General features: G+C 38.2%; 50 protein-coding genes (1 of these 50 running past the window's edge). 35 read left to right on the top strand and 15 right to left on the bottom strand.

Translation table 11 applies throughout. The features are described from left to right. From T498_RS16170 to dhaK, 5 genes are all read left to right on the top strand, one after another. On the top strand, positions 1–1,213 hold the 3' portion of the coding sequence (locus tag T498_RS16170) for a fructose-specific PTS transporter subunit EIIC (protein WP_051524631.1). It extends 1,007 nt beyond the left edge of the window; 1,213 of the gene's 2,220 nt are visible here — the last part of the coding sequence; the start codon falls outside the window, past its left edge; the stop codon is at positions 1,211–1,213. Continuing rightward, entirely contained in the window at positions 1,203–2,180 is a 978-nt protein-coding gene (locus tag T498_RS0105970; RefSeq protein ID WP_036977951.1) for a substrate-binding domain-containing protein, read from the top strand. Before T498_RS16170 ends, T498_RS0105970 begins: the two co-directional genes overlap by 11 nt. 88 nt (positions 2,181–2,268) lie before the next feature. After that, positions 2,269–2,883: a dihydroxyacetone kinase subunit DhaL gene (gene dhaL / locus T498_RS0105965; RefSeq protein WP_028235122.1), complete on the top strand. Its 615-nt coding sequence runs from the start codon at positions 2,269–2,271 to the stop codon at positions 2,881–2,883. A 30-nt stretch (positions 2,884–2,913) separates the two neighbouring features. Next, complete coding sequence (gene dhaM, locus T498_RS0105960) at positions 2,914–3,306, top strand: dihydroxyacetone kinase phosphoryl donor subunit DhaM (RefSeq protein WP_028235121.1); 393 nt, start codon at positions 2,914–2,916, stop codon at positions 3,304–3,306. A gap of 13 nt (positions 3,307–3,319) precedes the next feature. Further along, positions 3,320–4,315, top strand: coding sequence for a dihydroxyacetone kinase subunit DhaK (gene dhaK / locus T498_RS0105955; RefSeq protein WP_028235120.1), 996 nt, complete (start codon positions 3,320–3,322; stop codon positions 4,313–4,315). 10 nt (positions 4,316–4,325) lie between these two features. Here the strand turns inward: dhaK and T498_RS0105950 are convergent, their stop codons facing one another. Then, on the bottom strand, positions 4,326–5,564 hold the full coding sequence (locus T498_RS0105950; RefSeq protein WP_028235119.1) for a transglutaminase domain-containing protein: 1,239 nt from the start codon (positions 5,562–5,564) through the stop codon (positions 4,326–4,328). Between the two features lie 196 nt (positions 5,565–5,760). Here T498_RS0105950 and T498_RS0105945 point away from each other — a divergent pair, with 196 nt between their 5' ends. After that, complete coding sequence (locus T498_RS0105945; protein WP_028235118.1) at positions 5,761–6,069, top strand: hypothetical protein; 309 nt, start codon at positions 5,761–5,763, stop codon at positions 6,067–6,069. A gap of 111 nt (positions 6,070–6,180) precedes the next feature. Next, the gene (locus tag T498_RS0105940; RefSeq protein ID WP_028235117.1) at positions 6,181–6,804 is read left to right on the top strand and encodes a hypothetical protein; all 624 of its coding nucleotides are present in this window, start codon (positions 6,181–6,183) and stop codon (positions 6,802–6,804) included. Between the two features lie 331 nt (positions 6,805–7,135). Here the strand turns inward: T498_RS0105940 and T498_RS0105935 are convergent, their stop codons facing one another. Both T498_RS0105935 and T498_RS15075 read right to left on the bottom strand, forming a co-directional pair. Further along, on the bottom strand, positions 7,136–8,041 hold the full coding sequence (locus T498_RS0105935; protein ID WP_028235116.1) for a glycoside hydrolase family 43 protein: 906 nt from the start codon (positions 8,039–8,041) through the stop codon (positions 7,136–7,138). A gap of 19 nt (positions 8,042–8,060) precedes the next feature. Continuing rightward, a complete protein-coding gene (locus tag T498_RS15075; protein WP_051524630.1) occupies positions 8,061–9,080 on the bottom strand; it encodes an AraC family transcriptional regulator in 1,020 nt (339 codons plus the stop codon). Between the two features lie 179 nt (positions 9,081–9,259). Between T498_RS15075 and T498_RS15070 the strand changes: the two genes are divergently transcribed. Continuing rightward, positions 9,260–11,464 carry a family 78 glycoside hydrolase catalytic domain gene (locus T498_RS15070; RefSeq protein ID WP_051524629.1) on the top strand — a complete coding sequence of 735 codons (2,205 nt, stop codon included), beginning with the start codon at positions 9,260–9,262 and terminating at the stop codon, positions 11,462–11,464. A gap of 3 nt (positions 11,465–11,467) precedes the next feature. Here the strand turns inward: T498_RS15070 and T498_RS0105920 are convergent, their stop codons facing one another. Beyond that, complete coding sequence (locus T498_RS0105920; protein ID WP_028235115.1) at positions 11,468–12,424, bottom strand: AraC family transcriptional regulator; 957 nt, start codon at positions 12,422–12,424, stop codon at positions 11,468–11,470. A 110-nt stretch (positions 12,425–12,534) separates the two neighbouring features. Between T498_RS0105920 and T498_RS0105915 the strand changes: the two genes are divergently transcribed. The 3 genes from T498_RS0105915 to rhaB are packed head-to-tail and all read left to right on the top strand — an operon-like array spanning position 12,535 to position 16,193. Next, positions 12,535–13,956, top strand: a complete 1,422-nt coding sequence (locus T498_RS0105915) for an arabinose isomerase (protein WP_028235114.1) — start codon at positions 12,535–12,537, stop codon at positions 13,954–13,956. Between the two features lie 18 nt (positions 13,957–13,974). Further along, a complete protein-coding gene (gene rhaD / locus T498_RS0105910; protein WP_028235113.1) occupies positions 13,975–14,820 on the top strand; it encodes a rhamnulose-1-phosphate aldolase in 846 nt (281 codons plus the stop codon). Between the two features lie 2 nt (positions 14,821–14,822). Beyond that, positions 14,823–16,193, top strand: a complete 1,371-nt coding sequence (gene rhaB / locus T498_RS15065; protein WP_036977949.1) for a rhamnulokinase — start codon at positions 14,823–14,825, stop codon at positions 16,191–16,193. A 21-nt stretch (positions 16,194–16,214) separates the two neighbouring features. On the opposite strand, the gene T498_RS0105900 is transcribed toward rhaB, so the two are convergent. Continuing rightward, a complete protein-coding gene (locus T498_RS0105900) occupies positions 16,215–17,048 on the bottom strand; it encodes a Cof-type HAD-IIB family hydrolase (RefSeq protein WP_028235112.1) in 834 nt (277 codons plus the stop codon). 301 nt (positions 17,049–17,349) lie between these two features. Between T498_RS0105900 and T498_RS0105895 the strand changes: the two genes are divergently transcribed. From T498_RS0105895 to T498_RS0105885, 3 genes are all read left to right on the top strand, one after another. Continuing rightward, positions 17,350–19,773 carry a glycoside hydrolase family 2 TIM barrel-domain containing protein gene (locus T498_RS0105895; RefSeq protein WP_028235111.1) on the top strand — a complete coding sequence of 808 codons (2,424 nt, stop codon included), beginning with the start codon at positions 17,350–17,352 and terminating at the stop codon, positions 19,771–19,773. A gap of 102 nt (positions 19,774–19,875) precedes the next feature. Then, positions 19,876–21,345 carry an MFS transporter gene (locus T498_RS15060; RefSeq protein WP_081779695.1) on the top strand — a complete coding sequence of 490 codons (1,470 nt, stop codon included), beginning with the start codon at positions 19,876–19,878 and terminating at the stop codon, positions 21,343–21,345. Beyond that, the gene (locus T498_RS0105885; protein ID WP_028235110.1) at positions 21,346–23,064 is read left to right on the top strand and encodes a glycoside hydrolase family 3 protein; all 1,719 of its coding nucleotides are present in this window, start codon (positions 21,346–21,348) and stop codon (positions 23,062–23,064) included. Between the two features lie 20 nt (positions 23,065–23,084). Here T498_RS0105885 and T498_RS0105880 read toward each other — a convergent pair whose 3' ends face one another. Together T498_RS0105880 and T498_RS15055 are read right to left on the bottom strand one after the other, a co-directional pair. Beyond that, entirely contained in the window at positions 23,085–24,206 is a 1,122-nt protein-coding gene (locus T498_RS0105880) for an AraC family transcriptional regulator (protein ID WP_028235109.1), read from the bottom strand. A gap of 18 nt (positions 24,207–24,224) precedes the next feature. Beyond that, positions 24,225–25,085: an AraC family transcriptional regulator gene (locus tag T498_RS15055; RefSeq protein WP_036977969.1), complete on the bottom strand. Its 861-nt coding sequence runs from the start codon at positions 25,083–25,085 to the stop codon at positions 24,225–24,227. Positions 25,086–25,307: 222 nt separating this feature from the next. Between T498_RS15055 and T498_RS0105870 the strand changes: the two genes are divergently transcribed. From T498_RS0105870 to T498_RS0105855, 4 genes are all read left to right on the top strand, one after another. Beyond that, positions 25,308–27,503 (top strand): alpha-galactosidase, encoded by a 2,196-nt coding sequence (locus tag T498_RS0105870; protein ID WP_028235108.1) that lies wholly within the window; start codon positions 25,308–25,310, stop codon positions 27,501–27,503. A gap of 116 nt (positions 27,504–27,619) precedes the next feature. After that, positions 27,620–28,549 carry an alpha/beta hydrolase gene (locus T498_RS0105865; protein WP_028235107.1) on the top strand — a complete coding sequence of 310 codons (930 nt, stop codon included), beginning with the start codon at positions 27,620–27,622 and terminating at the stop codon, positions 28,547–28,549. Between the two features lie 145 nt (positions 28,550–28,694). Continuing rightward, positions 28,695–29,327, top strand: a complete 633-nt coding sequence (gene pgmB / locus T498_RS0105860; RefSeq protein ID WP_028235106.1) for a beta-phosphoglucomutase — start codon at positions 28,695–28,697, stop codon at positions 29,325–29,327. An 11-nt stretch (positions 29,328–29,338) separates the two neighbouring features. Further along, positions 29,339–32,140, top strand: a complete 2,802-nt coding sequence (locus tag T498_RS0105855; protein ID WP_028235105.1) for an alpha-L-rhamnosidase — start codon at positions 29,339–29,341, stop codon at positions 32,138–32,140. 31 nt (positions 32,141–32,171) lie between these two features. Here the strand turns inward: T498_RS0105855 and T498_RS0105850 are convergent, their stop codons facing one another. After that, the gene (locus T498_RS0105850; RefSeq protein ID WP_028235104.1) at positions 32,172–32,879 is read right to left on the bottom strand and encodes a helix-turn-helix domain-containing protein; all 708 of its coding nucleotides are present in this window, start codon (positions 32,877–32,879) and stop codon (positions 32,172–32,174) included. 267 nt (positions 32,880–33,146) lie between these two features. On the opposite strand from T498_RS0105850, the gene T498_RS0105845 reads away from it, so the two are divergent. Continuing rightward, the gene (locus tag T498_RS0105845) at positions 33,147–34,412 is read left to right on the top strand and encodes an L-cysteine desulfidase family protein (RefSeq protein ID WP_028235103.1); all 1,266 of its coding nucleotides are present in this window, start codon (positions 33,147–33,149) and stop codon (positions 34,410–34,412) included. A gap of 17 nt (positions 34,413–34,429) precedes the next feature. Further along, complete coding sequence (locus tag T498_RS0105840; protein WP_028235102.1) at positions 34,430–35,065, top strand: trimeric intracellular cation channel family protein; 636 nt, start codon at positions 34,430–34,432, stop codon at positions 35,063–35,065. 13 nt (positions 35,066–35,078) lie between these two features. On the opposite strand, the gene T498_RS0105835 is transcribed toward T498_RS0105840, so the two are convergent. Then, positions 35,079–36,101 (bottom strand): threonine aldolase family protein, encoded by a 1,023-nt coding sequence (locus tag T498_RS0105835; protein WP_028235101.1) that lies wholly within the window; start codon positions 36,099–36,101, stop codon positions 35,079–35,081. Between the two features lie 88 nt (positions 36,102–36,189). On the opposite strand from T498_RS0105835, the gene T498_RS0105830 reads away from it, so the two are divergent. Then, entirely contained in the window at positions 36,190–36,933 is a 744-nt protein-coding gene (locus T498_RS0105830) for a metallophosphoesterase (RefSeq protein ID WP_028235100.1), read from the top strand. Between the two features lie 51 nt (positions 36,934–36,984). Here T498_RS0105830 and T498_RS0105825 read toward each other — a convergent pair whose 3' ends face one another. Then, positions 36,985–37,662 (bottom strand): DUF975 family protein, encoded by a 678-nt coding sequence (locus tag T498_RS0105825; RefSeq protein WP_028235099.1) that lies wholly within the window; start codon positions 37,660–37,662, stop codon positions 36,985–36,987. A gap of 219 nt (positions 37,663–37,881) precedes the next feature. On the opposite strand from T498_RS0105825, the gene T498_RS0105820 reads away from it, so the two are divergent. Further along, positions 37,882–38,292, top strand: a complete 411-nt coding sequence (locus T498_RS0105820; RefSeq protein WP_028235098.1) for a peptide deformylase — start codon at positions 37,882–37,884, stop codon at positions 38,290–38,292. Positions 38,293–38,392: 100 nt separating this feature from the next. On the opposite strand, the gene T498_RS0105815 is transcribed toward T498_RS0105820, so the two are convergent. Next, a complete protein-coding gene (locus T498_RS0105815) occupies positions 38,393–39,439 on the bottom strand; it encodes a hypothetical protein (RefSeq protein ID WP_155951026.1) in 1,047 nt (348 codons plus the stop codon). 214 nt (positions 39,440–39,653) lie between these two features. Between T498_RS0105815 and gloA2 the strand changes: the two genes are divergently transcribed. The 6 genes from gloA2 to T498_RS0105780 all read left to right on the top strand — a co-directional run bounded on the left by gloA2 (position 39,654) and on the right by T498_RS0105780 (position 46,433). Then, positions 39,654–40,037, top strand: coding sequence for an SMU1112c/YaeR family gloxylase I-like metalloprotein (gene gloA2 / locus T498_RS0105810; RefSeq protein ID WP_028235096.1), 384 nt, complete (start codon positions 39,654–39,656; stop codon positions 40,035–40,037). Between the two features lie 68 nt (positions 40,038–40,105). Beyond that, positions 40,106–40,552, top strand: a complete 447-nt coding sequence (locus tag T498_RS0105805) for a hypothetical protein (protein WP_028235095.1) — start codon at positions 40,106–40,108, stop codon at positions 40,550–40,552. A gap of 591 nt (positions 40,553–41,143) precedes the next feature. Beyond that, complete coding sequence (locus T498_RS0105800) at positions 41,144–42,073, top strand: M14 family zinc carboxypeptidase (RefSeq protein WP_197019928.1); 930 nt, start codon at positions 41,144–41,146, stop codon at positions 42,071–42,073. Between the two features lie 228 nt (positions 42,074–42,301). Continuing rightward, positions 42,302–42,889, top strand: coding sequence for an HD domain-containing protein (locus T498_RS0105795; protein WP_028235093.1), 588 nt, complete (start codon positions 42,302–42,304; stop codon positions 42,887–42,889). Between the two features lie 245 nt (positions 42,890–43,134). Next, positions 43,135–45,084, top strand: coding sequence for a beta-galactosidase (locus T498_RS15050; protein ID WP_051524628.1), 1,950 nt, complete (start codon positions 43,135–43,137; stop codon positions 45,082–45,084). A 20-nt stretch (positions 45,085–45,104) separates the two neighbouring features. Beyond that, a complete protein-coding gene (locus T498_RS0105780; RefSeq protein ID WP_028235092.1) occupies positions 45,105–46,433 on the top strand; it encodes an MATE family efflux transporter in 1,329 nt (442 codons plus the stop codon). A 3-nt stretch (positions 46,434–46,436) separates the two neighbouring features. Here T498_RS0105780 and T498_RS0105775 read toward each other — a convergent pair whose 3' ends face one another. Both T498_RS0105775 and T498_RS0105770 read right to left on the bottom strand, forming a co-directional pair. Further along, positions 46,437–47,789, bottom strand: coding sequence for a sensor histidine kinase (locus tag T498_RS0105775; protein WP_028235091.1), 1,353 nt, complete (start codon positions 47,787–47,789; stop codon positions 46,437–46,439). Further along, positions 47,786–48,496 carry a response regulator transcription factor gene (locus T498_RS0105770; RefSeq protein ID WP_028235090.1) on the bottom strand — a complete coding sequence of 237 codons (711 nt, stop codon included), beginning with the start codon at positions 48,494–48,496 and terminating at the stop codon, positions 47,786–47,788. The genes T498_RS0105775 and T498_RS0105770 overlap by 4 nt, the downstream gene beginning before the upstream one ends. 172 nt (positions 48,497–48,668) lie before the next feature. Between T498_RS0105770 and T498_RS0105765 the strand changes: the two genes are divergently transcribed. The 6 genes from T498_RS0105765 to T498_RS0105740 all read left to right on the top strand — a co-directional run bounded on the left by T498_RS0105765 (position 48,669) and on the right by T498_RS0105740 (position 55,063). Further along, entirely contained in the window at positions 48,669–50,513 is a 1,845-nt protein-coding gene (locus T498_RS0105765) for an efflux RND transporter periplasmic adaptor subunit (RefSeq protein ID WP_028235089.1), read from the top strand. After that, positions 50,506–51,219, top strand: a complete 714-nt coding sequence (locus T498_RS0105760) for an ABC transporter ATP-binding protein (RefSeq protein WP_028235088.1) — start codon at positions 50,506–50,508, stop codon at positions 51,217–51,219. Before T498_RS0105765 ends, T498_RS0105760 begins: the two co-directional genes overlap by 8 nt. Continuing rightward, complete coding sequence (locus T498_RS0105755) at positions 51,219–52,472, top strand: ABC transporter permease (RefSeq protein ID WP_051524627.1); 1,254 nt, start codon at positions 51,219–51,221, stop codon at positions 52,470–52,472. Before T498_RS0105760 ends, T498_RS0105755 begins: the two co-directional genes overlap by 1 nt. Positions 52,473–52,576: 104 nt before the next feature. Continuing rightward, positions 52,577–53,131 (top strand): TetR/AcrR family transcriptional regulator, encoded by a 555-nt coding sequence (locus tag T498_RS0105750; RefSeq protein ID WP_028235086.1) that lies wholly within the window; start codon positions 52,577–52,579, stop codon positions 53,129–53,131. A gap of 157 nt (positions 53,132–53,288) precedes the next feature. After that, positions 53,289–54,437, top strand: coding sequence for a lactaldehyde reductase (gene fucO, locus T498_RS0105745; RefSeq protein WP_028235085.1), 1,149 nt, complete (start codon positions 53,289–53,291; stop codon positions 54,435–54,437). Positions 54,438–54,535: 98 nt separating this feature from the next. Beyond that, on the top strand, positions 54,536–55,063 hold the full coding sequence (locus T498_RS0105740) for a phosphatase PAP2 family protein (protein ID WP_036977944.1): 528 nt from the start codon (positions 54,536–54,538) through the stop codon (positions 55,061–55,063). Positions 55,064–55,123: 60 nt separating this feature from the next. On the opposite strand, the gene T498_RS0105735 is transcribed toward T498_RS0105740, so the two are convergent. Beyond that, a complete protein-coding gene (locus tag T498_RS0105735; RefSeq protein WP_028235083.1) occupies positions 55,124–55,315 on the bottom strand; it encodes a helix-turn-helix transcriptional regulator in 192 nt (63 codons plus the stop codon). A 3-nt stretch (positions 55,316–55,318) separates the two neighbouring features. Next, on the bottom strand, positions 55,319–55,846 hold the full coding sequence (locus T498_RS0105730; protein ID WP_028235082.1) for a hypothetical protein: 528 nt from the start codon (positions 55,844–55,846) through the stop codon (positions 55,319–55,321). A 244-nt stretch (positions 55,847–56,090) separates the two neighbouring features. Here T498_RS0105730 and T498_RS0105725 point away from each other — a divergent pair, with 244 nt between their 5' ends. Further along, positions 56,091–57,386, top strand: a complete 1,296-nt coding sequence (locus T498_RS0105725; protein WP_028235081.1) for an IS30 family transposase — start codon at positions 56,091–56,093, stop codon at positions 57,384–57,386. Positions 57,387–57,671 lie beyond the last annotated feature (285 nt).

Here is a 57,671-nt window from a genome sequence, read left to right as displayed (position 1 = left end):
TTGTGAGAATGAGAGAAAGGATTCTAACGAAGGCGATTTTAGGCAGTTAGAAAAAGAAGATAAGACTATAAATATAGATGAATCAGACCTGCTTAAATACAAGTCGCATTCTAGAAAGACCAACAATAATGATAAGGTCTACACCACTAAGGGACAAGAAATATTAGATGCACTTGTGTTTGGAGTTAATCACATGCTGCCTTTTGCGATAGGTGGCGGAATACTTATTGCCGTTTCATTTTTGGTTGACGGAGCATCGGTTGATATTAACACACTTGATGTCAAGGAAATCTCTAGTTTTGGATCAATTACAGCTTTAGCTGAATCTTTCAAAAATATAGGTGATGCAACATTTGCCCTTTTATTGCCTATTTTCGCAGCTTTTATAGCATTTTATTTAGGTGGCTACGAAGCCTTTATGGCAGGATTTATGGGTGGATATGTTTCAGCTAATTCAACTGCTGGATTTTTAGGCGCATTCTTGGCAGGGCTTATTGCTGGATATGGAGTAAAAATGATGAAAAACCTGGTGAAGGAGATTTCGCCAGCTGTTAGAGCATATGCAACAATAATAGTATACCCTGTAGTTAGCTTAATACTTATGAATATTCTTATGTCTTACATTATTGAACCTGCATCAAGTCAGATTAATCATGCATTTTTTGCCCTGCTTGAAGAGGTAGAGACTAGAGGTCATACTCAGCTTGGAGCAGTAATTGGAGCTATGATGGGTGTTGATATGGGTGGACCGTTTAATAAAGCGGCTTATAATTTTGCAATCAATTCTCTTGAGAATCAAAGCTATGATATTATGGCAGCTACTATGGTTGGTGGAATGGTCCCACCATGTGGAGTGGCATTGGCAACATTTCTTTTTAAAAGCAAATTTGATAGGACTGAAAGACGCCGCGGCGGAGTCACATTATTGATGGGACTATCTTTTATAACAGAGGCTGTTTTGCCGTATTTAATTTCAGATTTTCTAAAAGTAGTTCCAGCTTGCGCATTAGGAGCTGCTTTTGCTGGATTTTTGTCAGAGTTGTTCGGTTGCAAATTAATGGCAACCCACGGAGGCATATTTGTATTCTTTATAGTTGAAAAAGCTCCTCTTTACTTTGTTTCTCTTTTGGCAGGAAGTTTACTCACAGCTTTAATTTTAGGAATATTAAAACCAGCTAAGAATGAGCAGGAGGTAGATGAAGATGAGGAATAGACCAGCGAAAACAATAATGGTTATGCTGCTCATATTTGTCTGTTTGATTGGGGGATGTGGGGTTAAATCTAACAAAAAGCTATACAAGAGTGGTACACAGGAAGAATCGTCCAGCAAAGTTTTTGCTATTACATGTATGGACGAATCTAATCCTTATTTTGAAGCCATCATCAATGAGATGAAGTCAAGGATTGAAGAAAATGGAGATGAGCTTATTGTTTATGAAACTGGAAATGACATTTCTAAACAAGCAAGTGTCATTAAACAAATGATAGATGATGATGTAGACGGTATCTTTTTGAATCCTGTGGACTCTAATAAAATTGTTGATTCACTTGGAGAGGTTAGTGAAGAGGGAATCCCGATTGTTGGATTTGATGCAGAAATCGAGGACATGTCCTACTTGAACGCATATGTTGGATCTGATAATTACAATGCTGGCTTTGTGGTTGGAAAAGACTTATTGGAAAAATGTCGTGAAGGTGGGGATATTGTTATCTTAGATTCTATTAATGCACTATCTTCAACTGATAGAGTGAATGGATTTCTGGCTGCTATACAACCTGGGAAATTTAAGATATATGCTCAACATGATTGCGATGGAGAAAAAGAGAAAGCTAAAGAGCAAATGGAAATCATTTTATCACAGAATAGTGATATTGTTGCGGTCTTTGGAGAAAATGATCCTACAGCATTGGGCGCCTTGGCTGCGGTGGAGGAAGCAGGATTAACTGACATTATGGTGTATGGCGTTGATGGCTCGTTGGATATGAGAGAGAAGATTGCAGATAAATCATCTTTAGTTGAGGGTACAGGAGCCCAGTCACCAAAACGTATTGCTCAAAAAAGTGTAGAGGTCATGTATAAAATCCTAGATGGAGAAGAAGTTGAAGAATATAACAGCATAGAAACCTTTTTGATTTCAAAAGATAACATTGATTACTATGGAGTGACTGATTGGCTGTAGATATTAGACAATACTTCACATTTATTGTTAATAGGATAGGCGAGTGCTATAATTATTGGTATCAAAATATAATAGGAGGGGGATAATTATGTCTACAAGAATCTACGATTGCTTGAAGGCTATTGGGGAGAAAATCATTGAAAATAAGGATTTTCTCACTGATTTGGATCGAGAGATTGGTGATGCTGACCACGGCGTCAACATGGCTAGAGGCTTTCAGGCAGTCATCGAAAAGGTGGATCAGGATAATCCTGACATCGGAGCAGCCCTTAAGAAAACAGGCATGACACTGCTTTCGACAGTAGGTGGAGCATCAGGCCCACTTTACGGCACAGCATACATGGAGGCAGCAAAGGTGTTCGCTGGCAAAACTGAAGTCAATGGGGAAGACTTTGGTGCAGCTTTAGATGCTGCAATTGCTGGAATCCAAAAGCGTGGTAAGGCAGAAAAGGGCGAAAAAACAATGCTGGATTCGCTTATTCCTGCAAAGGATGCTTTTTCTGAGAAGCTTGCTGGGGGAGCAAGTCTAAAAGAAGCACTTGATGCAGCCTGCGTAGCCGCTAACGAGGGTATTGAATTTACCAAAACTATCGCTGCTACTAAGGGCCGTGCAAGCTATTTGGGAGATAGAAGCATCGGCCATCAGGATCCAGGGGCAACATCGCTTACCATGACACTGGAAACAATCAGAGATTTTCTGTAATAACTTCTGTCAAAACGAGGGGGAATAACTATGGTAGGGTTAGTATTGGTTTCCCATAGTGTGAAAATCACTGAGGGATTAAAGGATTTGACAGCGGAAATTGCACCTACACACAAGGGGATAATAAGTGCAGGTGGAATGGAAGATGGTGCTATCGGTACAGATGCAATTCGTATATCCGAAGCGATTCGTCAGGCAAATGATGGGGACGGCGTAGTAGTTTTAGCAGATATAGGAAGCGGAGTTATGAGTGCTGAAACAGCTATCGAGTTGCTAGAGGAAGAGGATATAAATGTAAAATTTGCAGATGCACCACTTGTAGAAGGTACTATCGCAGCGGCAGTCAGCGCAATGGTTGGCAGTGATATTGAAGCTGTCATTAAAGCAGCTGAGGATTGTCGAGGCGCCAAGAAAATACTTTAGGAGGAGGATTTTTATGAAAAAACTAATTAACGGAGTGGACAACATTGTCGACGAGATGCTGGACGGAATGGTAGCGGCATACCCACAGTATGTTAAGAGACTGGATGGTTTTGACGTATTAGTTAGAGCCGACGGTTCTGAAGGAAAGGTTGCTTTGGTATCTGGTGGTGGAAGCGGCCACGAGCCTGCACATGGGGGATATGTAGGCAAAGGTATGCTTGATGGAGCAATCGCTGGTGCAGTGTTCACATCACCAACTCCAGACCAGGTTTATGAAGCAATCAAGGCTGCTGATGGCGGCAAAGGCGTTCTTCTTGTAATCAAGAATTACACTGGAGATGTTATGAACTTTGAGATGGCTGCAGATATGGCCAGGGACGAGGGAATCGAAGTAGAGCAGGTTATTACTGCTGATGATGTTGCTGTAGAAAACAGTACTTGGACAACAGGCCGTAGAGGAATCGCAGGAACAATTTTTGTTCATAAGATTGCCGGAGCATGTGCAGAGGCAGGTGGCTCACTTGCAGATGTAAAACGTGTGGCAGAAAAGGTAATAGAAAACGTTCGCTCAATGGGTATGGCAATTGATGCATGTACCGTTCCAGCAGCAGGCAAGCCTAGCTTTGATTTAGCTGAGGATGAGATTGAAATCGGTATCGGTATCCATGGTGAGCCAGGCGTTAATCGTGAGAAGATTAGCTCAGTTAATGATATCGCTGATAAGCTTTTGGATAAGATTTTTGCTGAGGGCATCTACGGCTCAGGGGATGAAGTTGCTGTAATGGTTAATGGCATGGGTGGCACACCTCTCATGGAGCTATTTGTAGCTAATAAACATATTAAGGAAGTGCTTGATGGCAAGGGAATCAAGGTTGCAAAGACACTTGTAGGCAACTATATGACATCCCTTGATATGGAAGGATTTTCTATCACGCTTCTCAAAGTTGATGATGAGCTAAAGAAACTTCTTGCAGCACCTGCTGATACACCTGCATTTGTACAGGTTTAATATTAAAAACTTAAGGCATCTGCGGTGGAAATCCACCATCAGGTTGGACTTGTATTGGAGCCTCTGGTTGCAGAGGCTCCTTATTTTGCCAATGAGTGACAGGTTCTTTAGGTTCTTCTATTCTGAAATTACCATCTGTAATTTGTCCACCATTATTTTCAATATCATCTTTTTCGATTGTCGAGCCATATACGTTTTCATAGCTCATGGTTGTGGCTGTACAGCTTGGGAGCTGTGAGGCTAACTCAGATCTAGTATGGTCATCTGACATATCAGCATCAGTCAAATTAAAATACGTATATACGGATGAGCCGTAGCTTTCTGAAATGGAATCATCCCAGGTTAAATCTACGTTGTAAAAATCACCATCGATAGAAACTATATTCCAGGCATGATCGCCACCAGAAGCTGTACCAGTGAGATAGTAGCAAGTTAAGCCGGACTGTTGGCAAATTAGCTGAAAAGCTCTGGCATAGCCCGCACAAACAGTAGACCCGCTAACGAGAGCAGAGTAAGCGCTCTGATTTAACGAGGCATTAGAATCGTAGGTAGTTAGTTCACAAATGGCATCATGTATATACAATTCTTTTTCAATATCCGAAGAATAGCTGCTAGCTGCGGCTGCGATAGTATCAACCACATTATTAAAATTGGATTTTGCCTCCTCAAGCTGACTCTGTGAAACACCAAAGCTTAGTTGCACTTGAACTACTTTGTTAGATTTATCATAACCATATTTGTAAGATGTATTTAACCAGAATAGTTCTGGATGGTCGTTGAAAACTGAGTTCATAGTGTCACTTAGCTCAGACTCAGTGAGGCTATTAACTATGGTGAAAGTTTCGGTGTTGTATTCAAGTGCATTTGCGTATATTTGATTGTATACCGCCTGTTGGTCGCTTGATAAAAGAGCACGATATGGGTATATTTCGGTGTCGAAGGTATAGTCTTCACCTGTGTTTACAGGTGAGGATAAGCTGCTAGATTCCTGTGGTGCGCCGGTACCTTCCATAGGTCCACCGGTAAGCTTGTGCCTGTCGCTGGTTTGGGTTTTATCGATTTCAGTTTTTGGATTTGCGATTAGCCCTTTTGCGGCACTGATTGATTCATTGACGTATGAAATAGTGTCATTTACATCAATGCCAATAGCAGGCAGTGCAAATAGAATTATTCCCTCAACTGCCATCACTATCGCAAATGAAATTATGATTCCCTTTAAGAATGCTTGAAGCCTATGCTTTCTTTTCATATACACCTCACACTGATTACATTTGATAAGGTCATTATATGGTGCCCTTTAACTGATTTCATCAGTTTGGAGTTAGGATTCAGACAACCTTCACTAAAGATTCAGATTTGGGATGGAATAAATTAGTTTTATATAATATAATAGTTGTGTACAATTATATAAGATGCAATTACTATAGAAAGAGAGGTAAAGTTTGATGATAAAAATATATGGAATGCATACATGTCCTTATTGTGATTTTTTACAACCACAGATAGCTGGCAAGAATGAATATAAATATATAGATATTGGAGAACATGTTCAGAATATGCATGAATTCATGGATTTAAGAGATAACCGCTCAGAGTTTGATCATTCAAAAGAGATAGGAGATATCGGCATCCCTTGTTTTGTATTTGAAGATGGAAGAATTAGCCTAGACCCTGCAGACGCAGGCTTAGTAGAATATGATGGCAGTGCATCTTGTTCTATTGAAGATCATAAAAATGGTAAAGTGGGTTGTTAATGTTGCCGTAATAAAGCCGATATATTTTATGTAGGTTAAAAGGATTTTAAAGGTATCAATGGATTGAGTTTCCATTGATACCTTTTTGCGTTGAAGGGATGTGTTATATTAGTGGATAAAATTCTTGTGAACTCGGGGATTAAGCTTGAGTCTATACAGTTTGGTGTTACAAATGATAAGGGTAAAGATTTGTCACGTGTGGGAGCTGATATTGCAGAAACTATCAGGCTGAAGACTCAGGAATCTGAGAAAGACAAAGGCGAAAATGACGAAAAGATGATGACAAAGATTATGGCCAAAATTAAAAGAGGAAAGAAGCTGTCATCAAAGGAGACTACCTATTTAAAGGAGCACAATCCAGAGCTATATTTACAGTATCTAAGAATTAGAAGAATGGCTGATGCATTGGAAAGTCAATTGAAGTCCGCATCGTCAAAAGAAGAAGTAAATGATATTATCATGTTTTCCATGGGAAGCATTTCCGACAAGGATCCATACAAAGAGTTTATTATTGCCGCATTAAATGAAGTAGTTAAAGAATTCAAAAACTCTGATGCATACAGCATGCTTCCTTCAGAATCTGAGGAAGCATGTGATGAGAAAAAGGCATCCAAGGATAATAAGCAGGAAGGCGATTCGGTGGAAGCTGGTGAAGAAGACGATTTTGATCCTATGAGCTGGTCACCACTGCAGGAGATAGTGGATTCTATGCCCACATTTGATTCGCCTGCATAGTGTAAATTGATTAAAATATGTTTGCTTATTATATATACTGAATGGAATTGTACCTTTTGTTTATCAGATATTAATAATACTAATCGCAGATGGTCAATTGGGTATTAGTCCTACATTTTTGGTATCAATTACGAAAGAGTGGTAAAAACCAGCTAGAATTACCACTGCAAAAAGCGCTAGTAATAAAAGAGTGGTAAAACCCAGCTAGAATTACCACTGCAAAATGCGATATCAACAAAAGAGTGGTAAAGTCCGGCTAGAATTACCACTGTAAAAGGTGATAGCAATAAATACAGTGGTAAAGCCTAGTGTAAAATGAATTGCATAAAAGTTAAATTATTTCATCACCTAGAGCAAGGCGTTTGTCTTGCTCTTTTATATGCCAAAAGTGAGGTCGCTCTGCGTATTTATCGTTAGGGAAATGCAGAGTAAAGAGAAGATTGCCTTGCGCATCTCTAAAGAACATGCCGTGGCCGCCATTTTCTGGGAAAAGTGGCTTGTCTAATAAGTTCCATGGGCCGCATACTTTGCCGGATTCAGAGATAGCCAAGCCGACTGCGTAGCCAAAATTACTCCAGCTGGAGATGATCATGTAAAGTGTTCCATCGCATCCTAAGATAAGGCTTGGACCATCGCTGAAATAGCAATCACCATCAATTCCAAACTCTTCCTTTGCAAAAGGGACGGGCTTTGCCCAGGCTGCATCCTTTGGAGAAAAGAGTATTTTAGGAGCAGAAATGGCTTTTTTTAAATCAGTAGATAATTCCTGAATACAAAAATCGCCATCTCCGTTTCCTGTTCCATCAATTGCATCCTCAAAGGAGTGAGAGAAGATGAGATATATTTTATTGTTATCGAAATAGAGTGTGCCATCTATGCATGTCCAGTTTTTAGGGCTTAGTCTTTCAGAATAGAGGAAGAAAGGTCCAGTAGGACTTGTAGATTTTAGTACATAAATGCCTTTTTTGAAATTATCTCCACCTAAAGTTGTAACTAAATAGTATTCGCCATTTACTTTATAACATTCTGGTGCCCAGTAATTTTGAGTTGCAAAGAAATCATTAGGTCTACTAAAGATTTCAATTGGTCCGTCAAATTCTTTTAAATCATCTGAAACATAGCAGTCGAAGCCGTAAGCTTCGCCCCAGCAGGTGTCACTTCTGGTTCCATAAAGATAGTATTTACCGTTATCGGTAAGTACATAAGGGTCTCTAATATTAATATCTTCTCGTTTCATTAATAAACCTCGCATTCGTTTAATTTACATGCTTGCTCCTAAAATTGGCAGGAGAATCATTATAGTAGTTGTGAAAAGCTTTGTAGAAAGTGCTTGTATCTGTATATCCAACTATTTCCATAACAGAAGAAATAGTGTTGCTGGGATTTGTTAGCAGCCTTGCAGCATTCTTCATCCGCAAATCTTTTATAATATCTGCATAGCTTTTTCCAGTGTTTTCCTTTAACAATCTTGATATATGCCTTGTGCTGTATCCAAAGAATCTTGCAAGCTCGGTTAATGAAAGAGTAGCGTAATTGCTTTGGATGTATTGAAGCATCAGTATTAGATTGTCGTCATTTTTGCCAGTAGATTCAGGGGATAGCACAATATCCTTTTCGTGTTCTCTAAGGAGATGAATCAAAAATGCAGTTAGAAGTGAATCTAACATTTTTCCCCTGTATCTGTAGTTATGTTTGACTTCATTAAACATAGCTTCAGAAATGTTATATAGTATCTTGTCGTCGCCGGTTCTAAAGGTGAGGCAGGAACTACCTGACATGTTGTGAAGCCCATGCATAAAAAAGTCTGAAAGAATATCTCTATCCTTTAAAATATCAAAGAAGGCACTTTCAAAGGTGCTAGTCCTCATTTGTATATTGATTACATTAACATCATCTGATAATGCGTAAAGAGCGTGGGAGTGGTTTGGAGCAATAATACATATGTCACCTTTTGCTAAGCTGTATTCCCTATTATTTAGAAAATTAATGCAGCTACCTTCTCTAACATAAACCATTTCAAAAAATGCATGCTTGTGAATTAATGGTGGAAGATATCTAGCGTGGGTGAGTAATGATACATTTTCCCCATATTCAAAGAAATCATCTTCGGATAAATCATTATCAAATGGCAACTTTAATAATGCCTTTAAATCAAGGCCTATATCCTTTGATACACGGTTAAATTCATCTTCATTTATATGATGCAAATGATAGATTTCGGGATGAGCTTCACAAATATTTTTTAAAGTTTGCTCTATTGGATTTAAAGGAATCATGATTCTATCTCCTAAAATTTATGACAAGTGTAATATTATATTTCAAATAATTATATATCAATAACTTGTAAAATATATGTCCGATTTTGCCAATAATTATGTCTCATATCATAAAAGAATAAAAAGAAATAAGCTGATATTCTTAGGCTAGAAAAATATGAAAGCGATAGAGGAATAATATGAAATTAGGAAAATGGATTACAAATAATTCAAATAGCCCCTTTGTGGCAAGAAAGACAATAAATCCTAGTGGGAAGGTTAAAGCTGCGATGGCTTCGGTTACTGGCCTGGGGCAATTTAATTTCTATATTGATGGCAAGAGGATTTCCGATTCTGTACTAGCACCTGGCTGGACTGATTATCGAAAGACAGTGCAGTTTGAAGAATATGATGTGACCTCTCAGCTACAAGAAGGAAAGCATGAGCTCAGTATTGAGGTTGGAAATGGATGGTACATTTGGGATATGGACTACGGTTATAGCTTTCATTTTCCAGAGTTTATGCCACCAAATCCTAATCCCTATAAGCCGTTTGGAAAATGTCTGCTTTGTACAATGAAGCTTGAAGTGGAGTATGAAGATGGCAGTGTAGAATGCATTATTACAGATGATAGTTGGCAGATAAAACCTCACAGAATAAAGCATTCTAATGTGTATGGTTCGGAGTATATAGGGGATGATGATGGCGTATGGGAGCAGGCGAAACTGGTATCAGATGAGGATATTCCAAAAGGTCGCCTTACACCTATAGAGCAACCGCCAATAAAGGTAATAAAGACATATGATGTGTCGCTGAGTTATGAAAAAGACGGGATACGTGTATACGATATTGGTCAGAATATTTCTGGCATGTTACGTGCAAAAGTAAAGGGAAAAGCTGGCAAAGAGATAATTTTTAAGTCGGCAGAAAAGCTTGATGAAAATGGCATCCCTGATCAAATGGCTAAAAACTGGATGATGATTGATAATGTCATTGCCTATAAGCTTCAGAAAGATAATGAGATAGAGGATGTTAGACAAGCATTTACTTATTTTGCAGGAAGATATTTTGCAGTAGAAGGAGATGCTGAGGTACTGGAATTTAAAGCAGATGCTATATCAAGCGCTTGGCAGCAGGCTGGATATTTTGAATGTGATGATGAAAGATATAATCGTATATACGATATGATTGAAAAAACTGTTGAAGCAAATGTGCTAAGTGTGCATACCGATTGCCCAACTATAGAGCGATTCGCGTGGCAGGAGCCTAATCATCTGATGGGGGCTGCTATCATGTATATGAAAGATGGCAGCAGACTTTGGCGAAAATTTTTGCATGACATGAGGGATTGTCAGCATCAAGCAACTGATGTCTTCAAGGATTTTGATGGCAATGATATATATCCAGGTGATGGTCTTGTGCCTTCTCAGGCTCCTTGCTACATCCCAAATGTGCTTCCAGTGCCAGGTATGGGCAGCTTTTATGACATAATCGCCTGGGGCTCATCCATAATATTGGGAGCAAGATGGCATTATCTTTTTTATGGCGATGAGAACATTATTAAAGAGAATTATGATGCTGGGATGAGATATCTAAAACATCTCAAGACTAAGGTTAATGATGAGGGCTTTATTAATCATGGCCTTGGGGATTGGGGAAATCCTAAAGGTGATTTCGCAAGAGAAAATATTGAGACAGCCTTTTTATATGCCGATACTATTACGCTGGCATGGTTTGCAGAAGAATTAGGATACCAGGATGACAAAGCGAATCTTATAAAATATGCTGAAACTATAAAAGAAAACTATAACAGCAAGCTTTTGATCAAGGATGAAAATGGAAGATTCTGTTATCGTAATTACGAAAAGAGAAAAGAAGGCATAGTAACAACACAGGCTACCCAGGCATTACCACTATACTGGAATATGGTGCCGGAATATGCTGTGGAGGATGTAGCAACCTGCTTGCGAAAGAACATAGAAGAAAGTGGCGCTCTTATTGCAGGTGAGGTGGGCCTTCCTTATGTTATCCAAGCGGCAGCAAAGCACGGAATGAATCAATTACTTGCTGATTGCATCACGAAAGAAGAACATCCAAGCTACTATGCATTTATTCTGGATGGGGAGACAACACTTGGTGAATATTGGGAGACAAATCCTAGAAGCCATTGCCACGATATGATGGGGCACATTGCAGAGTGGTTCTATAATGGCATTGGTGGAATAGAGATAAAAGAACCTGGTTTTAAGAAAATATCACTACACCCTTTTATGCCGGAAGGGATGAATGAATTGCAAGTCTCATACAGGACTCCTTTTGGGGAGATAAAAGTGCAGGGCACTAGAATTAATGGCAAGCCACAGTATACCTACACTATTCCAAAGGAAATAACTGTCCAGCCCTAAGGATTAGCCGTTGCGATAATCCTTAGGCGAACAACCATATTTGGCTTCGAAGATTCTGTAGAAATAAGCAGAGTTTTCGTAGCCAATTTTTTTTATGATTTTTTCAGTAGTAAGAGTAGTGTTTTCTAGAAGATAGGCTGCTTCCTGAAGACGTCGCTGTTGCAAAAGCTGCTTGAAATTAAGGCCTGTGTTTTGCTTTAACAGGCGGCTTAGGTAGGCAGTAGAGTAGCCCGTGATTGATGCCAGTTCCTCTAAAGTGCCTCTATCAAAGTGGGTATCAATGTATTCCAAAGCCTGTATGGTGATTGTGTTGCTGCCACGACTCATATCTGTCAAAGTATCTGAGGATAGTGTACACAGATTCATAAGGAGCAAGTCCATTGTGGACATAGCAATGGTATTCATATCGTTTTTGTGATATGTGAGAGTCCATATTAGATTTTCGATAAGATTTTCAACTGTAAGCAAGCCTTGGGCGTGATACAGAAGATAATCATTATGATTCTTTCTATCGGAAAGAGAGGAAACAATAAAATCTCTTAATATATCATTTCTATCGTAAAAGATTTGTGTACGGGAGAAAAACTCAGGCAAGATAATAAAGTTGATTGCTAAATCATTCTCACTACAAGGCTCAATGTCATGTCTGGCATGACGGTTTAAAAGAAGAACATCTCCTGCAGTAAGCCTTACAGTTTCTCCTTCAACAAAGTGTGTGGTGAGCTCGCCCTTTAGCATGCAAACCATTTCAATGTAGTTGTGTCTGTGAGTAGGGAAGTATGCAAATCTGGTGTGAGGCCTGATATCGATAAGCTTGCCTTGAGCAAGGAGCTTGCCTGAATCCACAACAAATTCATCTTCAGAGGTGTATAGTTCCTTTTGGATGCTAGCATCACCTTTTAATATCGATTTCTCTTCTTCAGTTATTCCATTTAATAGGTCAAAAATATCTTTTCTCATAATGTCAAATAAGGTTCCAATTTATAAAATATACTGTTCTAGTTAATGCCTAAAAACCATTATATTATAAGATTATCAAAAGAACAAATTAAGTTCTAGGAGGTCAAATAATGTTAGTAAATACAAAAGCAAGAGTGGGTGTTTTTTCTATTGCCTTAGGCGCATACCTACCACAGTTTCCATCTCTGGTTCCAGAGTTTGAATCACAATATAAGAATTTTAAAAATTCCATTCCTGATACAGTGGAAATCATTGATGGAGGTGTTGTCACAACAAAGGAGCAGTCACAGGCTGCGGGAGATAAATTCAGAGCAGCTGATGTAGATCTTGTATTCATGCAGCTTCTCACATACGCAACAAGCTACAACATGCTTCCAGCTGTAAAGGATTTGGATGTGCCTGTTGTGCTTGTGAATGTGCAAAAGCTAAAGGCACTTGATTATGACACAGCAGGAACTGCCCAGTGGCTTGGTGAAGCTTATGCCTGTGGTGCAGTTGGCGAAATGGTTGCAGATCTTAATCGCTATGGAAAGAGAAGTGCTGTTATCACAGGTGTAGTGGAAGGCGGCGATGAAAATGTTGCTCGTGAGATTGAAGAGTGGTGCAAAGCAGCAAACTGTCGTAGACGTTTCAGAGATACAAATATTGCGCAGATTGGCAGACCATATCCTGGCATGATGGATTTATATATTGACGAGTCAAATCTATATAGACGCATGGGCCTTTACACAAAGCAGTTCGACTGGGAAAAGATTTGGGCTATCGCAGATGACATTACTGATGAGGCAGTAATTAAGGCGAAGGCAGAAGATATCCTTGATACATTCGATATCGTTGGCGGTGGGAATGTAGAAAAAGTTTGGGAGATGGCAAAGTACGTAGTAGCCTTCGAACAGTGGGTTAAAGACGAGCAGCTTGGGCTTGTGGCATCTCACTATGATGGATTTGCAAAAGGCATAGCTGGTAAGGTAGACAGCCTTCTTATCCCAGCGTTTTCAATGCTTATAAAGCAAGGTACAGCCTGTGCGGTTGAGGGTGATATGAAGGTTGCTATGGCAATGAGTATCTTAAAGACAATTTCTGGTACGGGCCAGCTTGCAGAGATGTACACAATTGATTTTAACGATGATGTTACCCTCATCGGACACTCTGGTTCTGGAGATGCAGCAATCTCTCAGACTAAAAAGCCTACTATGAAGATGATGGATGTGTTCCACGGCAAGACAGGTGGTGGATATCTTACACAGTTTTATCCACCTACAGGTCCTATTACATATCTTGGTATTACCCAAGATGGAGAAGGACATTTCAAGTTTGTAGTGGCAGAAGGCGTGAATGAGGATGGAAAGATTCTTCAGAATGGAGACACTATGATGCGTACAAGATTCAGTTGCAGCGCAGCAGAGTTTGTTACAAGATGGAGCGAGACTGGCCCTACACATCATTTTGGGGCAGCAGTGGGACATCACATCGAGACAATCAAAAAAGTTGCAAAGATTTTCAACGTACCAGTTGAAGTAGTTGTTCAGTAATAAAAAGGAGTAAAGAAAATGAAGGTTTTAGAAGCAAAGTTTGTAGAAGGATTTATGAGAATGGCAGATGATGGCTGGCAGCAGGGCTGGCATGAGCGCAATGGTGGAAATCTTTCTTATAGAATTAAGGCTGAGGAAGTAGAGAGTGTAAAAGAAGAATTCAATCTAGGTGAGTGGAAGGAAATCGGTACAACTGTTAAGGATTTGGCCGGTGAGTATTTTCTTGTTACAGGCTCAGGAAAGTATTTTAGAAATGTAATCATAGATCCAACTGATTCAATTGGAATCATTGAGGTTGATGAAACAGGAAGCAAGTACAGAATAGTATGGGGATTTGTGAATGGGGGCCGCCCAACATCAGAGCTTCCATCACATCTTATGAATCTTGAGGTTTGCAAAAAGAGAGATGAGAACATTCGCGTAGTATATCACTGCCATCCAACAAATGTTATCGCCCTTACATATGTGCTCCCTCTTGAAGATGAGGTTTTCACAAGAGAAATCTGGGAGATGGCAACAGAGTGCCCAATCGTATTCTCTCAAGGTATTGGTGTAGTTCCTTGGATGGTTCCTGGTGGAAGAGACATTGCAGTAGCAACATCAGAGATTATGGCTACTAAGGATGTAGCTGTTTGGGCTCATCATGGAATGTTTGTATGCGGAACTGATTTTGATATTGCATTCGGTCTTATGCACACAGTTGAAAAGGCAGCAGAGGTGCTGGTAAAGGTGCTTTCAATGACAAATAAAAAGCGTCAGACAATCCAGCCTGATGAGTTTAGAGCATTAAATGCACCATTTGGCGTGCAGATTAATGAAGCTTGCTTATACGAGAAAAAGAGTGATGTAATTGGAGAAAGATAGTTATGAATTATTATTTGGCGGTTGATATTGGGGCATCTTCGGGCAGGCATATGCTTGCCCATCTTGAAGATGGTGAAATGATATTAGAAGAAATCCACAGATTTTCAAATGGAATGATAGAAGTGGATGGTCATAAAAGATGGGATACAGAAGAGCTGTTTAGGCAGATTATTATAGGCTTGAAAAAGTGTAAGGAGCTTGGGAAGATTCCTGTATCTATGGGTATTGATACCTGGGCTGTTGACTATGTACTTCTTGATGAAAATGATAATGTGCTCCGCCCTTGCTTTGGCTATCGAGATGACAGAACTAAAGGAATGGATGAAGAAGTCTATAAAATAATTCCGGAAGAAAAGTTATATGAGCGAACAGGAATCCAAAAGGCAATCTTCAATACAATTTATCAGCTGATGGCTGATAAAAGAGATGGATATTTTAAGAATGCCAAGTCATTTCTTATGGTGCCTGACTACCTTCATTATCTCCTTACAGGAGTGAAATCAAACGAATATACCAATTGCAGTACAACACAGCTTTTAAACCCAGAGTCAATGGAATGGGATTATGATTTGATAGAAATGCTAGGCTTTCCTAAATCCATATTCAAACAAATCCATAAGCCTGGCACTTTTATAGGCAGCTTTACTGATGCTGTAAAAACAGAAGTGGGCTTTGATTGTAAAGTGGTATTGCCACCTACCCACGACACAGCATCAGCAGTGCTTGCTGTTCCAAATACATCTGATGAAGTGCTTTATATTTCATCTGGAACATGGTCACTTCTTGGCAGTGAAAACAAGCAGGCCATCTGCACAAAAGAAGCAATGAAGGCTAATTTCACTAACGAAGGCGGCTATGAAGGCAGATTTCGTTTCCTTAAAAACATTATGGGACTTTGGATGATTCAATCGGTAAGAAATGAGCTGATTGCAGCAGGACAGGAGTATTCATTTGCCCAGCTTTGTAACTTGGCAGAGCAGGCAGATATTGACTCAGTAGTTGATGCAAATGATGAATGTTTTCTTGCACCAGCATCTATGATAGAGGCAGTAAAGAGTTACTGCAAAGCTAGCGGACAGCAAGTGCCCCAAACTCCAGGTGAGCTTGCAAAAGTAATCTATGTCTCACTTGCTATTTGTTATAGAAAAGCTTGTGAAGAGGTGGAGGCAATTACAGGTAAAAGCTTCCCTACAATCAACATCGTAGGCGGTGGGGCAAAAGCTGGTTATCTCAACAAATTGACAGCTGAAACCACAGGAAAAAAGGTTATCGCCGGGCCAGCAGAAGCAACAGCTTTAGGCAATATTGGTGCACAGGTGATAGCGGCTTCAGAGGTGGCGGACTTAAAAACATATAGACAGATAATTAAATAGGAATCGTAAATCCTATGTTTATTAACCTATAAGGCCGAGATTTTTCATACCGTTGTAGATTCCATCATCGGTAATCTTTGAGGTAATCATATTTGCTTTTTCTTTCAATGCAGGTGATGCGTTTCCCATAGCGACGCCTATGTTGGCGAACTCAATCATTTCGAAATCGTTAGGACCATCACCAAATGCAATGGTATCCTCAACAGATGAATCTAAATAATCGATTATCTTTTTCATACCATAGGCTTTTGTGATATCTTTCATGCAAATCTCTCCAGATGAATCATTAGAATCTTTAAAGCTCATAGCGGTAACATCAAAATCATCGTTAAGAGAGTGTTCCACCTCATCCAAAGAAAGTGGCGATAAATAATAACAAGCTTTTTCAGCATTGGTATATGTATCAAAATGAGATGACAAATCATCATCTTCATGTTGCTTTGCAAATATTTTATCAATGCTCTTTGGCTTGTTTTTTAATTTCTCCTTAAAAATTTCTTTCATGGCTGTAAGAGATTTTGTTGTGGCAACAACCTTATCTGAACACTGAAGCATATATACAATATTATTCTTATCAAAGAAAGTTAGAAGCTTTTTTAATCTTTCAGGCTCCATATACTCAGCATTAACTACTTTTCCATGATATTCTGTATAAGCTCCTGAAGCTGCAACAATACCATCAAAACCAATATCTAATAGTCTATCTTCAATCTGGCATTTGCTTCGACCAGTACAAATAAAAATCTTATGACCTCTAGCTTGAGCGTTTTTTAAAGCTCTAATAGTAGATTGTGGTAACTCACCATCAAAGCTTATCAATGTCCCATCAATATCGAAAAATATAAGTTTGCTCATTAAACTGATCTCCTTTACACCTGTAAACCTGACATAATTCGTAAGTATAGCCTCAAATTTTTTGTTTTTCAATATACAAAATTCCAAAGATAGAAATATTTTTAGTTTGAATTGCGATATTTACTTTTGGTTTACCAAAATTTTTAATGCCACCTTTCTATATCGTTATGGATAAGGGATTCAAATTGAAAAAAGGAAGGAAATAGAATAAAAAATGACGGCTTATTTTGTTGAATAGGCCGTCATTTTTTTGTGATAATTAGGGCACGTTATATGTAAATGGTATATACAGGAGGAAGTTATGCTTAAAGAATTATGGAATAAAGATTGGTTATTTTGGAACAGTAAGGATGCATTTGCACTGGTTTGGGATATTCCAGAAAATGCAAGAAAGATAGATTTACCTCATGATGCAATGCTTGAAACAGAAGCTCATCCAGATTCGCCAAATGGCACTAACACAGGATTTTATGATGGAGGAAGCTATACCTATGTAAAGCTTTATGAATCAAAGCCTGGGGATAGAAAAAAGAATATTGTGCTTCGATTTGACGGAGTATATATGAATACGTTTGTGTACGTAAATGGTCAGCTTGCTGCAAATCGCCCATACGGGTATTCACAGTTTTACGCTCCAATTTCTCATCTTCTTAAAGAGGAGGGCACTAATGAGATTCGAGTGCAGGTTAGAAATGGTGCTATGACAAATAGTCGCTGGTATTCAGGAAGTGGTATCTATCGCGACGTATATATGCTTACATCTGGTACTACTTATATTAAAGAGAATGGACCAAAGGCTCTGACATTAGAATGCAACGAAAATGAAGCTACACTAAAGCTTTCGGCAACTATCGTAAATGCGGAATTTGAGGCAAAAGAACTAGAACTTTTATATGAAGTGATAGATGAAAATAACAAAGTGGTGGCAAAAGAAACTAGCGCCATATTTGTAAAGGGCAACGAGGAATATGAAAGCGCAGTAAGGCTTCATATTGATAGCCCTAAGTTATGGTCTGATGAAGCACCAAATCTATATCAGGTCAAGGTGACATTACTTGAAAATGACGAAAAGCTTGATGAGGATCAAAGCTGCTTTGGTATCAGAAAGCTTACACTTGATGCAGCTCACGGCCTTAGAGTAAATGGAAGAGAAGTGAAGCTTAGAGGCGCTTGTATCCACCATGATAACGGGTTGCTTGGAGCAAAGACATACTATGATTCTGAATATAGAAGAGTAAAGATTCTAAAGGATGCAGGCTTTAATGCTCTTAGAATTTCACATCAGCCTGCAGCACCAGTGTTACTTCAGGCTTGCGATGAGCTTGGAATGTACGTAATGGATGAGACCTTTGATATGTGGACTCGTACTAAATCTGATTATGACTACAATCTGTTCTTTACTGATTGGTGGAAGCGTGATGTGGAGGCCATGATAGAGAAAGATTACAATCACCCATCTGTAATCCTTTATTCCATTGGAAACGAGATTCCTGAAATTGGAACAAATGAAGGAAGTCATTTGGCAGCAGAGATTAGTGGACTATGTCATAGCCTTGATGATAGCAGATTCACACTTGCATCTATTAATGGCGTGTTTGCAGCAGGAGATGCTGTTCCTCAGATTACTGCAGATGTAGCAGGGGAAGTTAAGGATACCGATGATTCTGTTAATGTAAATGATTTCATGACAATCATGGATAAGTATATGGATAAAATTGTGGTTCATCCAGAAATAACAAAGCGTCTAAAGAAGGCTTGCGCATCAACTGATATTGCGGGTTACAACTATATGACAGCTCGTTATGCCCTGGATGCAAAAGAGGAGCCTAACAGAATTATGGTTGGTTCTGAGACATATCCTCCAGAGATTGCTGTTAACTGGAGAGAGGTTGAAAAGTATCCTCAGGTTATCGGTGATTTCACATGGACAGGATGGGATTATTTAGGAGAGGCTGGCGTTGGAATTCCAGCATACAATTGGGGCGAAGGTGGCTTTGGAGCACACTTTCCTGCAAAGCTTGCTTACACTGGTGACATTGATCTTACAGGTGCAAGACGACCACTTTCATACTATCGTGAAATCGTATTCGGCCTTAGAAAGGCACCTTATATTGCCGTCCAAAATCCAGCTCACTATGGAGAAAATCTCATTAAGACTCCATGGGTAATGAGTGATGCAATTTCTAGCTGGACATTCGATGGCTTTGAAAATAAGCCTGTGATTGTAGAAGTTTATGCAAAATGCGATGAGGTGGAGCTATTCTTAAATGACAAGTCTGTGGGAAAGAAAGAAATGTCGGATAATGCCAACTGCCGTGTTACATTTGACACTAATTATGTGCCAGGATGTCTTAAGGCAGTAGCTTATGAAAATGGTAAGGTTATAGGTGAATATGAGCTAAAAACAGCCAAAGAAAACGATATTCAATTATCATTAGATGATAATACACCTAATGATTCTACACTTAAGTACGTAAATATTTCACTAGGAGATGAGTGTGGCACAAATACTGATAAAGACTGCAAAATCACTTTAACAGTGACCGGAGACGCAAAGCTTTTGGCCCTTGGAACAGGTGATCCAAAGAGCCAGATTTCTTATTTAGGAAATGTGACAAAGACATTTTTAGGAATGGCTACAGCAATCGTTTTAAAAGGAAATGGACAGGCTTCTATTACTGTTGAAACAGAAGATGGAAATAAGAAGGAACTGACTGTTGGATAATAAAAAATGTCGGATTTCCTAAAATATATTACATGGAGAGACTAGTCAGTCTTTTGTAAGATGGTTACATCAAGAAAACCATTTATGCAAAGGAGAAGAAAAATGGAGAATAATTCAGTAGCTAGAAAGGCAGGGGTTGGAGAAGCATTTAAAAGCTTTCAATCAGCCTCAGCAAATGATGGGGAACGAGTTAATACTACGAAGAAATCTAATTCAGAAGTTAGCACAGCCTTTAAATGGTTTCATGCAACTTCAGTGAATGGTGGAGCAATGATGATTGCTGCTGTTCTTGCTAGTTATTTGTCTGTATATATGACTGATACACTTAGAATTCCAGCTGCGACAGCATCACTAATTATGTTTATTTCAACTCTTTGGGATGCTATTAATGATCCGATGATGGGAATCATTGCAGATAATACAAATACAAAATGGGGACGCTATCGACCATATTTTGTTATAGCGCCAATTGCCCTTACATTCTTCGGTACCATGGTATGGATTGACTGGGGATTTGCTAGTACAGCAATGAAGGCTATTTACATTTTGATTATGTATATTGGATACGGCATGACAGTTACAATGTTTACTATGCCTCAGATGGCAATTTTACCAGCAGCGGTAAAGAAAGATCAGGAAAGAAACAAGATTATTACAATGGGTGCTGGTAGTTGTGCGGTTGCTTTTACAATTGGTAACACATTTACACCTAACATCACAGCATTCTTTGAAAGTCATGGCTTCTCAAATGGATATGTACCTTACATGTTAATCTGCGGTGTGCTTGCGTTTATCTCTTTCTGGGGACTTTTCAAAGCATCTGAAGGACATGAAAGATATCTTACAGAGCCAGAAAAAAATCCACTTAAGGGACTTGGAATGGTGCTTCGTCACAAGGAAGTATATCCAAACATCATTGCATGGATTTGTGCTTCAATGGGTTATGGCTTGATGTTTGCCTCATCTGTTTATTACATGATGTATTACTATGAGAGACCAGATTTAATTCCAGTTTATATGGGAGTTATTTCAATCGGTGCACTTGTTTCAATGGTTGTTGCAATGCCTATCGTACTTAAGGTATTTAAGACAGGACAAAGAGCACTTTGCTTCTCACAGATTTCATCAATCGTTTTATATGTAATATTATTCTTCTTTGGTAAGTCTAGCTTCTTACTTTTATGTGTACTTACATTTGTATCATCAGTAACAAGCGCAATGCAGAATGCTCTTGTAAATATACTTGTAAATGACACAATCGATTTTGTTATGTACAAAGAAGGAAAGACAGCAAACGGTCTTGTATCAGCTATCAAGGGATTTGCTCAGAAGTGTGGTAACACAGTAACAACATCTGGTATTCTTGCTATCCTTGCACTTTCAGGATATGTTGCAGGTGCAATTGGACAGCAGCCAGATTCAGCAATGTTTGCTCTTAACTTTATTAAGTTTGGTGCACCATCTGTTACAGGTTTGATTGTAATCCTTTGCGTTGTATTTGGACCAATCAAGCACTACAAGACAGAAATTGAAGAAATGAAAGCTAAAATGCATGCTGAAGAGGAAGCTTAAATGTTAGATTTAGATATACTAAAAGAAACACCTTTTTGCCTGGGCCAGTCCCAGGTAAATTGGGTTAAGGACACAATTGAAAATATGACAGAGGAGCAGAAAATCGGACAGATTTTTTGCCCAATCAATGGAGAGACAGATCCAGATAAAATCAAGGCCTTTATAGAGGAGTTTAATCCGGGGGGAGTGCTATATAGGCCGATGGAAGCTGAAGTTATTCAAAATTGTCACAGAGCTTTTCAGGACAATTCTGATATCCCAATGCTTATCGCAGCAAACCTTGAGTCAGGCGGAGTTGGTATTGCAAGCAACGGTACCTATTTTTCAAGGCCAATGGGTGTGGCTGCAACAGGAGACAGCGAAAATGCCTATAGACTTGGATATATTTCTGGAAAAGAAGCAAAGGTTGTAGGATGTAACTGGTCCTTTGCTCCGATTTGTGATTTGGATAAAAACTATATGAATCCTATCATGAATGTTCGTACCTTTGGAGATAACGTAAATACGGTAATAGAATTTGTGAAGGAGCAGTTAAAGGGACTTGATGAAAATGGTGTAGCTGCAGCTGCCAAACATTTCCCAGGGGATGGAGTAGATTTTAGAGACCAGCATTTGGTTTCATCGGTAAACAGTCTTTCTGTGGAAGAGTACGATGAGAGCTATGGTAAGATTTGGAAAGAGGTTGTTGATACTGGCATTTTATCTATCATGGTAGGACATATTCTTCAGCCTGCTTATAGTAAATATTTTAATCCTGAGCTTAAGGATGAAGATATTCTTCCGGCTACATTGTCTAAGGAAATTCTACAGGGATTGCTTAGAAAGAAGCTTGGATTTAATGGCGTGATTGTTACTGATGCAACACCTATGGTAGGATTTACAGCTGCAATGAAGAGGGCAGAGGCACTTCCTGCAAGCATTATGGCTGGCTGTGACATGATTCTTTTCAACAAGGATATTCGTGAGGATTATCAGTATATCAGAGATGCGTTGAGTGATGGACGCCTTACAAGAGATCGCTTAGATGAGGCAGTTCTTAGAATCCTTGGAATGAAGGCGGCAATGGGCTTAAATGAGAAGCAAAAGGAACATACTTTAGTACCAGCACCTGATGCACTTTCAGACATTGCATGTCCAGAACATAAAGAATGGACTGTAAAGTGTGCGGATGAGGCAGTAACTTTAGTAAAGGATACTCAAAATCTGCTACCAATATCTTCTGATAAGTATAAAAAGATTAGGCTATATTATATTGAAGATAGAGTAGGAGGCGGATTCAAGGACGGCGATAGTGAAATCACAATTTTCAAAGAACTATTGGAGAAGGAAGGCTTTGAAGTGAGTGTTTATGACTACAGCAAGCCTGATTTTTATGAAATGTTCGAAGCAGGGGTAGGATATGCTAAAGAAAAATTTGATTTGGCAATATATGTGGCATGCATCGACACTGCCAGCAATCAATCTGTAAGAAGAATTGACTGGCTTCATATTATGGCAGCAGATGCTCCTTGGTTCGTAAATGATATTCCAACAATGTTTATATCTTTAGCTAATCCATATCATCTTGTGGATGTGCCTATGGTAAAGACATTTATTAATGCCTACACACCTACAAAGGAAGTGTGCAAGCAGGTTGTAGAAAAAATAATGGGCCGCTCAAACTTTAAAGGTAAAAGTCCGATTGACCCATTCTGTGGCATATGGGGAAGTAAATTTTAATAAATGAAAGCTCTTTTGTTTTATTCTGTAGAGAATGGAACGAAAGGGCTTTCTGTTTTATTGGCCTTTCGGTATTCAGCAGGAGAACATTTATAGGTCTGTCTGAATACACGGGAAAAATGATCTGCTGAGTTGTATCCAACCTGCTCAGCGATTTCGTTGATCTTGAGATTGGTGTTTATCAGATAGTTAATTGCATCTCGCATTCTAAGTTTTTTAATTACGTCAGTGAAATTCTCGCCGGTGTTCTGTTTGATTAAGGTACACAAATGAGGCTCGCTGTAATGGAAAAATTCAGCCAGTGATGAGAGAGTAATGTTTTGATAATTGTGCTGAATGTATTGCAGTACAAGTGAGAAATCAGTACCTATTTCATAATTGTAGAAGGCCATAGTTTTACTGTAATTTCTGAGGAGATTACAGAACAGTAGATTGATAATGCTGATACAACAGCCGTTGCTGTATTCATCTCTTTTGGCAGATTCTACTACAAGCTTTCTAAGTAGGATGTTGCACTCCATGTTATTTCCAGTGAAAAGCATAAGATAATTGGAACGCTCTTCATTTCTAAGGATTTGTCTAAAGAAACTTGATATTAAATCCTGATGACTCATTATAGTTGAAAATGTGCTATCAAAGGTGCTTTTTCTGATACATACCGTATATACGATAGATGTCTCATCATCGATGAGGAAATCATGATTTGAGCCAGGTGCCACAATACAGATTTCACCTTCATTCATAACATGACATTCTTCCTGAAAATAAAACAAAGCATTGCCTTTGATTACAAAGTTTAATTCGAAATAGTTGTGCACATGAGAAAATCTACGAGTTAAACGAGGATGACGAATGGTGAAAACGTCGTGGAATTTAGGTATCATTCGATCTTCGATTACTTCTTTATTTGAGTCATCATGCATTTCAAATGCGATAGGAATAGTATCGATGATTTTATCGAATTCTTCGTCATTTAGCCCGAGGTATTCATCTGGAACGTTGACTCTGTAAGGAACAGAATCCATCATTCCTTTTTCCTGCATTCTGGCCATCATTTCAGTAAACTGAAGCTTTATGCCGGTACGTTTGAAATGCTCGTTCATTTCATTTTGAAATTTTCCGTAGGTTGTATAAACTCTCATATAAAATAACCTCTGTAATTATTCTAATGTTCTGTAAAATTTCGGACTCTTTTGATATTTCTTTTTAAAGGCTTTCGAAAAGGCCAGCGGATCAGGATAACCTACTTGGGATGCGATTTCAGTGATGGAATCGGTGGTGCTTGTGAGCAGCTGAGATGCCTGATGCAACCTGTAGTCTATCAAATAGGACTGGACTGTAGTGCCTAACTCTTTTTGAAAGCAGTTATTTAGGTGAGCTCTGGTAATGCCAACATATTCTGATATTGAGGTGACATTGATGCTCTGGGAATAATATTTGGAAATGAACTCTATAGCGTGCTTAACGTATATGTTAGAGCTATAATCATGGCCACTGTTTTGTGTTGTTTTACTGGAGTGCATTTCACATAGGCAGCCAAGTAGCTCTAGTAACAATCCATTGCGACGCAAATCATTACCAAAAGATAGCTTGCGGGCTTTAAGGATTCTATCAATAAAATCAGATACTAATTGAATATCATCATAATTTACCACTGGATTATCCTTTGAAAAACCGCAGTGAAGAAGGATATTATCAGTGTGAATTCCTTTAAAGGCAATCCAACCATATCTCCAAGGATCTTCTGAATCTGAAATATAAGTGGTGGTGATTCCAGGATAAAGAATAAACATTTGACCAGCAGTAAGTTGCCAGATTCTATTCCCTACAGAAAATGTTCCTTTTCCGGAAAATACAAAATGTATGATGATTTCGTCTCGCTCACCCTGAACAAAGTGAAGAGGAGTACATTTTTCTTTTCCACAATGTACCAAGGAGAGTTCCAGCGAAGATTCATTTAAGTCTTCTATACTTTTTAATTGAACTGTGTCAGTGTATCTGGCAGATTTAAAATTATCCATTATATTAATCCTACAATATTTCCATATAGATTATTTGAAAAACCATATAAAGAATATAGCAAAATAAAGGGAATATCGCAATGATGATATTGGCTATTACATAAGATTTTACATTTTTCCATATTCATTTTTCCATAAAATTCATCTTATGTACCATTTTGAAAAATGGAAAATAAATCTATAATATGCTTATCAAGTTAAAAACTAATAAGGAGTATTTTTATGAGTATTGTATTTGATGATTCAAGAAAGATTTTTAGACTGATGACACTTAACAGTGAGTATCAGATTAAGATAGATGATATTGGTTTGCTTATCCACAATTATTATGGACGTCCATCATGCGACACAGATATGACATACCAGATCCTTTCTATAGATAGAGGATTTTCTGGTAATCTATTTGAAAACAGAGTGGATAGAGGTCGTTCTATCGATGTGCTTCCACAGGAATACTCTGGTTGCGGCGTTGGAGATTACCGAATCAGCGCAGTTGGAACTGTAGCAAAAAATGGTAGTAGAAGTTGTGATTTGCGCTATAAGAAGCATGAGATTATTGAGGATAAGCCAGAGATTCCAGGGCTACCTTCAGTTCGTAAATACGATGATGAAGTTAGCACTCTTATCATCACACTTGAGGATAAGGTTATCGGCCTTGAGGTAGAGCTTTACTACAGTGTATTTGAAGATAAAGATGTTATTACACGTCATTCTAGATTTAGAAATGTCAGCGATAAAAAGCTTCATCTTGAGAAGGCTGCATCAGCTCTTTTAGATGTGCAGTATGGCTCTTGGGATGAGATTCACTTCGCAGGCAGACACTGCATGGAGCGAATTGCATCAAGAAATAAGCTTACACAGGATATCAAGGTTATTAGCTCAAAGCGTGGTATGACTAGCCACCATGAAAATCCATTTGTTATTTTATGCGATCACGGCGCAACAGAAGCTTATGGTGATTGCTACGGAATCATGCTTATGTATTCTGGAAATCACAAGATAGAGATAGAGCAGGATCAGGCTGGAAGCACTAGAATCGTTGCAGGAATCAACGATGAGAACTTCTCATGGTGTTTAGAGGCTGGAGACACATTTGATACTCCAGAGGCTATCATGGCATTTACTCCAGATGGACTTGAGAGCCTTAGCCACATTTACCACAATATAATTAGACAAAATGTTTGCGATAGAAAGTACATGGATATCAAGCGCCCAATTCTTATCAACAACTGGGAAGCTACATATTTCGATTTTACATCTGACAAGATTATCGATATTGCAAAAGATGCATCTGAGCTTGGTATCGAGATGATGGTTCTTGATGATGGATGGTTTGGAAAGCGTGATGACGACAACTCAGGTCTTGGCGACTGGTTTGTTAACGAGAAGAAGCTTGAAGGCGGTTTGAAGAGACTTTCTGATGAAATCGGAAAGCTTGGTATGAAGTTTGGATTATGGTTTGAGCCAGAGATGGTAAATGAGGATTCTAATCTTTTTAGAGAGCATCCAGATTGGGCACTTGTAGATCCAGACAGACATCCTACAATGGCTAGAAATCAGCTTGTTCTTGATATGAGTAACAAAAAGGTGGAGGATTATCTTTTCAATTGCATTAGCAACATTTTAGATGAGAACAATATCTCATATATTAAGTGGGATTTTAACCGAAGCTTAAGTAATGTTTATTCAAAGAATCTTCCAAATAAAAAGCAGGGTGAGGTTTCTCATAGATTTATTCTTGGAACATACTCGCTACTTACAAGACTGTTAGAGGCTTATCCAAACCTTATGATTGAAGGCTGTTCTGGTGGTGGCGGAAGATATGACGCCGGAATGCTTTACTATTGCCCTCAGATTTGGTGCTCAGATGATACAGATGCCATTGAACGACTTGAAATTCAAGAGGGTACATCCTTTGGATACCCTGTTAGCACTATGGGAAGCCATGTATCTGCATCACCAAACCATCAGACAGGACGTAGCACACCACTTGCTACTCGTGGCGTTGTTGCAATGTCAGGAACATTTGGATATGAGCTTGATATTACAAAGATGTCTGACGAAGAAAAGGAAGAAATAAAAGAGCAGATTGCTACATTCAACAAATATTATTGGCTCATTCAAAAAGGTGATTACTATCGCCTTGTTAACGAGGAGCAGGCAGAGGTATATAAGGCTTGGGAATTTGTAGCAACAGATAAATCAGAAGCACTTGTAAACATCGTAGTTAAGAAGGTTCAGGCAAATGCCAGAATCAAGACAATCAAGCTTAGAGGTTTGAAGGAAAGTGCTATGTATCAGCTTGAAAGCACAGACAACATCTTCTCTGGCGCAGCTCTTATGTATGGTGGATTTGCAATCAACATTTCAAACGGAGATTATCCAAGCGCACAGCTTCATTTTGTGGAGACAAGATAAAAAATAACTGCAAATATATTAAAAAATGACGGCTATTCTATTTGAAATAGGTGTCATTTTTTTTATATAATAATTTTGTTCGGAATCGGACTAATTTGATTTTAGGAGGGGCTATAATGCATATTGAAACAATTAAACTATGGGAAGATAGAGATGATGTGGAACTTACAACATTTCTAAATATACAGGATCCTTTTTTGAAAATAAAAAGAAAACGTCCTGCAATAATAGCTGTACCAGGCGGTGCATACCAAACCTGCCCAAGACATGGACATGAAGGTGATCCAGTGGCAATGTCTTTTGCAATTGATGGATATCAGGGATTTGTGCTTGAGTATTCCAATGCCACAAAAGCTCCAGAGGGCAAGGCTCTTTTTCCAGCACAGACAATAGATATGGCAAAGGCTATTCTTGTAATTAGAGAGCATGCAGATGAATGGGATATCGATCCAAATCAGATTTCTATTGTGGGATTTTCTGCAGGAAGCCATGTATGTGCTATGTATGCAACAACCTACAACACCAGAAATAAAGAGCTATTAACAGAAAAACTAGGATGTAAGATAGAGGACTTGGATATAATGTCTGCACTTTGTATATACGGATTGCATGATTATGTCCTACAGGAAGATTTTAATGCGAAAACACAAAACTTTATGTCAGATGGAAAAGCAAATGTCCCAATTTTTGGATGTGAGCATCCTGATGAAGAGACATTAAAGAAATATAGTCCAGTCGAAAATGCAACTACAAACATGCCACCAATGTTTCTTGCTCACGCGACAAATGATGGCCTTGTACCAGCTATGCACACAATAAGAATGGCAGAAAAGCTACAGACTATTGGCGTGCCATATGAATGTCACTTGTTCCAGTATGGTGATCATGGATTTGCTCTTGGTAGAAATGTATTTGAACCATTTAAGGACAGTCTTGTTCATGATGCTGCAGATTGGCTTCCAATGGCGAAGAGATTCTTGCAGCATATGATAGATGAAAGCACTCTTGTTAAAGAGGAAAATCCGTTTAAGGATATGCCATTTTAATGTTTGATAATCTGATTAAATTATGTCGGAAAAGATAAAAAATAAAGGCGGCTTAAGCAATTGCTTAAGCCGCTTTTTTTGCGGATAATTACATTGCTTAGAAATAAAAAAATAAGCAAAAAATAGTAAGGAGTAATGGTTTATAATGAAGGCAATAATATTTGATTTAGATGGAGTGATATGTTTTACAGATAAATATCACTACAATGCGTGGAAAGAGTTGGCAGATAAGTACGGCATTTATTTTGATGAAGAGATAAACAATAGACTTAGGGGTGTCTCTAGAATGGATAGCCTGGATATTATATTAGAAAAGACTGATAAGAAATACTCGGCAGAAGAAAAGGAAGCTATGGCTGCAGAAAAAAATGCAAGTTATGTAGAGCTCTTGAAGGAAATGAGCCCTAAAGATTTGTCGGATGAGGTAAAATCTACTTTAGATGAATTAAGAAGACGCGGCTACAAGCTGGCTATTGGTTCATCAAGTAAAAACACAAAAATGATTTTGGGACAGATTGGACTAGGAGATTATTTCGATGCTGTTTCTGATGGCACTAACATCACAAAATCAAAGCCTGACCCAGAGGTGTTTTTGAAAGCTGCGGAGTTCTTAAAAGAAGACGCTTCTGAGTGCCTAGTGGTAGAGGATGCTAAAGCAGGAATTCAGGCCGCTAGCGATGGCGGATTTAAGAGCGCAGGCCTTGGAGAAGCTACAGAGCATCCAAGTGTTACATACAAGATGAACGGCTTTAAAGATTTACTTGAAATATGTAAGTAGGAGTTTTAACAATGAGAATTACTAGAACTAAAATAAATGGAATTGAAAATCCAATTGGATATGATTTTAAGACTGTTATCGCATCATGGAATGTTGAAGATACTGAGGCAAAGCATCTAAAAAGCGGTATTCTTGAAGTCGCGGATGATATCGCATTTACGAATATTTTATATAAGAAAGAAAATGACAGCTTAGATCAGACTGGTGAGCAAATTGGTATTACATTAAAACCTAGAACCAGATATTATTGGCGTGTCACAATCACAGGAGATAATGGCGATAGCGCCACATCTGATATTCAGTATTTTGAGACTGGAAAGATGGATGAGCCATGGGTTGGAAAATGGATTGCTGCAGAAGAAGGAGCAAAGTTTCATCCTTTATTTTCGAAGGAATTAAATCTAAAGGATGGCATAAAATCTGCCAGATTATATGTAAGCTGCCTTGGTGTATTCGAAGCTTATATCGATGACAAAAAGGTTGGAAATGAAATTCTTACTCCATATATCAATGACTACGAAACAGGAATGCAGATTATCACTTTTGATGTAACAAAGCAGCTTAAGGCCGATAGCAAGCTTTCTATTCAGGTGGCCAGGGGTTGGTATATGTCAAACTTCGGTTTGGAAGGTGGGTATAATTTTGGCGATAGAATGGAAGCCATCGCAGAGCTTCATGTGGATTATGAAGATGGAAGTTCACAGGTAATAGGTACAGATTCTAGCTGGAAGGTAGCAGCTTCAGATGTGATTGAGTCTGGAATCTATTATGGAGAGGATTTAGATAGAACAGCTGGAATAATAGAAAAGGGAAATGCAGTTGAAGTTGAGGGCGAGAGAGGCCTTTTAGACAGATACAGCATTCCTGTAATTGTAAAAGAAGTGTTAACTGCAAAAGAAATTATCAAAACTCCAGCAGGAGAAACTGTTATTGATTTCGGCCAAAATCATGCAGGTGTGATGGAGTTCGATGCTGATTTTCCTTCAGGAACAGTAATCACAATAGACTGTGGGGAGATTCTTCAGCAGGGAAATTTTTACAACGAAAACTATCGTGAAGCAAGAGCTAGATTCGTATATACATCAGATGGTAGAAAAGAAACTGTGTGTCCTACATTCACTTTCTTTGGATATAGATACATCAGAATCCAGGGCTGGCCTGATAATGTGCCACTTACACTTGCTAAGGTTCGTTCTAATGTTATCTATTCAGATATGGAGCGCACAGGCTTTATATCAACCAGCAATGAAAAGATAAACAGACTGTATGAAAACTGTATCTGGGGACAAAAATCTAATTTCTTAGATATGCCTACTGATTGTCCTCAAAGAAATGAGAGACTTGGATGGACAGGTGATGCTCAGGTGTTCTCACAGACAGCTAGTTATAATATGGACACTCGTGCCTTCTATAAAAAGTTTTTGCGAGATTTAAATTATGATGCTAAGCGTCATGACGGTGCGGTTGCAAGCTATCTTCCTTCAACTGCAGGAAAAAATCTTGCTGGCACAGGAAGTATCTGGGGCGATGTAGGTACATTTGTACCAAATGTGGTATTCAACACTTTTGGTTCGTTAGAAGATGTCAGAGAGCACTATGAGCTCATGAAAAACTGGATTGAGTATATGCATCGTAACGACATGGAGCATGGAGATAAGGGTACATTTACTTTGCCATTCCAGTTTGGCGATTGGCTTGGTCTCGATGGTATTACAGAGCAGAGCTTTAAGGGCGGAACAAATGATGATTATCTTGCTGCAGTTTATTATTATCGTTCCACTGTTATCACGTCAGAAATGGCAGAGCGCTTAGGAGAAAATGAAGACGCAGCAAAATATAAGAAGCTTGCAGCTAAGATAAAAGATGGCATTTTGCAGGAATATTTCTCACCTACAGGAAGACTTGCATGTGATACTCAGGCTGCATATATCGTAGCCCTTGCATTTGATATCTATGTAGATAGAGAAAAGCTGATAGAACAGTTTGTTGATAGACTCAATAGGGATTGCTTCCAGATTAAGTGTGGATTTGTGGGAGCACCATTGCTTTGTACTACACTTGCAAAATGTGGACGCATGGATTTGGCTTATCATTTCTTGTTTAATGAAGGCTTTCCAAGCTGGCTGTATTGCGTTAATCTTGGGGCTACAACTATCTGGGAAAGATGGAATTCTGTTTTAGAGGATGGCACCATTTCCGGTACAGGGATGAATTCTTTGAACCATTATTCCTACGGAACCATTGTACAGTTTATGTATGAATATATTGGTGGAATTACTCCAGCAGAACCTGGTTTTAAGGTGGCAAATATCTGTCCACAGCCTGCTATGAGATTCAGACATTTTAATTCATGTATGACAACAGCTTCAGGAAAGTTTGTTTCAAACTGGAAGATAGCAGATGACGGAATAATCACATTGGAAATTCAGGTGCCATTTAATGCCAAGGCCAATGTCACACTTCCTAGATTTTCAAGGGAACAGCTTAATGTAAAGGGCTGTGATGCAAAGGTAATAGGTGATGATGGAAGGGCTGTACTTGAAGCAGGTAGCTATGAGTTTTCATATATGCCTTCAAAGGATTACAGGAGCATCTACGGACCGCTTACAAGATTAAGTGAGCTTAAGAATGATTCAGAGATAATGGCCATTCTTAAGGAAAAACTACCATCTGTATTTGGAATAATTATGTCAGGCGATAAGGAAATGGGAAATCATACACTTGCAGAGCTTCCATATCTATTTTTCCTTGGAGTGTCACCGGATGAAGTGAATCCAGTAAATGAAATGATTTATGCTGCCAAACGTTGGTAGTGTGGTTGGAGCTTCGATTGTACAAATAGATTTATAAAACAGTAAGCATATTGTAATGCTTTAGCGAGCGGATATCTTCTTTAGATATCTTTAGCATGTTGATGAGCTCCTCATCTTCATTCATTCTTTCGTTGCAGATTAGTATTTTGGTGGCCATAGGCATTAAAGGCCTTGTTGACAAGCCCTGCCATAAGCCCCATTTATAATTATAATCCAGTGAAGAGGCCAGTATTTGGATGCTGGCCTTTTCCAGCGGAAGATATTTGTTTTCTAATTGAATGTTACTGAGGGCATCGAAATGCTCGATGGTGCCAAGGTAAGTGTTTTCGCAGATAGGGTAGTGCTCATAATCTGAAAAATTCATGTACATAATCAGCTTTTGTTGATTAATATTCTCTGATGGACTCACATCAAATCTCATTCGAATGACAGAATTGTTACGGCCATCATACCAGTAGGCATAGAAAGTGGATAAGCCTCTGAAAAAGTGAGGAATCTTACTTTCGTTGTATGTCTCACTAGTGAAAGGCTGAGTATATAAAAGCTGCTCGATGTTTACAGATAAAGCTTTTGCAATATCGTACATGGTAGCAATGTCTATAGAAATTTCTCCATTTTCATATTTAGAAACAGTGGCCTTGCTCTTATAGATGATTTTTGCTAAATCATCCAGTGTCATTTTCTGTTTCTTGCGGTACATTTTTATTTTTTGTCCAATCTCTTTGAGAATAGCATCCATTAGATTTCTCCTGCTGATTTTACACTTTGTTTCGTTAAAGTAAACCATAGGGTTATATTTATTATCAAATAGTTTTTTCTAGATTAATAATATGAAGAAAAGCGGTAATTGTCAATTCTGACGATACTTTTTTATTAAAAGTTTCATTTAGGGAAACATAACGAAGATGGAATATAAGCATTTATTTTTATATAATATCTGCAAGCTTAAAGGGCAGAGATGCCAGAAATATTTTACGCTAAGAAACAAAAATAAATGGAGATTACAATGGATAAGAAGATTTATGACACTTTTATAACATTACTTACGCAGGAGCTTAGACTTGCGATGGGCTGTACAGAGCCAATAGCGGTAGCCTATGCGGCAGCTAAAGCAAGAGAGACATTGGGGGTAATGCCTGAGAGAATTGAATTGTATTGTAGTGGCAACATTATCAAAAATGTTAAGGCTGTTACAGTACCAAATTCTGGTGGAAGAAGAGGTCTTGAGGTCGCAGCCATTTTAGGTGCAGCTTTTGGTAATCCTTCGCTTGAGCTTGAGGTAGTTAGTCAGGTAACAGATGAGGAGATTGATAAGCTTGAAGGACTTCTTGCTCAGGATTTGTGTCACTGCCATTTACAAACTGGCAAGGATAATCTTTATATCAGAGCAGAAGTTTTTGCAGGAGAGGATAGTGCTCTTGTGGAGATTTCTGAGAAGCATACATATATCACCAGAATTGAGAAGAATGGAGAGGTTATTCTTACAAATCCTTCTTTGAATTTATTAAAAAGTGATAACGAAAATCTTAATCTTAAATCAATCTATGAATTTGCTAATTGCTTCGATATGAATGATGTTCATGAGCTTATTGAACGTCAGATTGAATGTAATATCAAAATTGCGGAAGAGGGCATTAATAACCCTTACGGTTCTGAAATCGGAAGAAGATATATTCAGATGTACGGCAAGGAGGATTACCGCTTTAGGGCTGTTGCCTATGCAGCTGCTGGTAGTGATGCCAGAATGAATGGCTGTGCACTTCCTGTTGTAATTAATTCGGGTTCTGGTAATCAGAGTATCGCAATCAGTGTTCCAATTATCGTATATGCGAAGGAAAAAGGAATCAGCAAAGAAAAGCTAATCCGTGGCCTTGTATTTGCCGATTTAATGGCTCTACTTCAGAAAAAATATATCGGAGATTTATCGGCATATTGTGGTGCTACATGTGCTGGCTGTGCAGCTGTTACAGGTATTGCTTATATCGAAAATCAGCCTCTTGAGGTTTTGGGTAACATTGTAGTAAACTCTATATCGACCATAGGTGGAATGGTATGTGATGGAGCAAAATCATCATGTGCTGCTAAGATTGCAGCATCTATCTCAATGGGATTTTTAGCATACGACCTGGCAGTGAATAACCTTAACTTTAAGGATGGAGAAGGCCTGGTAGTAGCTGACATAGAAGAAACAATAGCCAGAGTTGGACGTATGGGACGTGAAGGCATGCGCTCAACAGATGAAGAAATTCTAAATATGATGCTCGGCTATTAATTACTGGGAGGCATGTAATGCATATTACGCTTTTAATAATGGATTTGGTGGGAACAATCGCATTTGCTATATCCGGAGCAGTGTTAGGAATTAAAAAGAAGATGGATATCTTTGGCATTAACCTCCTTGCTATTACTACAGCTTGTGGAGGTGGTATTCTTCGAGATATTATTGTTGGAGAAATACCACCAAAGGCATTTAAAAATCCATTTTATGTAGGCGTTGCGTTTATTGTTGCTAATATTATTTTTATATGGCTTTCATTCCATAAAAAGATGCCACAGAGCATTGTTAGTGTATATGACCGTACAGTGTTTTGGTTTGACACCTTGGGATTGGCAGCTTTTACTGTAGATGGTGTGATGATAGGTATAAATGCTGGTTATGAAGACAATATCTTTTTAATTGTTTTTCTAGGATTTATTACTGGAGTAGGAGGCGGAGCCCTTCGAGATATGATGGCTAATCAGATGCCGGATATACTTCGTAAACACGTATATGCGGTGGCTTCCATAGCAGGTGGAATTATTATGGCTATTACCTATAATCTCACTAATTTTAAGAGTATATCAGCGCTATTAGCATTTATAAGTGTTGTGATACTCAGATATCTTGCTGCTAAATTCGAATGGAATTTACCAAAGCTGTCATAAAGAAGAGGAAGGTCTATAAGACCTTCCTCAATTCATTTACATCTTCTTTTGTAGTGGCCCAGCTAGTGGCGATACGGATAACAGTATGATTATCATCGTATTTTTCCCAGAAGCCGTAGGCTACTTCTTTTCCAAATGCTTCAAGCTTGCTGTTTTCCATAATTACGAATATCTGATTAGTAGGATTTTCCATATATAGCTGGTAGTTTTTGCTAAGGAGATCTTCCTTGATGATATTAGCCATGTCTACAGCATTTTTTCCCATCTTCATATATAAATCATCAGTAAATAGTGCGCCAAATTGCACACCTAATAGTCGGCCCTTTGCAAGAAGTGCTCCATGCAACTTAATCTGTGTAATCATGTGCTTTGGAGTGTTGCCCTTTGTGAATATCACAGCCTCACCAAATAGTGCACCCACCTTAGTTCCGCCAATATAAAATACATCCGATAGTTTTGCGATATCAGCCATTGTCATATCATCAGCGGCAGCTAATCCATATGCAAGTCTTGCGCCATCAATGAAAAGTGGAATTTTATATTCATTGCAGATGGCTGAAATTGCTTCTAGCTCCTGCTTTGTGTAAAGTGTGCCATACTCAGTAGGGTATGAAATATAAACCATGCCAGGATTTACCATGTGCTCATGATTAGCATCTGCGTAAAATACCTGCAAGTAATTTTTTAATTCATCTGGGGCTATTTTTCCTTCGTGCTGAGGTATAGTGATTACCTTGTGGCCGCTATACTCAATTGCGCCAGCTTCATGGGCTGCCACATGCCCGGTTTCTGCAGCAATGACTCCATCATAATCTGAAAGCATTGAAGCGATAACCACCTGATTTGTCTGAGTACCACCTACAAGGAAATAGATATCTGCCTCAGGACAATTGATGTATTCTTTTATCTTAGCTTTGGCAGCATCACAGAATTCATCTTCACCATAGCCTTGAGTAGATACCATGTTGGTTTTAGTCAGCTCTTCAAGCACCTTTGGATGACATCCTTCTGCGTAGTCACATGAAAAATATAGCATTGCCTGTAACCTCCCATTGTTTTAAAATCGTTACTAAACAGTATAGTTATTCCAAGTGAGTAAAATCAAGTGGGAGTGGGAAATATTTATGAGCTTATATGCGATTGGAGATTTGCATCTGCATTTTGGGTCAGAGCTTAAAGCAAGAAATCAAATAGAGGATAAAATCTGGCAGAATCATGAGAAAATGTTTAAGGAAAACTGCCAGAAGATGATGAGTGACGATGATACTTTGGTGCTAGTGGGAGATCACAGCTGGGGCAGAAATCTTGAGGAATGCAAGCTGGACCTGGAATACATAATGGATTTGCCTGGCAGAAAGATTCTTTTGAGAGGCAATCATGATATGTTCTGGGATGCAAAAAAGACAGATAGATTAAATGAAATGTTTGCAGGAAAGCTGGAATTTCTTCAGAATAATTACTACGCATATGAGGATTATGCTTTGGTTGGAACTAAGGGATACACCTTTGAAGGACCTTTTTATGTAGATAGATATGGGAATGTGCAAGGCTGGGATGAGAAGGAAGCTGAACATGCCGAGAAGCTTGTTAAAAGAGAGTATGAAAGGCTTGTGGTTTCATTTGAAGCTGCCAAGGCTGATGGGTATAAGAAATTTATAATGTTTTTACATTATCCGCCTACAAATATTCTTCAGACAAACAGTATATTTACCAAGATAGCAGAGCAATATGGAGTAGAGCAGGTAATATATGGCCATTGCCACGGCGAAAGCAGATTTCACGATAGCATTATTGGGAAGAAGAGAAGAATTAGATATTCTCTGGTGTCTGGAGATTTTCTAAGATGGAAACCAATGCGAGTACGGTAGATATTAAAAGAGGGAGAAGATAGAATCTTCTCCCTTTTTAGATGGTTATAATTATTGATTCTTTGATAGTTCAAGATATAATGCTGCATCTGTATTTTGCTTGTATGGATCATACCAGAAGATACCAACTAAACCACATGTGATTATAGATAAAATAGCCCAGCCAATAAATGATAAATCCAGTACAAATGCATGCCACTTGTGTCCATCCATCATCTGTCTGGATTTTGTTATTACCTCGGTAGCAGAAAGCTCTGGATTATCTTTCAAGATATAAGGAATCATTCTGTAAGAATATCCCTTGATTATTCCAGGAATAAAGAGAAGCAATGTCCAAAGTACCAGGAATAAATCTCTCAAAAACAGAGTAATGAAAATGTGACCATAATTACTAAAGCCTTCGCCAATAATTCCAACAGTTGCGTTTTGGGTTTCTACATTTTTCTTAAAGAATCTGTATCCGCCAACTTCAAGAGGGTTAAATAAGAATATACGAAGTAGCAATGATGCAATTGCTATTGTTGAGAGTAGCGCAAAAAGTGTATAAATTATCATTGGATCTAGTGCAAATAGTTGAGCCTTAAATTCCTCTGAACTAGTCTGTTTGCCGACAGATGCTGAGGTTCCACCTGCTAAAAGCGAAAGCAAAAAAGCAACGATAACTGAGTTAAAATAGTTTGCTTTAAAAGCATTTTTTCCCTGTTGTTTTACTTCACCAATTGTCCACATAAGCCTTCTCCTTTTCAATATAATTTGTTATTTCTAAATATGTAAATCGTATATATTATGTTTATACTACATAAATTATTGCATATATACGAAAGAGAAATTGGAAAAATAAATATTTTTCACAAATGTTTCACAGTAAAGACTGGTAAGATATTATTATATAAAATGAATCTAGACTATCATTAGATTTACATGAAAACATATAAGAAGGGAGCTGTAATGCGAAGAGATATAATTAAGAACCCAATGTTTTTGGCTCAGAAGTGTGAGCCTGCAACAAAGCAGGACGCACAGATAGCGCAGGATTTGCTTGATACACTTAGAGCAAATATAGACCATTGTGTAGGTATGTGCGCAAACATGATTGGAGAGAAGAAGACAATCATTGCAGTTGCGGCAGGGTCTTTTCAGTTTGTAATGATTAATCCTGTAATCACAAAGAAGAAGGGTGAATATAAAACTGAGGAAGGTTGCCTATCTTTGGATGGGGTAAGACCTTGCACAAGATATGAAGAAATAGAAGTTGATTTCCTTAATCAAAACTTTGAGCCACAGCATGCAAAGTATACAGGACTCACGGCAGAGTCTATTCAACATCAAATAGACCACTGCAATGGTATTGTTATCTAGTATCATCTGAAATAGAAAGGGCTCGTAAAGCTGTAGCCTATCATTCAATAAAAAAGTCGCGGGCAATCCGCGACTTTTAATTTACAATTAGAATATATTTTTAAAGAGAAAATTCCTTAAACTCTAATTCGTTTCCATTGATGATATCATCTGTAGCACCTACAGCCTGGTTTCTTTCTGTCTCCAGTTTCATCATCTCAGAGTAGCTGATGAAATTAATATCTGTGAAGCAGCTCATAACATCTTTGTAAGTATCCTCTAAATTCGGATTTGTGCTACCATCAACTGCATATGCATATTTTTCAGGCATATAATCGTCCATTGTAGAAGGCTTTGTTCTGAGTGTGAATATTTCAACATTTCCCTCAAGTGCAAGTTCCTCGATATCCTGGTTAAAATCAGTATGATCAAATGTCATTGCAAATGCATCTACACCAGTGTAATCTTCTTCACTGTATGCAAAGTTGTATTTTCCGGAAGCATCAATATAGCCACCTTCGAAGTAGTGAAGAGCAGCACCGCCGCTACCGCTTGTAGCAACATAACCATATTCATTAATTGAACCATCACCACGAGACCACATATCAAATGAATGTACAAGCTGAAGCTTTCCATCCATCTCTTTTAATACCATAGTAAGTGTAGATTCTTCCTCAGCGATAGGACATACAAACTGTAATGCAAGTTCCTTGTTGCCATCCTTTCCGCAGTCAAGATATGCATAGGACATCTTGCTGATTTCCTGAGGAACATAGAATCCGTCAGGGTCTGTAAAGATATTATTCATACCATCAACGAGCTCTGGAAGTGTGTACTCCTTGTCAGCAAGCTGTGAGAACAATTCATAGTCAGTTGTATTCTCATGAGCACTAAGGCTATCGCCACTCATATAATAAGAAAAGCTCATTTTCTCATTACCGGATAGGAAGCCTTCATATATATCACTGTTGCTAGAATTATCTGTGTTATCTGAACCAGTTACATTTGAAATCTTCTCAGTGAAACCACTTAATACCGTATTTCCGTTATCATCTTTGTTAGATGTATAAAAATATATTCCTACACCTGCCACAAGTATAAGTGCTACTACAATCAGCATTATACTTGCCATTCTTTTTTGTTTTCTCCGTCTTTTTCTGTTACTCATAAATAACTCATTCTCCTTATTAATTATTAAGCTCCCTTAAAGCTTTAAGGTGCGTACTTTTCCAATTATAATCATTCACAAATATGATGTAAATTATGATATAAATGAAATTTTTGTGAATGTCCTGGTCTGATGATTAGAGAGTCGTAGAATAATTTGGCTTTTAAGTTAAAAAGATGTAGACTGTATAGAAAAAAGTGATTGGAGTTAACAAATGAATTTAGCAGCAATACATCATATAGCAATTATTGTATCTGATTATGAGAAATCAAAGGATTTCTACGTAAGTAAGCTTGGCTTTGAAGTCATAAGAGAAAACTATAGACCACAAAAAGAGGACTGGAAGCTGGACCTAAGAGTTAATGAATCTACAGAGCTAGAGATATTTGCACCAAAAAATCCACCTAAAAGACCTTCATTTCCTGAAGCATGCGGGCTTAGACATTTGGCTTTCAAGGTAGAAGATATTGAAAAGGTTGTGGCAGAACTTAATGAGCTTGGAATTGAGTGCGAGCCAATACGAATGGATGAGTTTACAAATAAGAAGATGACTTTCTTCTTTGATCCAGATGGACTGCCACTAGAGTTGCATGAATAATAAATCAGTTGTTATTCTTTTATTGAATTAAGATTGTAATATATTTGATTGTGAAGGGAGAATAATTTTTGAAAAAAGTAAATAAAATTACCATGGCTAGTTTAGTATTCACTATGATTTTGGTAGGAGTTATAGTTTTTTTATTATCAGGTAGACTGTTTCATTCCAAGGATTTGTATTATCCGGTTAGATGGGGCGCCAGTATGGATGAAGCTAAACTAATGCTTGAATTGTCAGCAGGCACAGAAAATGTATTAGTTGATGAGGAAGATGCAGTAATCGAAGTATTCAAACAAAAGTATTTAGGTGAAAAACAACTATATGCTCAGATGACTTATTTCTTTACAAAGGGTAAACTTAGCTTTATTAGCGTAGGCGTGGACGATTTGAGTGGAAAAGGTGAAGCTCAATTATATGTGGATGAAAAGAAAGATTCTTGTAAAGATAATATTGATATCAGCTATAATGCATACAGTATGTATCAAGTAGATTTTATTGTTTCGCCAGATAAATAACATAAATTATATAATTTATTAAGGGACTATCCGCAGACTGCTGCTTAAAAAATATAAAGGAGAGGCTACGCCTATAGAAGTTAGCCGTGAGCTTCAAGATAACAGCTCTTATTTGGGGATGAAGGTATAACTAGTGTGGGATTATATGGCAGGTTATACCTTATAGTGAGCTATAGGACATTATATTGAAGCCAAAAAGGTATAACTAGCGTGGAAATATATGGCAGGTTATACCTTATAGTGAGCTATAGGACATTATATTGAAGCCAAAAAGGTATAACTAGCGTGGAAATATATGGCAGGTTATACCTTATAGTGAACTATAGGACATTATATTGAAGCCAAAAAGGTATAACTAGCGTGGAAATATATGGCAAGTTATACCTTATAGTGAACTACAGGACATTATATTGAAGCAAAAAAGGTATAACTAAATACAAAAATTGCAGATGGTTATACCTATTTGTCCAGCAATACCTCCATTTCAGATTTTTTTCATATTTATTCTATATAATTTCCCATATGAGGAATATAAAACGGATTGTTTTTAGTTTCATATTGATTTGCGCATTATTAATTCCTGAGCTAAATTTGAGTGCAGCCGATACATCTATTGTAGATGTTTCACAGCAGCTGTACTCATATGATGCAATGGTGGAAGATATGATGCTTCTTCAAGTTGGCCACGAAGATATCATGACCTGTGAGCCTTTAGCTACTACATCCCAAGGTAGGAATGTATGGCTTATTAAGTTTGGGAATCTGCAAGCAGAAAAAAAGATTTTGATTACAGCATCGATTCATGCGAGAGAATACATGACGTCACAGCTTGTGATGAAAATGCTTGAGGAATATGTTTGCAATTATGATATTCCTATGGCAGACGGCACTACTTATAGACAGTATTTTGACTCAGCTTGCTTTTACATTCTTCCAATGATTAATCCGGATGGGGTATCTATTAGTCAATTTGGAATAGATGGAGCTACACAGGAGTCTACTAGGGACTGGTTGAGAAGTATCAATTCAAGGTCAGGTCTTACCCAAATCAAAGCAAATGCAAATGGTGTAGATCTGAATCGCAATTTTCCATTAGGCTTTGGACAGGATTCAGGTACATCATGGGCCCCAGGATTATGTAAATATCCAGGAGTTGCTCCATTTTCTGAAGCTGAGACTCAGGTCATGGGGGTACTCCTCAATGAAAACGATTTTGTCACATGCATAAATTATCATTCTATGGGAAACGTCATTTATTATGGTGCCGCTACTAATAGTCCAGAAGTTGCTGCAGGATGTCAAAACATGGCAAATATTGTACAGTCTATAACTGGATATAGAAAAGAATACTGCGGAAAAGCTATAGGAAGTTTTGCAGATTATTTTGGTACTGTCGAGGCTACGTCAAGTGTAACAATAGAAATAGGTACTGCAAATCCAGTTCCTATCAGTCAATTCACAAATATATATAGTAGAAATATAAATGTGTGGCCTGTAATTGCCGGCTATTATTCTAAATAGAGTATAGACTAGCTGAAGCTGGTCTATGCTTTATTTTTATTTTAAATCTTGTAAGTTGGTAACACATATACCGTAAATTTGCTAAAATATGGATATGATTTATTTAGATAATGCAGCTACCACATTATATGAAATAAACACAGCAGTTGATAAGATTAAGTCATTTGTTGAAGCACTTAGGCTGTTGGGATAGTATTTGAATTAAGTTATTTACCAAGGGAGGACATAATGGACGAGCGAATAAAAAAACAATTGGATTTTGCACTTGAGATTGATAAGGAAAAAAATATATTTAGGCAGACACATCTTTCGGGACATGGAAGAAATGAAAATGATGCAGAGCATGCATGGCACATGGCACTTATGGCATATCTTCTGAAGGAGTATTCCAACGAAGAGATTGACATTGCAAAGGTTATGATTATGTGCCTGATTCACGATATTGTGGAGATAGATGCAGGGGATACTTATGCTTATGATGAGGAAGGCCTAAAGACTCAAAAAGCAAGGGAAGATGCAGCTAAGGAGCGTATTTTTTCAATTCTTCCTGAGGATCAGAAGAAAGAGCTTGTGGCTATTTTTGATGAGTTTGAAGAATATAGCACTCCAGAGGCAAAGTTTGCCAGAGCTATGGATAATTTGCAGCCACTGATGCTAAACCATAGCAATGATGGGGCTGATTGGAGGGCTCATAAGGTTTCTGCCGAAAAAGTTTATGGACGTCAAAGTAAGACACAGCTTGGCTCTGAAAAGCTATTTGAAGTGACTGACGAAATCATCAAGGAAAACATCAAAAAGGGCAACATTTCAGAGTAGACTAATGTTGCTTTTCTGAGAATCTTAGTTCACATTTGATGTTACAAAAAATAGGAACGTAGCCATTACGAAATTTTTTATCCATATCTACTGATGAGATATAGAATGCTTTACCGCAATTTGGGCATTTGCGTTTTACCATTTCCATAAGGCACCTCCTATTTTCCGGAAACTTCGATACGTTAAATATATCAGCAAAAAATGAAAAAAATTCAATAGAATTGTGAATATATTGGGGGAATAAAATGAAATACACATTCAAGGAGTATGTGAGGCCTGAGATTATCAGGGACCATCTAAACATGGGTGGATTAGATAACGAAGGAGTCGAAATAAAGGTCAATAGCCTATATATTGAAAGGAATGGTAAAGCAACCATTCCTGTAATGGGGGAGATGCATTTTAGCAGAGTGCCAAGAAGCCAGTGGCGCACAGCACTTGAAAAGATGAAGGCTGGCGGTATTGACATCGTGGCCACTTATATCATCTGGATTTATCACGAGTTTGAGGAAGGAAAGTACGACTGGAATGGTGATAATGATTTGCGTGCTTTTGTGGAGCTTGTAAAAGAAGTAGGGATTGAAATGTGTGTGCGAATCGGCCCATGGTGCCATGGCGAGGTCAGAAACGGTGGGTTCCCTAATTGGCTGTTAAAAAAGGAATGTCAGCTTAGAACTAATGACAGCAGTTATTTAGAGATAGTAGAGGGATGGTACAGGGCTATTTCTGAGCAGATACAAGGGCAACTTTTTAAGGATGGTGGCCCGGTTGTGATGTGCCAGCTTGAAAACGAGCTGACAGATAATGCCGAGCATCTTCTTGCCTTAAAGCAGCTTGCCATTAAAGTGGGAATCGATGTGCCTTTATATACAGTTACAGGCTGGAATGCTGTTAATGGCGCCAAGATTCCTGTGGATGACGTGATTCCTACATTTGGTGGATATTGCGATGCTCCTTGGGATGAGGGAACAGATAAGCTTGCCCCTTGTTCTAGATATTATTTTACAGGGATAAGAAATGACTCTGCCATAGGAAAGGATTTGATAAAAGAATCAGGTGAGGATGACTGGAGATTACCGTATATGCGATATCCTTATGCAACCTGTGAAATAGGCGCTGGCCTTATGAATACATATCATCGTAGATATAAGATTCATGGAATGGATGTTTATGCTATGACTCTTGTAATGCTTTGTGAAGGGGCAAATCTTTTGGGATACTATATGTATCACGGCGGAATTAATAAGGTGGGAAAGCAGTGTACACTTCAGGAATCAAAAGCCACTGGTTATCCTAACGACTATCCGATAATTTCCTATGATTTTCAAGCTCCAATATCTTCTTATGAAGAGACTAGAGAGTCCTATGATTTGCTTAATCTACTTCATCTTTTTGTCCATGAATATGGTGAGAAGCTTGCAAAAATGACATACGTCGAGGCAGAGTACACACCGCCACTTGGAGATATGACAAAGCTTAGATACGGCATACGAAGAGATGAAAATGGTGGATTTGTATTCATTAATCATTATCAGCGTCTGCATAAAATAGATGATATTTATGATGTTGAAATCGACACTGGTGAGGTGCAGTTTGAACCGATAAATGTTGTTGGCCCGATAGCTTTCTTTATGCCTTTTAACATGGATTTGGGCGATGGTGTTGTTTTGAAGTACGCCACAGCTCAGCCTCTTTGTAAGAGTAATGATAAGTGGCTGTTTTTGGAGATACCAGGAATAGAGCCTCATTTTATATTTGCAGATGAAAGCAATCAAAAGGAAATCATCACCCTTAACATTGATGAAGCAAAGCGCCTCAGAAAATCAGGTGATCGTGTTTATCTTGCGGATGAAGTGGGAAAGAGCATTGAGTATCTAACGTCTGCAAAAAAGACAGGATACAAGCTTACAAAAATAAAAGATGCACCTTTTGAAATTCCTATTATGTTTAAGGATGAATTGTGCTATAGTGATAAGAAAAATATCTGGTATTCACTTGATTTAGTAGATGACAGCGATGATGAGTTTATTAATATTGATTTAAAATGCGATGTTATGCAGCTCTATGCTGACGGAAATCTGTTAGATGATGATTTCTACCATGGACTACCTTTCAGATTTCCAAAATCAATACTTAAAAACAAGGAATTATATATAGTTGCAAGTGAGTATCAGGACGATTCTTACATGGAATAATAGATTGGAGATAATGCATTATGGAAAGAAATCTTACTCAAGGAAGCTTGCTCAAAAACATCATGGTCTTTTCGGGCCCATTTCTTCTTTCCTATTTTTTACAAACTCTATATGGAATGGCGGATTTGTTTATAGTGGGGCAGTACAACGGTGCTGCCTCTATTTCAGGTGTATCTATTGGCTCACAGGTGATGCACATGATAACGGTAATGCTTGTAGGGCTTGCAATGGGAACTGTTGTAATGATAGCCAGATTTGTCGGGGCAGAAGATAGAGCAAAGATTTCAAAGACTATCGGAAATACGATAGTGCTGTTCGCCTTTGTCGCTGTTATTTGTGCAATCATTTTACTTTGTCTTGTGAATCCTATTGTGGCTGTTATGAAGACACCGGTAGAGGCCATAGATGAGACAAAGGCATATCTCATTGTTTGCTTTGCAGGAATCCCATTTATTGTTGCTTACAATGTGATATCTGCAATCTTCAGAGGACTTGGTGATTCAAAGAGTCCAATGATTTTTATAACCATTGCCTGTGTTGCTAATATCGCATTAGACTATCTTTTTATCGGTGCTTTTGATATGAAGGCTGTGGGTGCTGCCTGGGCCACAATTATTGCACAGGCCATAAGCGTGGTAATCTCATTGACTGCGATTATAAAAATGAAGCTGGTGGTGATTTCAAAATCTGATTTGAAGCTTGATGCTAATATCTTTAAGAATGTGCTAAGAATTGGTGTGCCTGTCAGTCTTCAGGATGGATTTATTCAGATTTCCTTTTTGATAATTACGATTATCGCTAACAGCAGAGGTGTTGAAATATCTGCGGCAGTAGGCATCGTTGAAAAGATTATTTCGTTCTTGTTCCTTGTGCCATCATCCATGCTTTCTACAATATCCACTATCTCCTCACAGGCAATTGGTGCTGGAAATAGGCCTCTTGCAAGAAAGACATTGTTTTATGGTATGGCCATTGCGGCGTCGATTGGTCTGGTATTTGCCATAGCATTCCAGTTTATTGCTCAGCCTGTTATCGCCATGTTTACAAATGATATGGTTGTGGTAATGCTTGGTGTTTCTTATATCAAATCCTATGTGTTTGATTGTACCGTTGCCTCATTTCATTTTTGCTTCAGTGGATTTTTTGTGGCATCCAATTATTCGTACATATCATTCATACACAACGTTGCATCTATCGTTACATTAAGAGTGCCAGGAGCATATTTAGCATCTAAATATTATCCTGACACGCTGTTTCCAATGGGACTTGCAGCACCACTTGGCGGGGTACTGCAGCTCATAATATGTGTAATTGCATTTATGATTCTTCGTAAGAAAAACAAGATTTAGAGTTTAGCCTAGAGGGAATTTAAGTTCCAAAGTGAAAGTGTCTGAGGTGGTTTTAGTGTAGCTTGAACCGCCCTGACGTTTCATCAAGCTTGATATGCTGATGAGACCGATTTTGGAGCTTTCATTTTTTCTAGGCATTTTTCTTATAGTATTAGAAAAAGATATGTAGGCATAATTATCATCCCTGTTGAAATCTATTAATACAGGATGATTCTCATCTGCATACTTATCTATGTTGGTAAAAATATTGTTGAAAATACGCAGTATATCATCTGCGTTAACCATTATATTAAAGCTTTCTGTAGGTTCTTTAATATCAAATCTAAAGCCTTGCTCCATGAGAGGTGGAGTGAGCTCTGAAATTAGCTGCATAAAAAATCCCATACCATCAAATTCTTCCAAGGCATCATCTGAACGCTTCGGATTAGGGTCGAATGCCAGGAAGTATTCAAATAATCTGTCGGACATTTCCTTTATCTGATTGCAGGTATCTAAAGCAGTGGAAATGTATTTATCCATCTCTTCAGGGGATTTGTAGTGATGCTCCTTGAGAATCTCCAGGTATCCCATCTGTGTGGTAAGAGGAGTGCGCAAATCATGAGAAAGAGCAGTAACCAAACTGTTGTTGGCCTGCAAAGCTTTCTTTTCATTTTCCATCTGCTGGGACAGGGCCACTCGCATGGAATTAAGGCTTTCTGCAACATGAGCAAGTTCATCATGTCCCTTGACAGGAATGTTGTAGCCTAGGTTGCCACCCTCCAAAATGTTGATACCAGAATTTACTTCCTTTATATAATGTATTTTTTTTCTAACTAAAATTGTGATAATAAATATGATTAATGCGCCACTTAAAAAGAAACTGATATTTTGCATTGTGTTGCTTAAATCATATTGAACGTCTTGAAAACATATCAGTGTGCAATCACCATCGGCTAAAGTGATGGTGTAATTGTATGTGTATGAAGTATAATAATCGGATTCTGAACTTAATTCTTTATTGTATTCAGAAATCGTTTTAGCATCATCTTTAGAGTAGTCTACATAGAAGTTGTAAAGAATCTGCCCGTCACGCTCCATATAAAAATATATAAGGGGATGGCTTTTCGACCATTTATATATTTCGTAAGGTTGATTGGATGAAATGTTGTTTTCATTGATGAATTCCTGAAGCTCTTGCACCGTCTTTTCGACCTTTTGAGGTACATAGGTTTCGCTGACCCACTTGGAATCTATTATTTTATAATTGATATCCATCAGAACAGAATAAAAAACAACACCACAAACTAGCCCAAGTATGATGGAGAACGATAGCTCCAAGTATAAGGTTTTAGAGAAGAATGCTTTAATCTTTTTCATTGCAGTTTATATCCCTTTCCCCATACAGTTAGAAGATGAGTTGGCTTGGATGGATCATCCTCGATTTTGGTGCGAAGATTTCTAATGTGCACCATAATTGTGGCATTTGAGCTATAAAAATATGGTTCATTCCAAATGCTTTCGTAAATAAGCTGAGCAGGAAATATTCGTCCAGGACTTTCTATTAAAAGCTTTAGAATCTGATATTCAAGCTCAGATAAATCTATGGAAGTGCTGGAACCATCGGAATCAGTCATGTAGACTTCATTTCGGTCTTTTGCCACTTTGAAAATATCATATACGAAAAAATAATCTTCGGCAGTACTTTCCTTGCCTTTATAAACATAGTAGCGACGAAGCATGGATTTTACTCTGGCAGTAAGCTCACTATGTGAAAAAGGCTTAGCCAGATAATCATCGGCACCAATGAGAAGACCTAATGATTTATCAGAGTCAGTTCCCTTTGCTGTTAAAAAGAGAATAGGCATTTGATAGTTTTCGCGAACCCTTTTGCACACATCAAGGCCGGAGATACCAGGCATCATTATATCTAGAATAATCAAATCAATGGAATCATCCACAAGCTCAAGGGCCGTTTCGCCATCAGGGGCTTCTATAATAGTGTAGCCTTCGCTTTCCAATAATATATGAAGTATATTTCTGATTTCCTCGTTGTCGTCTACGACAAGTATCTTTTGATTTCCCATATAAACCTTTCTTTTGATGTTTTAACTCTGATTGTATAGTATCACAAAAAATATGAAGTTATGTCAAAAAACTGTTTCTTTAGATTTCTTTAGATTTACTTTAGGGTTTTCTTAAGACTCTTTCGGCATACTAGTTGCTGTAAAGAAAACCAACCGATGGAGGATGATTTTGATGAAACTTAAAGAAGTCATTAATAAGATAAAGTTTTGGGACAATGAAGAGGACCAATACTTAGACGATGAAATAGATGAAAGCTTAGATGAGGAAATTTCAGATAAGGATAAAAAAGCATTTAAGAAGCTTAATAAAAAAGTGATTGCTGCCATGGTTTCAGCCGCCCTTTTGATTTCAGCAATAGCTGGAGTATCAGGTGTGAGATATATGAAGGCAAGAGCTGAGGAGACAGAAGAATACATTCCTACTGTTCAGGTGTTCCGTCAGGATGTGCAAAAGACAATGAGCGCTACAGGAACTATCATTTCAGCAGAGGAGAGTGGTCAGTTTGCAACAGTTTCCGGCTCTTATCCAGTTCAGGAAGTATATGTAAAGGTCGGCGATGAGGTAAAAAAGGGTGACCCTTTATATAAGCTTGATATGACTACTATGGAAGAGACACTTTCATATCAGCAACAGGCCTTAAACATTCAAAATCAGCAGAATGCTATTTCTCAGGATAATGCAAACAGAGCTTTGCAGGATGCCCAGAATGCTGGTGCCGTGCAGATTACTGATTCTACTCGAAGCTTAGATGCTGCAAAGCAGGAACAGAATACCGCCAATAGAAATAAGAACAATGCAAACGATAGCTTAAACAATGCGAAGGATGCTGAGAATAATGCAAAGTCTGATATGGATAGCGCATCATCTGCAGTTACAAATGCTCAGAATAAGGTAAATGAATTAAATACTAAGATTGCGAATTTAGAGAGCCAGATTTCGAATGCAGGGACTCATACAGAAGAGCAGATTACAACAGATGCAGAGGAAAATGAGACTACAACTACAGTGGAAGTTTTTAACGACACTACAGATTTAAATAATCAGCTTACCCAGGCTAAAGCAGATTTGGAAGCAGCAAAGACAGCACTTTCTGACGCAAAGGGCAATTATGATTCCAAAAAGGGTGAGTACAATTCATCTGTAACAGCCCGTCAGTCAGCGGAGCAGGCTGTTCAATCTGCAAATGATTCAGTGACAACAGCAAACAGATCAGTTGAGGCTGCACAATCATCACTTAACAATACAACACAGACAGCAAACTCAACTATAGTTAATCAGGCACAGTCTGTTAAATCAAGTCAGCTTTCCTCACAGGCAAGCACATTATCATCTAAGCAGGAGATTGAAAAGTCTCAGCAGGAGCTTTCAAAGGCAGTGGTATGTGCTTCGCAGGATGGAACAGTCACAAACGTAAATATTGTGGCAGGACAGACTTACTCAGGAACAGATGCGGTTGTAATTGACAATGTAACAAGCCTTAAGGCTACAGCGGATATTGACGAGGGCCAGATTCCAGATATTGCGGTAGGACAAAAGGTAGAAATCAAAACAGATGCCACAGGCGATGATATTTTAACTGGTACTGTGACATTTGTATCACCTACAGCAACAAAGAATAGTACTAAAACTACTGATCAGGCATCAACTACTGCATCTGTCTCAAAGAGCCGTGCTACATACAGAGTAGATGTTTCTCTTGATGAAGGAAACGAAAAGCTTCGCCTTGGAATGACAGCGAAGATGACATTTATTACAGCAGAGTCTAAGAATGCGTTAGTAGTGCCATCTTCAGATATCCAGACAGACATGGATGGAAATAAATACGTAGTAGTTCAGAAGGATGATGAGACTACAGAAAACGTGAATGTTACAGTGGGAATTTCTGATGACTTTTATACAGAAATTACAGACGGAGATTTGAAAGAAAACGATATTATTGTTGAGTCTGATATGGATGGAAGTGCTGATGCAGTGCTAGATGAAATGGGGGCAGACGGAGGAATCTATTTTGAGTAAGGACATACTATTATCTGCTAGAGACATAAGAAAGAGCTACTATGTGGGCACTCCTAATGAGCTAGAGATTTTACATGGAATCGATTTGGATATTCGTAAAGGCGAATTTGTCTCTATAGTTGGACAATCGGGCTCTGGCAAAAGTACTCTAATGAATATACTGGGAATTCTTGACAGACAGACTTCTGGCAAATACGTGCTAGACGGAGTAGATATATCAAAAGCTCCAAACAAGGCATTATCGTCTTTACGTAATAAGCATATAGGCTTTGTATTCCAGACTTATAACTTAATTGCAAGAACAGACGCTATTGCAAATGTAGAAATGCCGATGCTTTATGCCGGAGTTCCAGAGAAGAAGCGTAGACAGAGAGCTATCGAGCTTTTAGAGATGGTGGGTATGGGTGAAAGAATGCACCATACACCTGATGAGCTTTCAGGTGGTCAAAAGCAGCGAGTTGCAATTGCCCGCGCAATGGCCAATAATCCAGATATTATCCTTGCGGATGAGCCAACAGGTGCCCTTGATTCAAAAACAGGAAGACTTGTTATGGACATCTTTCATGAACTTCACGAGAAGCAGGGCAAGACAATTGTACTAATCACTCATTCAAATGAGCTTGCGGCAGAGACTCCACGAATAATCACCATCAGCGACGGAAATATTATTTCTGAGAAAATCAACGATGGGAAAGGAGTCGCATAATGATAAAGGAAAACTGTAAGCTTGCCATTATAAGTATTAAAGCTAACAAGATGCGCGCCTTTCTTACAATGCTTGGAATTATCATCGGTGTATGCGCGGTTATTGCAATAATGACTGTTGGAAATTCCATGACAGCTGATGTCAAAAAGCAGCTGGAAGGATATGGTGTACAGAACATCACAATCTACATAAATCCTATTGATTATAACGCTGAGCTTTCTGAAGCGGATAACGAGAACATGCAGTTTAAGCCAGAAACACTTCACAAGCTTTCCGAGAAGTTTGGAAAGAGGATAGCAGGAGTATCAGTGGAGGCATCTGCTGGTTCAGGTAGTGTGATTGTGGATGGGAAGAAAGCAAATGTTGATGTGCTTGGAACTAGCGCAGGCTATTACAAAGCAAACAAGATAAAAATATTAAATGGCAATAATTTCACTGAGTTCGATTACGAGCAAGGCAAAAACACTGCCATAATTTCAGATAAATTTGTTGAACAGCTATATGGAAAGGAATTTAAACCTGAAAATCTTCTTGGAAAAGAGTTGGAGATAAACATAGATGACAATTATCTCAATGTAACAGTTGTTGGCGTTTATGAGTACAAGATGGAAGGCGGCATGAAAGGGAGTAATAAGAATATTACAACTACAGTGTACGTCCCTCTAAAATCTGCCTGGAACCTAACTCATTCCCAGGAAATCTATGAGGCAACTGTTGTTGCAGCAGATGGTGAGAATGCATCTGTTCTTGCAGAGGAAGTTAAGAATTATCTTTCAGAGTTATTAGCTAACAACTTAGGCGATAGATTTACAGTAGAAGCATACAGCAATCAGTCTATGATTGAAGAAAACACAAAAACAATGAATCAGATGACTATGGCAATTTCAATGATTGCAGCGATTGCTCTTATTGTCGGTGGAATTGGTGTAATGAACATTATGACTGTTTCCATTACTGAGCGTACAAGAGAAATTGGTACGCGAAAAGCACTAGGTGCTCCAGATGGCATGATTATGCTTCAGTTTATTAGCGAGGCAATTATTATCTGCCTGATTGGTGGCATTATTGGTATCGCCCTAGGCTTAATCCTAGGAAATGTGGCCGTACACTTTATGGGGTACGCACCACATGTTTCATTTGCAAGTATCTATATGTCTGTAGGGTTCTCAATGGCTATTGGCGTGTTCTTTGGTTACTCCCCAGCCAAGCACGCAGCCAATATGAACCCAATTGATGCATTAAGATATGAATAAATATGAAAAGCATTGGCACAGAAAGAAACACTTGTGTCAGTGCTTTTTTTCTCTACACATGGTAGAATGAGAATCAGTTTGAATGACTAAAATAGGAGAATGCAATGGGGAAGAATAATATTAAATATAAGCTAGCAGAAGCAATGAAGGTGTGCATGAAATCTACATCTGTTGAGAATATTACAGTAAAGCAGATAGTAGATGTGTGCGGAGTGTCTAGGCAGAGCTTCTACAGAAATTTTATAGATAAATATGATTTGATAAACTGGTATTTTGATTGTCTGCTTGAGCAGTCATTTAAAGAAATGGGCAGCGGAGAGACTATCCGAGAAGGGCTTATCAAGAAGTTTGAGTACATCAAGCAAGAGAGATTGTTTTTTACTGCAGGCTTCAAAGGTGACGAACAAAACAATCTCAAAGAGCATGATTTTTTCATGATATATGAATTCTATTGCGATTTAATTCGTAAGAAGACTGGTGAAAATCTGGACAAGCATACCAGAAAGATATTAGAGATGTACTGTCAATCTTCTGTGTATATGACAGTGCAGTGGCTGATGAAGGGCATGAAGGAATCGGAGGCGGAGCTGGCAAATCTTATGATTGATGCTATGCCAGAAATGTTACACAAGCTGTTTGCAAAGATTGGACTTGTCTAGAAAGCCTTGAATTTAAAGGATTTACTAATTTTATATTTATGTTACACATACTCATATCTGTAACTTATATTTGCACATCCTATGATGATAAAATATTAATCGTAGGGTGTGTTAATTATTTAACACAGATATTTTATAAAAAAGGAGTGTAGTGTATATGGCAAACAGAATTTCTCTCAATCCAACATCTTATCATGGGGCTGGAGCAATCCAGGAAGTAGTTAATGAAATCAATGGAAACGGATTCAAGAAGGCATTTGTTGCTTCTGATCCAGACCTTATCAAATTTGGTGTAACAGGAAAGGTTACAGAGCTTCTTGATAAGGCTAATATTCCATATGAGATTTATTCAGATATTAAGCCAAATCCAACAATAGAAAATGTAAAAAATGGTGTAGAGGCTTTCAAAAAATCTGGTGCTGACTGTATCGTAGCAATCGGTGGTGGCTCTTCAATGGACACATCAAAGGCAATCGGTATCATCATCACAAATCCAGAATTTGCTGATGTTCGTTCTCTTGAAGGTGTAGCACCTACAAAGAATCCTTGTGTACCTATCATCGCTGTTCCAACAACAGCTGGTACAGCCGCAGAAGTTACAATCAACTATGTAATTACTGACGTTGAAAAGGAAAGAAAGTTTGTATGTGTTGATACACATGATATGCCAATCGTTGCAGTTGTTGACCCTGAAATGATGTCTTCAATGCCTAAGGGACTTACAGCTGCTACAGGTATGGATGCTCTTACTCATGCAATCGAGGGCTACACAACAAAGGCAGCATGGGAGATGACAGATATGTTTCATCTTGAAGCAATCCGTCTTATCTCAAAGAACTTACGTGATGCAGTAGATAACAAAAAGGAAGGCCGCGAGGGAATGGCTCTTGGCCAGTACATCGCAGGTATGGGCTTCTCAAATGTAGGACTTGGAATTGACCATGCAATGGCTCACACACTTTCAGCACATTATGACACACCACACGGTGTAGCATGTGCTATGTTCCTTCCAATTTCTATGGAGTTCAACCGTGAGTACACAGGTGAGAGACTTCGTGAAGTAGCTAGAGCTATGGGAGTTGAAGGTGTAGATAACATGTCACAGGATGAATATCGTGACGCAGCTATTGCAGCAGTTAAGAAGCTTTCTGAGGATGTAGGAATTCCAAAAACTCTTGATAAGATTAAAGAGGAAGATTTGGATCAGCTTGCAACAGATGCTCTTAATGATGCATGCTATCCTGGCAACCCACGTGAGGCTACTAAGGAGCAGGTAATTGAAATGTTCCGTATGCTTATGGCTTAGGAATTTTAGTTGGAGAGGAGCTTTTGGCTCCTCTCTTTTTGCAGTTTTTTCATATTTATCGTCTATACTTACCTATATTAATAACGAGGAGGGCAACTATGGAATTTCAATTTTTATATGCTATTCCACGTATGGAAGTATTAGATAGTTTCTTTTTGACAGTCAATAAGATTACTGGATCTTATGGACAGCTATGGGTTGTTATAGCTGTCATCCTTTTGTTCTTTAAAAAGACAAGAAAGATTGGTGTGGCTGTTTTGGTTTCTTATGTGCTAGTGTATGTATTGGGACAGTATGGACTTAAGAACATGTTTTCAAGAATGAGACCTTGCCAAATTGATGAGACCTTTGAGCTTTTAGTTGCGCGTCCTTCCAGCTTATCATTTCCTTCAACTCATTCGGCATGGGCATTTGGAGCTGCAACAGCAATATTCTTAGGAAATAAAAAGGGCGGTTTCATTGCTTTGATTTGGGCTGCTTTGATAGCCTTCAGCAGAATGTATCTATTCCTGCATTTTCCAACAGACGTATTAGCGGGTATTGTTTTTGGTGCACTTATGGGAATAATTGCGGTAAAATTAGTTGATATAATTACAAAGAAGATTGGTGCAGCTAAGGCGCCCTAAAATGGTAATTAGGAAGCAACTAATGGGACAGAGGAGAGGAGCTTTTGGCCCCTCTCTATTTTATTCCCAAAACAATTCATCTAATGTTTTATCTAAGGCATGGCATATAGCAATGCAGAGTTTGATAGTAGGGTTGTAATCACCTTTTTCAATGGCACTGATTGTCTGCCTGCTAACATCACATAGTTTTGCCAAATCTTCTTGTGATAAATCTTTTGCAGCGCGAGCTGATTTAAGACGCAGATTTTTCATTACCTAATTCTCCCTTTTATCTAATGCTTTCTTTACAAAAAAGACTACAGGACATACCCCAAATACAATGGCTACAGCAAGCTGGACAAAATTACTATCAAATTGGAGTATGCCGTTATTTATGGTGATATGTAAATCATCCATATTTAGGAAAAAGACAGATAAATTTAATAGGGCTAGAACTGCATATAGTATAAAAGCAGCTGTTCCGTTTTGGTTAACTTGAATATATGCGTTAGTCCAAATGCTGTAGGCAAGATATACAGTAACGCCAATAACGATTGTAATGAGTGCGAGAAAGGCTGCAGAAAGTCTAACAAATGTGTCACCCATAATATAATCATATACAAAGTAAGTTGCTAGAAAAATGAGAGTGGTGAAAAAGGCAATTTGATTGGCCTTGCCCTGATTCATTTTCTGCATTTCATCATAATGCCCTTTGATGGCCTTGCGAGATGCGATTCCAAATAGCAGGCAAACTGCAAAAACTATAGCGAAAAGTAATACCATAAACATTGTTTTATTATCCATGACAAATCCTCCTGTAAAAACAATTAGTGTGTTAATCATGTCAATTGACTTTAATTGAAGTATACATTGCCTCAATTGTAATCCGAGATTCCATACCTCTTACCCCGGATGATTCCCAAAACTATATATTTTGAGATGCAAGAGGGAGGTATGGATTCTCTCTTACAAATATTTGAGACTGACTGGAAGGTTGGTCTCTTTTTTGTTATTCTTTGATTTCTGGCGGCTAGAAAGGAGTCACCATATGTCAAAGTTTTTATCATATGAAGATCGTTTAATAATTGCTCAGATGCTTAAGGACAATGCATCTTTTGGGGCGATTGGTAAGCAATTAGGTAAAGACCGCACCACAATAGCAAAGGAAATAAAAAAGTACTCCTATGACAAGAAAAGTGGCAGACCAGGATATCCATATAACCCTTGTAAGCATAGGTCTACTTGTAAAACCAAAGATTTATGTGGTAATGATTGTACTCATAAATCTGCATATAAATGTAGTTTATGCTCCGAATGCACACTACATTGCCCAGATTTTAAAGAAGATATTTGCTCCATTAAGAGTAAACCACCCTATGTGTGTAATGGATGCTCGGAACTGGATAAATGCACTTTGATGAAGCGATTATATGACCCAGCTGATGCGCATGAAAGAGCATATGCAATTATCTCAGAATCTAGGACAGGTATCCTGTCTAATGAAGATGATATAGCTCGAATAAATGAAATAATTAGCCCGTTGGTTAAAAATGGCCAATCACTGCACCAAATCTATCTAAATAATGTTGATGACTTGATGTGTAGTGAAAAAACTCTATACAACTATGTAGACGCACAGCTTTTTGATGTTAGAAACATTGATTTGCCAAGGAAGGTAAAATATCGTCCCAGATATAAAAAAGCTGAATTTAAGGTTGATAGAGGTTGTAGGATAGGACGTAATTATCAGGATTATCTAAAATATATGTCTGAACACCCTGAGGCAACAACAGTACAATTAGATACTGTTATTGGAAGGGTTGGTGGCAAATGTTTATTAACACTTCATTTTGTAGAGAGCAGTTTAATGCTTGCATTTCTAAGAGATGCTAATACATCAGGTTCGGTGATAAGAATAATAAATGCCATTGATAAAGTGTTGGGAAAAGCTACATTTAATCAACTTTTTCCTGTCATACTCACAGACAATGGAAGCGAATTCTCTAATCCAAAGGAGATTGAATATAGAAAAAGTATCCCTTGTCTTAGAACTAGAGTGTTTTATTGTGACCCAAGTGCCCCTTACCAAAAAGGTTCATGTGAGGTTAATCATGAATTGATAAGAAGAATTCTACCAAAGGGTACAAGCTTTGATGAACTAACCCAGGAAGATATTTTTTTGATGATGAATCATATCAACTCTTATAAAAGAAAAAAGCTGAACGACCGTAGCCCATACGAAGTGTTCAGCTTTTATTATGGAGAAGATTTGCTAAAGAAACTAGGATGTTCACCGGTTGCCGCCGAGAACATAATCTTAAAGCCAAAACTTCTCAAAAAGTAACAGTTTAATTTATGTACAGGCCGTCAGAAGTAAAACTAAATCTGCTGAACCAGGGATGGATTCTCCGAATACAAAAAGTTTCGAGCGAGAATTGATCTCTTGTTTTTGTACATAAAATCTGCTGAACGAATTATAACATGGACAAATATAAAATAAAAAGCTGGAATCTCGTTTACAAAATGGGATTTTCATTTACAAAGTGGGAATCTCATTTACAAAACTAGATTTTCACTTACAAAACGGGAGTCTTGTATTACAAACGGGACTCTCGGACTACTATTAACC

The sequence above is a fragment of the Pseudobutyrivibrio sp. MD2005 genome (genome assembly GCF_000621865.1).
In the GTDB taxonomy this organism is placed as follows: domain Bacteria; phylum Bacillota; class Clostridia; order Lachnospirales; family Lachnospiraceae; genus Pseudobutyrivibrio.
The sequence above is the reverse complement of the archived record's forward strand: the minus strand, read 5'-3'. Positions and strand labels throughout refer to the sequence as shown.

Excerpts from the sequence above, each read along its gene's own strand:
- T498_RS0105775 (WP_028235091.1), bottom strand. The coding sequence starts at position 47,789 with ATGAAAAAGATTAAAGCATTCTTCTCTAAAACCTTATACTTGGAGCTA.
- dhaL (WP_028235122.1), top strand. The coding sequence starts at position 2,269 with ATGTCTACAAGAATCTACGATTGCTTGAAGGCTATTGGGGAGAAAATC.
- T498_RS15070 (WP_051524629.1), top strand. The coding sequence starts at position 9,260 with ATGAAATTAGGAAAATGGATTACAAATAATTCAAATAGCCCCTTTGTG.
- T498_RS0105725 (WP_028235081.1), top strand. The coding sequence starts at position 56,091 with ATGTCAAAGTTTTTATCATATGAAGATCGTTTAATAATTGCTCAGATG.
- T498_RS0105835 (WP_028235101.1), bottom strand. The coding sequence starts at position 36,101 with ATGCTATATTTTTCATGTGACTACGCAGAAGGATGTCATCCAAAGGTG.
- T498_RS0105820 (WP_028235098.1), top strand. The coding sequence starts at position 37,882 with ATGCGAAGAGATATAATTAAGAACCCAATGTTTTTGGCTCAGAAGTGT.
- T498_RS0105780 (WP_028235092.1), top strand. The coding sequence starts at position 45,105 with ATGGAAAGAAATCTTACTCAAGGAAGCTTGCTCAAAAACATCATGGTC.
- T498_RS0105825 (WP_028235099.1), bottom strand. The coding sequence starts at position 37,662 with ATGTGGACAATTGGTGAAGTAAAACAACAGGGAAAAAATGCTTTTAAA.
- T498_RS0105735 (WP_028235083.1), bottom strand. The coding sequence starts at position 55,315 with ATGAAAAATCTGCGTCTTAAATCAGCTCGCGCTGCAAAAGATTTATCA.
- T498_RS0105950 (WP_028235119.1), bottom strand. The coding sequence starts at position 5,564 with ATGAAAAGAAAGCATAGGCTTCAAGCATTCTTAAAGGGAATCATAATT.
- T498_RS0105895 (WP_028235111.1), top strand. The coding sequence starts at position 17,350 with ATGCTTAAAGAATTATGGAATAAAGATTGGTTATTTTGGAACAGTAAG.
- T498_RS0105885 (WP_028235110.1), top strand. The coding sequence starts at position 21,346 with ATGTTAGATTTAGATATACTAAAAGAAACACCTTTTTGCCTGGGCCAG.
- dhaM (WP_028235121.1), top strand. The coding sequence starts at position 2,914 with ATGGTAGGGTTAGTATTGGTTTCCCATAGTGTGAAAATCACTGAGGGA.
- T498_RS0105870 (WP_028235108.1), top strand. The coding sequence starts at position 25,308 with ATGAGTATTGTATTTGATGATTCAAGAAAGATTTTTAGACTGATGACA.
- T498_RS0105845 (WP_028235103.1), top strand. The coding sequence starts at position 33,147 with ATGGATAAGAAGATTTATGACACTTTTATAACATTACTTACGCAGGAG.
- T498_RS0105900 (WP_028235112.1), bottom strand. The coding sequence starts at position 17,048 with ATGAGCAAACTTATATTTTTCGATATTGATGGGACATTGATAAGCTTT.
- T498_RS15075 (WP_051524630.1), bottom strand. The coding sequence starts at position 9,080 with ATGATTCCTTTAAATCCAATAGAGCAAACTTTAAAAAATATTTGTGAA.
- fucO (WP_028235085.1), top strand. The coding sequence starts at position 53,289 with ATGGCAAACAGAATTTCTCTCAATCCAACATCTTATCATGGGGCTGGA.
- T498_RS0105765 (WP_028235089.1), top strand. The coding sequence starts at position 48,669 with ATGAAACTTAAAGAAGTCATTAATAAGATAAAGTTTTGGGACAATGAA.
- T498_RS15055 (WP_036977969.1), bottom strand. The coding sequence starts at position 25,085 with ATGGATAATTTTAAATCTGCCAGATACACTGACACAGTTCAATTAAAA.
- T498_RS0105750 (WP_028235086.1), top strand. The coding sequence starts at position 52,577 with ATGGGGAAGAATAATATTAAATATAAGCTAGCAGAAGCAATGAAGGTG.
- T498_RS0105795 (WP_028235093.1), top strand. The coding sequence starts at position 42,302 with ATGGACGAGCGAATAAAAAAACAATTGGATTTTGCACTTGAGATTGAT.
- rhaB (WP_036977949.1), top strand. The coding sequence starts at position 14,823 with ATGAATTATTATTTGGCGGTTGATATTGGGGCATCTTCGGGCAGGCAT.
- rhaD (WP_028235113.1), top strand. The coding sequence starts at position 13,975 with ATGAAGGTTTTAGAAGCAAAGTTTGTAGAAGGATTTATGAGAATGGCA.
- dhaK (WP_028235120.1), top strand. The coding sequence starts at position 3,320 with ATGAAAAAACTAATTAACGGAGTGGACAACATTGTCGACGAGATGCTG.
- T498_RS0105945 (WP_028235118.1), top strand. The coding sequence starts at position 5,761 with ATGATAAAAATATATGGAATGCATACATGTCCTTATTGTGATTTTTTA.
- T498_RS0105915 (WP_028235114.1), top strand. The coding sequence starts at position 12,535 with ATGTTAGTAAATACAAAAGCAAGAGTGGGTGTTTTTTCTATTGCCTTA.
- T498_RS0105855 (WP_028235105.1), top strand. The coding sequence starts at position 29,339 with ATGAGAATTACTAGAACTAAAATAAATGGAATTGAAAATCCAATTGGA.
- T498_RS0105880 (WP_028235109.1), bottom strand. The coding sequence starts at position 24,206 with ATGAGAGTTTATACAACCTACGGAAAATTTCAAAATGAAATGAACGAG.
- T498_RS0105970 (WP_036977951.1), top strand. The coding sequence starts at position 1,203 with ATGAGGAATAGACCAGCGAAAACAATAATGGTTATGCTGCTCATATTT.
- T498_RS0105815 (WP_155951026.1), bottom strand. The coding sequence starts at position 39,439 with ATGAGTAACAGAAAAAGACGGAGAAAACAAAAAAGAATGGCAAGTATA.
- T498_RS0105920 (WP_028235115.1), bottom strand. The coding sequence starts at position 12,424 with ATGAGAAAAGATATTTTTGACCTATTAAATGGAATAACTGAAGAAGAG.
- T498_RS0105755 (WP_051524627.1), top strand. The coding sequence starts at position 51,219 with ATGATAAAGGAAAACTGTAAGCTTGCCATTATAAGTATTAAAGCTAAC.
- T498_RS0105830 (WP_028235100.1), top strand. The coding sequence starts at position 36,190 with ATGAGCTTATATGCGATTGGAGATTTGCATCTGCATTTTGGGTCAGAG.
- T498_RS0105730 (WP_028235082.1), bottom strand. The coding sequence starts at position 55,846 with ATGGATAATAAAACAATGTTTATGGTATTACTTTTCGCTATAGTTTTT.
- pgmB (WP_028235106.1), top strand. The coding sequence starts at position 28,695 with ATGAAGGCAATAATATTTGATTTAGATGGAGTGATATGTTTTACAGAT.
- gloA2 (WP_028235096.1), top strand. The coding sequence starts at position 39,654 with ATGAATTTAGCAGCAATACATCATATAGCAATTATTGTATCTGATTAT.
- T498_RS0105850 (WP_028235104.1), bottom strand. The coding sequence starts at position 32,879 with ATGGATGCTATTCTCAAAGAGATTGGACAAAAAATAAAAATGTACCGC.
- T498_RS0105935 (WP_028235116.1), bottom strand. The coding sequence starts at position 8,041 with ATGAAACGAGAAGATATTAATATTAGAGACCCTTATGTACTTACCGAT.
- T498_RS15060 (WP_081779695.1), top strand. The coding sequence starts at position 19,876 with ATGGAGAATAATTCAGTAGCTAGAAAGGCAGGGGTTGGAGAAGCATTT.
- T498_RS0105770 (WP_028235090.1), bottom strand. The coding sequence starts at position 48,496 with ATGGGAAATCAAAAGATACTTGTCGTAGACGACAACGAGGAAATCAGA.
- T498_RS0105840 (WP_028235102.1), top strand. The coding sequence starts at position 34,430 with ATGCATATTACGCTTTTAATAATGGATTTGGTGGGAACAATCGCATTT.
- T498_RS15050 (WP_051524628.1), top strand. The coding sequence starts at position 43,135 with ATGAAATACACATTCAAGGAGTATGTGAGGCCTGAGATTATCAGGGAC.
- T498_RS0105865 (WP_028235107.1), top strand. The coding sequence starts at position 27,620 with ATGCATATTGAAACAATTAAACTATGGGAAGATAGAGATGATGTGGAA.
- T498_RS0105740 (WP_036977944.1), top strand. The coding sequence starts at position 54,536 with ATGGAATTTCAATTTTTATATGCTATTCCACGTATGGAAGTATTAGAT.